The following is a 53,988-nucleotide window of genomic DNA, read 5'->3' as shown; positions in this document are numbered from 1 at the left end:
CAGCATCCAGAGCGAGGAATTCTTCGCCGTTTCCATCACCTCTTCCAGCGAGCTCGAGCAGCTCCAGCAGGAGAACACGGCCCTGAGGGCCGAGAACGAGAAGCTGAAAGAACAGGTCCAGCAGCTCGAGGGACAGGTTCAGAAGCTCAAGAGCGAGAACACACAGCTGAAAGAGAAGCTCTCAAGCCAGCCCGACGTGCAGAGCCTCCAGACCCAAATTACGAACCTCACCAAAGAGAACCGCGAGCTCAAAGCGCAGATTGCGAACCTGACAAACAAAGTGAACCAGCTCAAAGCTGAGAATGAGTTTCTAAGCCAGCAGAACGAAGAGTACAGGACTATGATTCAGAATCTTCTCAAGGAGACAGCACAGGGGAGCGAGCAGGACTACATTGAGCAGGCAAAGAAAGAGCGCCTCATCGGTTCTGTCATCATCAAAGCGCTGATCTTCAGCCTTGCAGTTGTGGGGCTGATTGGATACGGTCTGTACCGGAAAAAGAGGAGTTGGGAGTATCCGCTATAATGTCCGCTCCGAGGAGGAGTGGGCAGTAAGGGGGTGTTAACTGCACACGGAGGAAAACGCTTCATTGGGAGAATAAAGCCGTCTAAGGCTCCCTAAGAAAATGTGCAGTGGGGGCCTAATTTTTGTTAAGAATAAACGACACGGAGGTTTGGGATAGTGGAAAGTACACTCTCAAACTGGTGGGTTCCCGATGACTTCCTCGCTCGCCTACGGAAAAGGGTCAGTCCGGAAAAGCTGGCCCAATACGGCATGAACGACATACGCCAAGCCTACTATGGCCCTTACCTAGGCTTGAGGCTCGACGACGGCAGCAGAGCGCCGCAGTTCCTCCCCTACAAGGCAGGCTTTGCCAACCACATCCTATTCCTCGGCAGGAGCGGCTACGGAAAGACCAGCATCATGAGGGCCCTTGCCGAGGGGCTCTACGACTACTTCTACCTGAACGGCAGAAAGGCCCTCATCATAGTCATTGAGGCTAAATACGACAAGCCAAAAGTCCAGAAGCTCAAAGAGTTCAGGAACTACATCGTCGACCACTTCGGCTACGACTACCTCCAGGAAAACTATCCCTGGCTTGAGAGTTACCTCCAGGACTACTACAGGCGGAGACCACTCCTCGGCAAGATTGGAGACTTCGCCTTCGGCTGGCCCAACGTTGAGGGCATGATGACCAAGGTCGATGCAAACCACAACCAGTTCCAGAGACACCGGCTCAAGCCGGCGATCTACCCCTCCACCAGGATAGTCTTCCGGCCCACGAGGGACCTAAGCCTCATAGCCAGGGACAACGGTATGAACGTCCAAGTGGTCGAGGGGAAGCTCAGCTACGACCGCCTCGAGGTGAAGGACCTTATCAAGTTCATGTACGTGAACACTCAGACCAACTACATGCGCCTCCTCGACATCTATTGGGGCCAGAAGAGAATCAGAGACCCCGATCGCTTCTTGAGGGAAGTCATCAGGAACGAGTACCCACCGAGGCCGGGTGAGACCGTTGAAGACGTACTGAAGAACTCCCGCGACAGGACAATCGCCAACCTGAGGACCCTCATGACCAAGCTGAAGAGCGACAGGCTCTTCACGAGCGACCCGAAAGAAGAGTTCGTCAGGAAGCTCACACCGGACAGGATCAACGTCATCGACTTCTCCGCGAACTCGCACCTGAGCGAGGAAGAAGAAGCCATCATCTTCCACAACCTCGTGAGCTATGTTACTGATGAGTTCCTCCTCAAGTGGGACATTCCAGTAATCATCATAGCAGACGAGATCCAGAACCTCGCGAGGCACATGCTCGGCCTGATGGCCATTAACAAGATATACCGAGAAGGCCGCTCCCTTGAGATCTCCTTGATTTCTGGCACCCAATACCTCTCGGGCCTGAGCAAGGACCTCGTTAGGGGGGCGACCCACATCGGCATAGTGGGCAGGCTGGCCTCGGAGAAAGACGCCGAGCTCTTGGAAGAGATACTTGACGAGCGCTTTGACAACGGCCGGAAACCTCGCTCCCTCGAGGAGCTGTTTAGAATCAGAAAAGCCCGGCGCGGGAAGGGCAAGTTCTCGATAGATTGCGAATATACGTTTAGCATTGAGTATCGCGTTCCCAAAACCCTGTGAGGTGATGGAAATGGGGCTGTTTGATAGGTTTAGGAGGAAAAAGAAGAAGCAGAGGGTGAAAGTCCAGATCGGGGCCCTCGACCAAGTTGAGGTCATCCCACTCGAGGAGGACGAGAGAGGGAGCGTTTATGATGAAGTCCAGAAGGCCGTCGTCCAGCGGCTCGAAGAGCAGAGGAGGCTCAACGAGCAGCTCGCCCAAATCTACAACCTCGACCAGAAAGTCATCGTATGGTTCGATGGCAAAGAGCCGAGGCCCAAGGGCTACCCCATAGCCATGCGCAAGGACCTCGACGAGTACGTCATACTCTACCAGGTCCGCCCACCCGACTGGCTCGACAGCATCTGGTACTCCCTCGGAAGGATATTCGGCAAGAAGCCACCGCAGAAGCTCATTAGAGTCCACGAAAGCCAAGTCTGGTTCGGCAGGGAGATGATACTCATCCACGCCAGCGCCTTCGAAGTCAACCACATCGGCGAGGAGATCGCCCTGCCGCTTGAGAGGGACGTCCTGAGAGTCGAGCTCTGGAAGGAGATGAAGGCCTCCCGCGACGCCTGGAGGGCTGCATACATGAACCTCGCTAGGCAGGTGGCAAAGGCTACCGACCTAGCGCTGAAGATCAACCCCAACGCAAAGCTCTACAACAAGACCAAGATGGACCTCTACGACAGGAGCGGGAAGAGGAAGATCGCCAGCATAGACGACGCGAGCGGCTTAACGTGGGGCGGCCTGCTCAAGAAGTCCGACTTTGAGACAGAGTTTGAGGAGTGATAAACATGGAGAACGTCGAGGAGGTCTTTGGTCCGGTAGGTGTCCCAATCCCCGACAAGAGGGAAGACAACAGCCCCAAGAAGAGCGCGCAGGCCTCAAAGGACGACCTCAAGAAGGTCATCAACACGGAGATCTACAACAACATGAGGTTCTACATGAAGATGCTCTACGAGAACGCGGCCACGGAAACCGACGTCATTCTCCTCAAAGCCCTTTGGAGGGAGATAAAAAGGATGATGAGGATAAACGGGATTGAGGTTGAGGACAAAGGGGAATAACACAAGTACCCTACTGGTTTTCTAAGACTCGGAGAAGGGCTTCTAGCCTCTTTTTGATCTCTTCTAAAATCTTACGTTTAGATTCCGGTTCTGTCACGTAGTCCAGTGTATTTATCAGGCGGAGAATTGCATATGCTCCGTCCAGGGTCACATAGCCTTCGTCTGGAGAACCGACCTTCGCCGATAGTTTAGACCATAGCATAGGGTACTCCTTTAAGAGCTTGTCATAGTGTTTGGTCAAAATTGAAGGCATTTCCCCATCGTTTTTCTCTCTTAGAGACCTGATGCTGTCTTCAATCTTTTGAATGGTCTCCTTGATCTCGTCTTTTAGAGCATTGACCAGTTGGTTCTGTTTCTCCTTTCTGTTTAGTAGCGTATGTAAGCTAGTTTTTATTTCCTCTGGCAGGAAAACGTCACCTTTATGGCTAGCGATCTCGGAGAGGTCAAATGGTAGGACAACCACTCTATGGCCGTCGAAAAATTCGAGCTCTTGCTTTGTTAACTTCTCGTTAAAGTCTCTCCGCTTGGGGTAAATGAGGACGACGTCAGTGTCAGCCAGTCTAGAATACGCGTAGACCTGGTATACGTCCCTGCTTTCAACTAGCGTTTTCTCTAAAATTTTCTTGTATTTAACTTCGACCAAAAGCCGTATTCTGCCGTCCCTCTTTATCACGACGTCAGGCACTACCTCTTTGCTACTGTTCTTTATCAGCTCACCAATCCCTGCCTCCTCGACCACATACTGTGGGGACAACTCCCGTCGGATAGCCTCTTCTATATATCTCTGGAAGAGGGTGTTCATGTCTACAAAGAACCCGAACGGTGCGCCTGTGCCAGAAATCCCTCCTAGGCCGAACAGGACAATGACTGCGAGGGTAAAGGGAACCTTAAACCGCTCGTTGAGCCGGGTGAAGTGTACTCTCTCAATATGAGAGCGCAGTATCCTTTTTGGAGTAACATCAACAAATAGTGAGGCCAACTGGCCCAATAGTTTCTTGTTAACGTGCAGACGGGTCTTTTTTAGCGCTACTACCGTAGCCGCATAGAATATCTGGTTTAGGAGGTTATCCTCGGTGAAGTCGTAGTACTCCACGCTGAAAGTGTGCCTCTGGTGGGGCAGTTTCGTAATCTGTCGGCTGAGCAAGAGTTTCCCTCTGAGATAAGTCTCTTCACTTTGGACTTCAACGTATTCACGGTAGTATCCCCTCTTAATTTCATCCAGAAGCGTCTTCCCGAATAGGTAGATAAAAGCCTCATGTAGGCCGTTTTGGACGCCAATCTGTGCGACTTTCATTAGCTCCCTTTCTTTAAGCCTATGGACTCGGAGCCCATAGGCTATGTCCAGCATTTTTAAGAATGTTATAGTGGCCTCTGTCCTTTTCTCCTCATCTGGCTCTAGCTCGTTCCTGTAGATTTTGGGCAGCACCTGGATCAGATGACCCCTTAGTAGTGCAAAGCCGACATAGCTTGTTGCCTGTAAGTAGTCCTTGTAGAGGATAAAAACTCCCCTATCCTCGTTTTTAGAGTACCTTTTGTTTAGCTCCCGTATCAAAGGGATTAAGCGTTCATCTGGAAGTACCTTTCCATTGCAGGTATCCTTTTTGTGAGGATAACATATCTTCTCGTGTTCAAAGAATGGTGGGATGTTCATTCGCCCTCCCCTTCCTGACTTGTAGTGTCTTTTCTGCCCGCTAGAGTCTGGAAGGCTCTGATGAACTTCCCCCTATTTTGGTATATGTCACTAACATAAAATGCATTGTCTTGGATTTTGTGTCTCAATTCAGTAAACTCAGGTATAATCTCACTATATAGGGTTTCCTCATCGTCGTAGAAGTACTCTTGGAGCAGTGGTATTATTTCGTGGTACCAGACAAACCATAGATCTTCCAGGTCTCTGACTTTCAGGAAATACGTGTGCCCAATCCTATGGTCCCTGTCTTTGTACTCGACAATGCGGCTGTTCAGCCTTTCTAAAGCGTCCTTAAGGACTTCGTCGTCCCCCAATTCATTGAATAGCCTCTCTATTGAGGCTTGCATCTCTTTAAACTTCCCCTCTGGAACAGAGTTCTTCCAGAACTTTAGGAGGTTCTCTTTGGTCAAGAGGCCGGGATCTGGTTCAAACTCATAGAACGCGAAGCGCCTCCGCAGTGCCACATCGAGCAGGGCGATACTCCTGTCTGCAGTGTTCATTGTCCCGATGATATATAGGTTCGGTGGTATCCCAAATGGTTCTTCCGAATATGGCAATGTTACTATCAACTCATTCTCTTTCCCAATGCGTTTGTCCATTTCTAGAAGACTTATCAGCTCTCCGAAGATCTTGCTGATATTACCACGGTTTATTTCATCGATTAAAAGGTAAAACTTCGGCGCGTTTTTGAAAAGCTCTCTCCTTTTCCTCCTAGCCTCAGGACTATTCTCAAGTTTCCACTTCTTAAGCATCTCTATGACTTTTTTCTTTATTATCGGATATACATTCTCTTCGTCCATATCGACTTCTTGGGAGATTAAAACTTCCAATTCGGGTTTGTGCTCATAGATGTAAAGCATGAATAAGTAGACATCAATAAAATCAAGGTTTTGAGATCCTACCTGTTTCTCTAGAATATTCCTAAAATAGAACATTACCCTTCTAAAGTCCTCGTAGTACTCTCCGTTAATTCTTTCCTTGATCTCTATGTTCCTAACCAAGTCTATTCCAAGTGCTTTTAAGAAATTCAGAGAGTACCTCACTTTCCCGTTATATATCGGATATTCTTGTGGATTGACAAAACACATGATCTCAGTTATCATGAAAGGACCAATACCTCGTATCTCTTTGTTAAATTCATCAAACCTTTCACTAAGTGGGTCTGCCCCATAGAGTAACTGTTTAAGTAAGTCCCTGATCCTCTTAATGTCGTTATCTTTCAGTATCTTTGACATCGAAGCAGGAGGCTCCGTTAGTAAGCCTTTTAGGATTTCCTCGAAATCCTTTTCTCTCAGATTGTCTATGCTGTTCTTATCTCGTATGCTATTGAACAGTTCCATTTTAGATTTTAACTCTTCTTTTTTATCTGTATATTTTCTTGTTTTTAGAATTTCTTTAAACCTCTCTATTATTTTGTTAAGAACTAATTCAGAGTACTCCTTAGGGGCAAATTCAGCTTTTATGCCTTCCCAAATTGCTAAAATGGCCATCCTCTTGAAAATACCATCCTCTACTCCATAGCTCAACTCTCCTTTATCCGAGGATTTTGGCTTAAATCCCTCGATGAATTCCTCATAACTATAAGACTTGTGGAAAGTCACAAAGCCTATTCTATGAGGCAACTTTGCATTTCTTTTAATGTAATTAAGAGCAAACCATGTTTTTCCGGTTCCAGGGGGGCCGTAGAGTATTATTTGGCCCTTATTGAGGAGCAATATGGTTACAGGTGATTGTGAGAGCAAGAAGTCCACGATTTCCCCAATTTCCCTTTGATAATCTTCTTTTATGATACTACCGGAAATTCCTCTATATTCCAGTACTTCCGGACTCTCTAGGACACTAAGTTCGCGTAGGATCGTTTTCATGCGGTTCATATCCCTAGAGACATAGGCTTGCTTTAACATCTTAAGCTTGTCAGGGGGTATCTCCTCCAACCTTTTGAGGATATCCGGAACAATTGATATCGGGGCAATTTTCAGACGGTATTCCCATTCGGATTTATTATTCCTCTTTGACATGTCCCCTGGCCAGTACAAATCATCTTCCTCAAATTTTTCTTTTATAACCCCTAACATAAAAATCCCACTATACTGCCCCACATATCCCTCTTCATTTTTGTTCGTCTTTAGTAAGACAATATCTCCTACCTTTATCCTGTTGTAATCACCCTTTTTAGTAAACCCCCAAATCACTACTTTTTTGTCAGTTTTCCCACTAATGTTATACTTCCAGTCTATCAGGCTCCAGCTCCAGTGAACCTTTGTTCCTTGGATAATATAAATTTCTTTAATTTCTCCCGCTTGAAGTTTTGAAATAACCTCCTGAGTCTCCATCATCTTTCACCAACTCCGTATATTTCTTATACTTCCCCCTAACAAGCTCAACCGGGTATTTTCTCTCGTTCTTTTCTAGCTTCCTTAATATCGCCTCCTCGAGGTCGACGTCCAACTCATTGGCAAGGAGAAACGTGTAGATAGCCACATCAGCAAGTTCGTCAGCAAGTTGCTCTCTCTTTTCTGGAACTTTAGTGTCTTTGAGTATCTCCTCATCAGACTTCCACTGGAAGTGCTCCAAGAGCTCCCCGACCTCGATCACCAGAGAAATAGCCAAGTTTTTCGGTGTGTGATACTTTTTCCATTCACGTTTGTCCCTGAAGTCAATGATTCTCTGTGTAAGGTCTTTTATAGAAAGCATCGCCGTCCCCGAGGGAGTATTTATCTAACAGGGTATTTTTATATTTATCGTAGGATAGTATAAGAACCACATAACTCCATTACCTTAAGTGGGAGACTACCCGCTCACATTCGGCAATGCTCTTGATGTGCACTCAAAAGTAATAAGAAAACTGTGCATCCTGAACGGGCTACTTAGTCATATATAAAGAAAGAAGAAAAAGAATGATGAAGAACAAGAGGATAATGGCCAGCTCAAGAGGAGAGATATCCTCAGCCTCCACCTCGAGACTTGCTACCAGCATCTCTATAGCTATGCGGAGTGACTTCACAGAGGTTCCCAAAAACCTAGATATGTACTTATTTAAAAAACAATAATCCAATAGTCAGGACAAGAACTGAAAAATAGTGAAAGTCGTGACGGGTTGATTTTTTTCTTTTTATCCCTGCCTCATGTAATATACTCTGAGTATCAAAGCCACTACCAATATGGCTAAGTTCATGATTGCCGGAGCAATGGGCAATCCAGAATCTTTGAGGATGCTAATCGCGAATATGTATCCAAAAATTCTCATTACTAGGTACGCGAGGGGAATTTTTAAGCTCTCTTGAGTCAATGATAATATGCCTGCAATATCAGCCATTGCCGAAACTGAGACAATGAGAGCCGTTGACATACCTAACTGAAGCGCAACCTTGTAAAACACTGAAAACATTATTCCCAAGACGGCTCCAATTAGGACGTCCCTAAAAGCATCCACAAACTCTGAAACTGGATCCCTCATTCAAGGACCCCCCATATTTTCTGTTAGCAAACTGGAATTTTTACTTCAAACTATAAGAAGGTTTCGCCTCTCAGAATTGGAAAACGGTCAAAAAGCTCGAATAAAACGCAACGACGCAAAATTCCAGAGACAGATGGTAAATCCTGTTAATGAGATAGCGTTCGGCATAACCTTTATATAGTTCCGTCCGTAAGGAAACAACGGTGAGAGAAATGGCTAAGTTTGATGGTTACGAACTCATACTGGAGACCCCAGAGGAGCTCCAGAATTTCGTGAGCGCATTTGAGAAAGCTAAAGAGCGAGACCCCAAAGAAGTAGAAGATACCGTTAAGAGAGCCCTGGCTATCGCCGGCCTCATATGAGGCCGTTAATTTCACTTTGTAGTTCTGGATCTTTTAATTAGCTCAATCCTAAACTTCTGGACCTCATCTACAAATGGATAGAATAACTCGTATGTTCCGCCTCTCGAGATAACCTGGAATCCTTCTGCTAAAGGACTTTTCTTTAGATAGAACTTCTTAGCAACTTTCTTCTTTGCGTGAAGCGACAGTCCTACCCCTCCAATAGTGGCTGCATAGAAAACAGCATACGGAAGTATAATTTTCGACAGAATTTCTCCCCCGACTCCTTTACCCCGGTACTCCTTTTGAAGACCGAACTGACCAAGAAGGATAGTAGGCACCGAGGTGTACTTAATATCCATGCCGAGAAGCTCCTCTAACTTAGCCCTAAGCTCCTCAACAAGTCTCTTCTTATCATCACTCATATCATCCTTGATTTTAAGGCTAACGATGAAAGGAGACAGTGTAAAGTACGAGATGATATTCTCCTCTTTGTCATGGACAATAAAGACAGTAGAAAGACAACGTCTATGTGTGTCCCACGCCTCTTTTTGAGCAAACTCCGTCTGTTCATCTCCATCTACACCACAGTCGAAGGACTGCATCCGGGACACATGTTCTTTGCTCATGAACTCCACAATCACAGGACGTTCAATAGTATCTAATTGTACCCTCACTGGTCGCAGCATTTGACACCCTCCCCGAAATCTTCCGCTACCCTTAAATAATTTACTTGCGTAATTATTACCCTCGCATCTCGTGTTCTAATTTTACTTTGCTCACGCGACTTATAAGCCAGCAAGGACCTTAGCGACGGCGAACTGCTATATGGCATAATGCAACACGGTAAACCTTATGAGTAGAACCGTACGAAAGATACGTATAGAACACAAAATGTGCTACCGCCCCTCGGCGGGCGGCCGTTTGCTTTCCTCAGCCCCTGGCAGCGCGGGAGCGAGGACGTCTTGGTTTTGCATAGGGAAGACGAAAGCGACTATGTTTTAACACCTCTTGCAGATAGTTTATGTCTTTCTCAGAAAGCCTTAGCTCGAAACCTCCCTCGATGACTTTCCCAAGACTCTTGCCAAGATAATACCCTTGCTTTGTATCGGGATTCCAAACTAATACTGGAAGATTGTATATGAACTTAGGAATGCCCCTTCGCGCATAGACAGACTTTATCAACTCCCAAAATACGTGCCGAGAGTGCCTGACAACATCGTCAGTCGATGTAATTTCGGAGATATCGAGCGGAGGCCACGAGATGGATCCCAACCACTTGTTATTTCCAAACGGTTGAAGAATCACGCCCCAAGTATACGGCACGCCTTTCTTAAGGCTACGCTCCAGATAATACCTATGTGCAATTCCCTTGCCAATTCTCAGAGTTAATGCTAATACCTGCCCATAAAGACGAAGCTCAAAACTATACCCGATTACCGCAACTTGTTGATGAGGCGTGGTTGGTGGGAGGGCAATCTTGAAAGGACCTTGTATAATCTCGTCCTCAGGGTAGAGTTTCACTTGAGGCACGTCTCTCAAGTCCAAGTACAGATGGAACGGCTTCGAATAATTGAGAACCCATGGCATAATTCCGACCAACGAATTGTTTGACCCCTCCCACAACAGGTGTACGGCCACTATCGAGTATTCATCCCCGGAAGGAGGAGACACATCATCAAAGAAAAAGATCCTTCCTTGGTGGATTGCATGAATCAACCTATAGACGCTACCCTTCCGAAACATTCGCTTAGTAATTCTCTGCTTATCCAAGTCGGCTTTAGCTATATCTAATAAGGTGAGGCCATCCTCCCTCCGCTTGTACTTCCAGTAAAAAATCCACCACACATAGATTCCCTGATCCGCGTACCTCCGCGACTTTTCAATGATATCATCCTTGGTCCGAGGAGAATTAACCACGACTTCAATCGCGATCTTCTTCCTACCTACCTCATAGTATATATCTGGAATTAGTTTGTAGTTCTCAAATGTCATTATCTTCTCAATCTCCGCATCAATGCCCCTATATCTTAGCTTCTCTGCCAACCACTGCTTAAACTCGTCATGGATTTCCTCTGCCCACTCTTCCTTTTCTGACCAATAGTAGTACTCACAACCGTTCTTCGTGGCTACATGGGAGAAATACCAACGCCCGGCCCGGCTACGCCGGAGAGAGACCTCCATACCGCAGGCCGGGCACACAAAGCGTTTTTCTTTATATGCCTTATTGCGGGCCTCCGCGGATTCACCAACCAACTCTACGGCCTCACTCGCAGTTACTCTGCGTTGAAGGACTGTGTCAAACGCTCTCCACATTCTATATACTACCTCCACATTATTGAGAGATTACCGAATAATTATCTTCCTCCTTGCATCCTGAATTATAATCTCCCGAGAGCGGCCTTTTCTCCTAATGTCTCCTTCCAGAACCACGACCTCGGCACCGAGTCTCCGAAGTTTCTTTATGTAACTGTCAATGTCCACGTTAGCCCCAACGTCGAGGATTACTGCAATGACCTCGTCAAAGTATTCAACATAATCCAGAACCTGCCCAACCAATCGCTGGAGCTTGCTCCTGCTCTCCGCGATCTTAATCTCGATTCCAACCCCATTTCCTATGACTATGTCAATTTTCTGATCTCCAACGGGAACTTGCCTCTGGACCTGGCTTCCAAGCCTCGCACGGAGGTACTGGTAAAGCTGCTTCTCTAGATCCTCTTCATCTCTGACGGTCTCGGGCTCAAAATCCAGTAGGATGTCCAGAATGTCAAGCTCGTGAGAGGCAGAAAATTCTTCCTCCTCATCCAGAGTCTCTACTCCTCTAAGGGACGCCTCAGTCTCCTCCTCAAGCTCAATAGTCTCAACTTCGTTTGCCTCTGCTCCAAAGAGCGTAGCTTTGTACTCGTCGAGTTCTCTTTGTTTCTGTTTCTTCAAGGCCATTAAAGCCGCATTCGCGTCTTCGAGCCACTTGTTGAACTGCTGAATAACGTGTCTGGACTTCACCTTATATCTCTTGGCCACTTCGGCGACTTCCTCAAGAGTCATTTTAGAGGCCATTACATCAATAAGCTCTTCCTTGTTCCTGATTTTGTACCGCTTTTTCTCGCCATTGACAATTTTTGTGCGATAAGTGGGGATCCCCTTAGCAACACAGACGGCCTCAAGTTGCCTCATCTTAAGCTGAGAAAGAATTTCTCGTTTGGCCTCAAATGCCCGCTTTTTCATTTCACGCTTAAAAGACTGTTCAGCGGCAGAAATTTCTCTTTTTATTTCAAGTGCCTTGGCACGATACTTTGCTTCCTTAGCAGCGCGATCCATGGCCCTTTTAGTAGCGTCACCAACTTTCTTAAGGAAGTCGCCGAGCCCCATGAGCATCACCGTTCGGATTAATTACTTACGTAATTATTACGGGGGATTATAAGAAAGTTTCGGCTAGGACTGGAAATATTCCGGGCCATTGGAGAAAGTCTCGACGCCAAAATGCCGTAATAATGACGGTAAACCTTATTTATTAAACAACCAATAAACAACTGATAATGTGCACGCTCGTGCACGAGTGTTTACACCCTTCAAAATTCGCCACCGGGGGCGAGACAGTGAGCCAAGAAAGCAAAGAAATCATCGAGCCACTGGCTAAGTTCCATGCACGACTCGACAAAGAAGGCAGGATAGCCATTCCTAAACCCATACGGGATGCTCTTAATCTTACAAAGAACGATTACATAGAAGTTGTTGTCAGAAAAATCGAGATTGATCATGATAGGCGGGAAATTCGGATACTCCGGCAAGCTTACCTCATTACGAGACTTGGCACCAAGGGATTAATATTCCTGCCATCAGATCTGAAAAAACAATTTGGCCTAAAAGAGAAAGACATCGTTGAAGTTGTTCTTTATGGATTTCACAAATTCGATGAACTTGTAAGTGAAAAAGGTAAGCAGTTGATGACCAAGATGCAAAGCGTGGGGAAATGGTCCGAGCTAAAGCCAGAGGACAAGCTTCCAGAAGACCAAAGCATGGAACATTTCACCTATGTTTTTGTTTGAGTTTAATATTAAGTACTTATAATTAATTAGGATTATAGGAACAACCTAAAAGCTTCTATGGTTCTTTGCGCCATGCTCGTGGCTGATTTTCGGAGAACTGAATTAATATGCCGATAAAATATTTCGATTTACTGTTTTAGCTCGTAATTTGCCAGAATTTTTCTATCCAAAAAACCAACGCTGTGCATTTTGCCACAATTATGCCCACAAAAATCTTTTATATTTGAAGTGCTTACTATCTTACGAGAAATATTCTCGTACGGGAAAAAATCTCGTAAGGTGATAAAGGTGGGAAGGCTCGGAAGGCCTCGCAAGTATGAAGGTCCTGTGAAGAGGTTCGAGGCATGGATCCCTTATGATGTCTACAAGGAGATGGAGGAAGAGAAGCAGCGCCGCGGCATCTCCTGGCCAGAGCTCGTTCTCGACATGTGGGGTGCTTACAAAAGCCAGAGGTGATTTCTATGAGAATTCCCGCGAGGGGCCCTGGACGTCCAAGGAAATGGAACAGCCCGCTTGTGCAGTGGAGGGCTGACATACCTCAGGAGGATTATGAGCTTGCCGAGGAAGAGCGCCTCAAGTTGGGCCTCTCGCGGGCCGAGTGGTTCCATTGGATGCTTCGTCATGTCAAGTTGGACGTTATGGAGCTTATTGCGAAAGTCAAGCACCAAGAAGAGTATATCAAGCAGCTCGAAAAGGAAAACCAGGCCCTTCTTGAGGAGCGCGAGAAACTCCTCGCCAGGATAGAGAGGCTCGAACTTGAGATTGAGGCCCTCAAGCAGGGCCGCTCCGTGAGGTCATACCAGGACGCGCTCAAGCTGAAGGAACTCGCCAAGCACGCGAGGGAAGGCGTCAGCTGGAAGGCCCTCTGTGCCGAGGTCCTCGGCCTCCGCGATGAGGGCAAGATCAAGGACCTCATGAAGCTGGCCTTTGTCGTCAGGAAGAACGAGCGCAACACCTGGCCGGCCAGGTTCTACCCGAAGGACATCGCCACGGAGTTCCATGGTTGGGTCCTCGTCCGCCCGAAGGACCGCCAGGTAGCGGACATCATTGACTACGAGCTCTACCGCGGGGACACGCTGAAGGCTGCAAAGGGCTTGGCCGTGGGTGAGGCCGTGAAGGAGAAGATCCCCGAAGTCAAGCCGCTCAAGTCTGGCCCCGCTGCCGAGCGCTACTTGGAGATGGCTTTCGAGGTCATCTATCACGAGTACATGAATTATATCGCCACCAAGCAGGGCAAGAAGGCGAAGGAGTTCATTGAGGAGAAGGTCCCACCGCGTTTGGAGAGGACTTTCCAGGATATTGATCCGGCCGACGCGCGCCGCGCGGCTTTCGCAGTTCTGGAGAAGCACGAGTCGGATTGGAATGAGGCTTTCGTTTCTAACCTTCGCCAGGTTCTCACGCGCATCCTGAACGCCGGGCAGTATGCCCGCCCCTTGGAGGTGAAGGCCGATGTCTGAGTCGGAAGCCAATTTCTGGAGTTGGGTTGCGGAGGAAGTGAAGCAGGCCCGCCCGCAGGAGAGCCTTGAGGACGTGGTAGCGTGGCTTGAGGCCGAGAAGAAGAGGGCGGAGGAGAGGCGGTTCGACTACATTCTCCGCGGTGACGGGGAGAAGGTGGCGTACTGGAACGGCCGCCTGGAGACCATCAACGAGGTCCTACAGCGGCTCAGGAGGGTGGGAGCATGCGAGATTGGGGCCACCTCCGCGTGAAGGCTCTCGAACTTCTCCGCGAGGGCTGGAAGCGTCCGGATGAGCTCGCCCGCGAGCTGAACATCCGCGTTGAGGACGCCCGCGCTCTCCTGGACGACCTCGAGCGCAGGAGGGAAGTCTGGAGGGACGGCCCGCTCGCAATAGCGAGGGAGGGGATGGTGGCATGAGTGACTTGTGCCGCCTGTTGTGGGAGGCAAGACATGCGCTCGATGCAAACAGGATCTACGTTGGGATCGACTCATTCATATACGAGAAGCTGCTCGTGGCAGAGTACGAGCACTCAATTTCTGACGAGGACGTTCAGAGAATCGTGGAATTCGCGAGGAAGCACGAGTTGTCGTTCAGAATTCACCCGAACGCGGAAGGAGTAGTCGTCATCTTTCACAGATACCTGAAGGAGGAAGAACGTGACAAACTCACAGAGGAGGCGGGAGCATGAAGTTCTACGCGTACTTCTCGGGAATTGGCGAGGAGTACCTGGTCATCGCGAAGGATCTCAAGACTGCAGCCCGCGCGGCCCTGGCCCACTTTTTCGTCAAGCACTACGGCGAGGAGCTGCCCGAGGGCAGCCGCTTCGAGATAATGCCCCTCGCTGACGCCTACCGCAGGGGCTTCCTCGTGAACGCGGAAGTGGCCTTCCTCGAGGAGGTCACGTACGAGCAGGCTTTCGGGGAGTTCAAGGAGCTGCTTGACCGAGAGGCTCAGCGCCGCGCCGCCGGGAAGGCTGCTCAGGCCGGCCAGGCCACCCTTGCCGCGTGGGGGGTGAGAGCTTGACCGTCCGCTCTCTTTCTCTCCCTGAGGAGCTTGAGGTCAAGCTCGAGGAGGCCCTCGCGGCCTGGCACGCGAGGAAGGTGCAGGTCCTCATCGATGACGACGACCTGCCCGAGAACGCCATGAACGTGCTCCCGCTTGAGCGGCTCGAGGAGGCCCTTCAGGAGCTGCCCGTGCCCACGAAGGTCTACGTCTCCGGCCGCGTCTACAAGGTCAAGCTCCGCAAGAAGGTGAGCTACGAGGAATACCAGCGCATCAAGGAGAAGCTTGGCGAGCTCAGCGATGTGTGGTGGGACAGGAAAGAGCAGGTTCTCAAAGTGCTGAGGTACCAGGAGGCGCCCGAAGAGTCTGAGGAAGAAGAGCTCGAAGTGGAGGAGATCGTCATCCAGCCCGAGGAGGTGGGGACCTGATGGCCTCCCGCACGGCTTTCGTTTATCAGGACGCTCTCAGCATTGACGACGCTTTCACCTATTTCAAGCGCCTCATGCGGGACGCTGAGAACCGCGTCCACTTCAGCCGGGCGCTCCAGAAGGCCAGGAAGGGCCTGGACGTGCATATGTACGTGACTGATGTCGACAGCCTCATCATCCAGTACCTCAACCGCCGCGGCGTCAAGGGCTTCCGTTTCACTGGCTTCGAGCTGAAGAACATGAACCCACGCTCGGCTCTGGTCAATGGGAAGGTCAAGGTGAACGGCAAGCAGTACGAGGGGCACAGGATGTTCGCGCTGCAGGCGGGTATTGACTTCTACTACCTCGTTAACCTTGGGCAGGAGTTCCTCGTTTGGAACGCGGCGAACACGCCGGTGAGCTTCGACTGGTACGGGCACGGCTCGGCTCATGATTACTACGCGTTCGTCCATCTCGATGATGTGATCCGCGTTCCCGCTCAGGAGCTGCCCGAGACGCTCAGGTTCCTGCTGTGGGGGAGGTGACGGGGCGTGGAATTGTTCTTCTTCGGAGTCGCTGACGGTTCGGCAAGAAAGGCGATAGAGAGCTTCGCTCCACGCAAGTTCAATGTCATGGTCAACTACGCGACTGCGGTCAGGCCAATCCCGCGCAACCGCGGCAAGCTCTTCGTCGACAGCGGCGGCTTTAGCTTCTTTTTCAAGCTCAGAGAGTACCCTGACAGCCATCTCAATTACCTCCGCTATGTCTACCGCGTCAAGGCCGACTTCTTCGCCAATAGAGACTACCCAAACGAGCCTCAGGTTCGCGAGAAGTGGGGTGTGACTGTGCGGGAGAACCAGATGAAGACGATCGAGAACCAACTCAAAATCATGGATCTCCTCGACGACTACTATCCCAAGCTCAAGCCTCGCTTTGTCGCGGTGCTTCAGGGCTGGACGCTTGACGATTACCTCTGGATGCTGGACTACATGAGGGAGCACGGCCTCCTGACTGAACTCATCGGCCTCGGCACAATGTGCCGGCGCGGGCGGGAGCAGCAGATCCGGAAGTACATCCTCGCAATCCGCAAGGAACTCCCTCGGAAATATCGACTGCACGGCTTTGGCATCAAGTTCGGCGTTCTGAAGTACAAGGACGTTTGGGACGCGCTCTACTCGGCAGACAGCCTCGCGTACAGGTACCACATCAGGAAGAACTGGCAGGAGGGCATCTCGATTCAGGAGCAGATTGAGCGGGTTCTCTCGAAGTGGGTGGCGAACCTCGACAACCTGTTTGAGATCCATTCAAAGCAACTCGCGCTTGAGGTGGTTTGAATGGAGGGGGTGGGGATTACTGAGGAGTATTACACGTGGTGGTTCCGCTACGTGCACTCTGAAGAAGAAAAGGAGGAGCGTGATGGCCGTGAGTGAGGAGTTGGGACGCTGGTCATACCTCCCCACATACGTCAGGGACTATCTTGGTATCCCGCTAGCATACCTCTTTGGCTTCGTGAACTACCGTCAGCTTGTCAGAATAAAGAAGGTCAAGACAAAAGAGCCGCACGTCTGTAAAGCCTGCAAGAGGGAGATTCCGGCAGGCTCGGAGGCTTATGTGCTTACTTTCAGAAGAGGACAATTCGGCCCGTGGTTCTCAAAATACTATCATGCTGACTGCTACAAGCGAGAAGTCGAGCGGGTGAAGAGGGACTTGCTTAAGGCCCTCGACGAGTTCTTCTACAAGTACAGCGAGGAGGGAAGGGACATATGGAGCTAAACGTTAACTTTCGTATGAGTGTTGACGTATTCACGAAATCCGTGAGCGGGATTTCGGTTTCACCGGGTGCGGCCTCTTTCCTAGCTCACACTTTCCGTGAATACGGGCCCTCATTTACGAGTGATAAAGCCCACACACCAAACACTCCCGAAAGCCTCACCATGCTCACAAAAACCGTGAGTGGGGTGAGCCCATGAAGCCCAAAATAGCCCTGCCCGAGAACGAGTTCAAGCTCAAGGGCCTCTACAACTTCCTTGAGCTAATCTTCGATGACGACGAGCACCGCATAGGCATAGCTGAAGCCCTCCTCGAGCGGCTGAGGCAGAAGAGGGAGACCTACACTGAAGACTGGCTTGAGGTCATCCTCGAATACCTCGGCGAGCAGGACCTGCTTGAGCAGTACCACGAGCTCCTGAACAAGTTCGACGAGGGGGAGATCACGAAGACCAGGATAAACAAGCTCATCGAGAAGGAGCTCCGCGAGAGGGGCTACCCTGCCGCAAAGCTGAGGAAGGACTGGAGCATAGTCAAGAAGACGCTCATTCAGCTCGGGATAGTGTCCAGGACTTCAAACAGGCTCAACCTCTCGTGGGAATTCGTTGAGAAGCTGAACACGCTGACAAAATTCTACAACCTGTGGAGGGCCGGCGAGATCTGAGGTGACGACCATGACCGCAATGGCTATATCCTGCGGACACTCAGTATTTCAGTGTGGCTACATGTGGCCACGTGTGGCCACACAAAAAGGAGCCTTTGGGGGCCTTGAAATGGCCAAAAAGAAGCCTAAGAGAACTCGTATACCAATTCACATCACGCTTAGTCCGCAGGTCATCGAACTTCTCGATCAGGCAACGTATAACAGGAGCCGTTTCATTGAGGATGCCGTTTTGATGAGGCTTTCAATTGAGAAATGGTCTGAGAAGTGGGAAGGATGGTTGTGGAGCCGGGAGCGGGATTTGAACCCGCGACCTGCGGATTACGAGTCCGCCGCCCTGCCGAGCTAGGCTACCCCGGCACCCGATGTTAAGGGCTTCGGAGACCTTTATAAGTTTTTCTCAGGGAGTCCCAAAGAGATTGTCGACGAGCTGGCTCCAGTGCTGAGGGTCGGCAGCGAGGAAGAGGGCGATGACGCCGATGAAGAAACTGACCAGTGTCAGCCGTTTCAGATAAGAGAGCTCCAGCCTGCACAGGATGGCAGGGAGCTTTGGAGAATAGCCCACGGTGAGCCTTGAAACGATTCCCGCAAGGAGCATTCCCGTGACTATATCATAAATCCAGTGGTGGCCGAGGAGGAGCGTGGCAAAGGGTATTAACGAGTTGATGGCTATGATCGCTGCGCCTGTCTTCTCCTTTCTGTACTTCCAGAGGGTGATTATGTTCACCATGGCGAAGGTGTTGTGGAGAGAAGGCAGAACGAACTCCTGCCTCGTCAGATAGTTGTTCTCGGATATGTAGCCTGGAAGGTTGTAGACCAGATGTGGTGCGTGGACATGGAAGAGGATGTATATCACCCCAGCCACGGAATAGGAGAGCAGATATCGAATAAAGAGCTCGTCCGATGCCTCCAGATCCCTTTTGTAAAGGAGTAGATATGCAACGACGAGAGCGATTGACCCTGAGAAGCCCAGGTAATAAACTGCCTCAAGGAGCCAGTATATGAGAGGAACACTTTTTGTAAACCCCACAAGGCCAACCACGAAATCCCTGGAGGTGAACGGAAGCTTCAAGAGATAATCGGTCAAATCAACGCTATACCTGCCAAGAAAGCCGTAGGCAAGTCCAAATAAGAGCCATCCGAAGTAGCTCAGAAAGAACGAGTTTAGCCTAACGAGAACCTCCCAGTCATTGACAAGCTCTCGCACTTTCAACATGGTATTCCCTCCAGTGGTGAGATATTTAACTCTTTCGCTATTAATACGGAACACCCCCTCGAATTGGTCGCCCCCACCCCGCTATGGGCCACTTGGGGTTCAAACCTTAAAAATCCTCCTGGCAAAGTTACAGTGGTGATATCAATGGAAATTCCGGGCTACGGCGAAATAAAAGCTGAAACTGTGGTGTTCGACCTCAACGGGACCCTTGGGTCGGATGGAAAAGTGGACGATGAGGTAAAGCACCTCCTGGAGAGGCTTGCCGACAGGTACACCGTTGTAATACTAAGTGCGGACACCTTCGGGACGCTGGAGGAAGAGTTCAAAGGCCTCCCCGTCAGGGTTGAGAGAGTTAAAGACGGGAGCGAGAAGCTCCAAAAAGCTATGAGCTACGGCTCCTACATAGCCATCGGTAATGGAAACAACGACGTGGCGATGCTGGAGAGCGCCGAGCTGGCCTTCTGCGTCATAGGTCCAGAGGGGGCCACAATAGACGCCCTCCTCGCGAGTGATATCGTGGTTACCGATGTCAAAGATGCGATAGCTATGCTCCTCAACGAGAAGAAGCTCATCGCGACGCTGAGAGGGTGAGGCATGTACAGAACGCTAAAAGGCATAGGCACGGCCGAGTTAGTCGTTAAGAAGTCCGTCTTCATAGGCTACGCTTCACCTGCCAGCTCGGAGGAGGAAGCAAAATCCTTCATAGGGAAGATAAAGGCCCACCACAGCGACGCCACCCACAACGTCTCGGCGTATCTGATAAACGACGGGAAGAACTTTGCTGTCCGCTATGACGACGACGGCGAGCCTAAGGGCTCTGCTGGAAAGCCCGTCCTCAAGGTCATCCAGAACAAAGGCCTGAGCAACGTGGTTGTTGTAGTTACGCGCTACTTCGGGGGAATAAAGCTCGGCTACGGTGGTTTGGTCAAGGCCTACAGCGAAGCAGCTAGTCTGGCCATAGAAAATGCAGGAATAGTCGAAGTCTATGAGACGGAGCGCTTTGAGGTTGTCTTTTCCTACAATCTCTACCAGGCCGTCAGGGAGACTGTCGAGGGAAACGGCGGGAAGGTAGTTGGCGAGGATTACGGTGAGCTGGTGAAGTTCATCGTGGAGACGCGGAAGGGTGAGGCCGAACCGCTGATGGAGCTTCTGACCGAAAAGACGCGCGGGAGGGTTAGACTAAGGCCCCTCTTCATGAGGAGCGTTTAGACTCAGGAGCCGCCTCACTCTGTCCAACAGGTACCTGGCAAGTGCCACCGTAAGGGGTCTTCTAACGGCGTAGAACGTAACCCCTTCTTCAGTTTTTACTGCCTTCAGCTTGTACAGGTAAGGATTCACTCCCCGCGATCTCAGGATTTCCTTCTCATACTTCAAGTGGGCCTCTATGACAAGGTCGAGGGCGTTTTCCTCCGCCGATTCATAGCGCCTCTTCAGGGTCTCGGCGAATTCCCGACAGGTGGTTACCCCTTTCTCCAGCTCCTCGGGAAAGAGCCTATCTATGACCTCTCTTCGCCCCTTTCCGCTCATGGCCCGGCAGGCCTCTGCAACGATATCCCACATCTCAAGGTCACACGCAGTGTTTATAACCATCTCCAGCCGCCAGTCCCTGTTTGAACGTCCCTTTATGTGCCTCGCCCACTGGAGGGCCAGCATCAGCGCGTCACGGGCAAGCTTTGAGTTCTCTTTTCCGGCACACCTCGCAATGTCCAGGAGAACCTCCACCTTACTCTCCGGCTTTATAAGAACGTGGTGTCTCTCAAAGGACGTCTCCGCTCTCTCCGGACTGCACGAATCCAGATACTCCTTGAAAACGCGCCATCTCGCCCAATCGACGGAGTCCCCCACCAGGATGTCCACCACGACTAGTGCTTTCCTAAGATCGCCCCGCCGGGCGAAGTCCGCTGCAATCTCGACCACAAGGGTGGCCAGTTCTTCGCTCACATAGTCCGGAGGGAGTTCCCGTATCTTGGCGAGGGCCTCTTCGAACCTTCCACGGTCCACAAGGCTGTAGATTACATGGTACGTCTCGGGTCTAGGGGTGCTCTGCACGGTCATGGGCTGGGAGTGACCATCTGGAGTTAAAAATCTTGCCCTTTGTTGGGTTGTTTAAGCAATCTCTCCCACACCCTTATCGCCATCCACTTATCGAGGAACTCATTGAAGGTGCCGCACTTGGGCGAGAGAACGCAGACGGGGCAGCCGTCTTTGCATTCGCAGCCCTTCAGGTGCTCTAAACTCTTCTCCATCAGTTTTTCGGCGTTCTCGTAGAGTATTGGCGCCAGCCCAGCGCCGAACTCATTGCCGTCGTAGATAAACACCACTGGCTTCCCTACGTGGGGTGGATTAGGAAAGCTCGCGTAGCTGTAGCCGCCAAGCTCCCTCGAATCCACGTAGGTGAAGATTGGGGCTATCTTTATCATATTGTGCTCTATGGCGTGTAACGCAGAGCCTACCCCGTCCTTGCTGTCCACCATCTTCTTTATCGCGAAGGCGAGCTCCTCGTCTTGAATGTTGAAGCGCTGGAGGGCATCATCAATCGCCTTCCTGATGTAGTGGCTCGTCGCTCCTAACAGCTCGGGGAAGAGCTTCCTCCTGTCGAGGTTCTCGTAGAGGGCGAAGGCGATGTTTTCTTTCCCCTTCTCCACCGCCACCCTGAAGAACTCGCTGAACTCCTCGTGGGGAATTTCCCGAATCCAGTCCGGGAAGACGAGCCATATTCCCTCGGTCTCAAACTCCCACTCCAAGGGTTTTTCAAACTCGACTCTGGCAAAGCGTTCCCAGTTGAGTATGGAGAAGTCCTCCTCAGTTTCAACCCTCTGGCCGCTTACAGGAGAGTGTATCTTCCCGCGGAGGATTCCCTCCTCCCTGAGCTTCACCAGCTCGGCGGCGTAGTTTCCAACGTCCCTGCCCTTAACCGCAAAGCCCGTGTAAACGTGCCTGACCCTAAGCCTGCCCAGGTGAACCTCGGCCCCCTTGTAAGACTTGCTCTCGTAAACTTCGAGCACCTCGATATCCTCCCTCTTGCTCGCGAAGGTCTCAACGTCCCAGAGGCGGTTGAGTCTCTTGGCAAAGACGAAGTGGAACTTGCCGAGGCTCAATCGGTCCTTCGCCATGTAGAGCTCTCCCCTCGAGAAGTAGGCCATACCCGGAAGGAGGGAGCGGTGGTACTCGGCCGTATCAACCTCCTCAATTACGTAGCCCTTGAGCTTGAGCCAGTTAATGAAGCGGAGAAGCTCGCCAATGTCCCGTTTTTCCACGAGCTTGGCTCTTATCCAGGGCTCGTCTATGAGCAGGAAGAAGCTCTCGTCGCTCGCCGTTCTAAGTGAGGAATAACTAAGAGCTGGCCTCAGGGGCCTGACCTCGAGCTTTCCAGTCAGGGGGTTCTTTCTGAGTGAGGCGAGCCTCTCGATGACGAGCTTTTCCGCAACCTTCCTCTCGAACTCGTCCAGCTCATCCCACTCAACCACTCCGACCTCGGTGAGGAGGTAGTGGATGTGCTTCTTCGCTATGTGCTCGTTCCTCAGGTTGACGGGCATATACTCGATTATGCCCTTCTCAAGCTTCTCGACGAGCTCATCCACGTGCTCCTTGTAGTAATAGTCGAGTCCGTTCTTCCTCAGGACGATACCGTTGATAGCCTCTCTGTCCGCTTTTCTCCCAGCCCTGCCGAAGCGCTGGATGAGCGAGAAGAGGCCGTCCGGTGGGATGCCATAGTTTATCACTGCGTCCAAATCTCCGATGTCTATTCCCAGCTCGAGGGCGTTCGTGGTGAGTAGAACTAAAAGCCTTCCCTCCTTGAAGTCCCGCTCTATTTCCCAGCGGACGTTTTTTGGCAGTGTTCCCTTGTAGGTGCTCGTTTTCGTGAAAACTGGGGAGCCAAGCATGAAGCGCAGGAGCTTCTCGGTGCCCTTCCGCGAGTCGAAGAAGACAAGGGTTTTGATTCCTCTCCCCGCCAGCCTCTCGACGACCGCCCTGAGGAGCTGTCTCTCGTCGAGGTTCCTCGGCTCGAAGAGGATTAGGTACCTCCTCGGAAAGGGGTTTGTGGCCTCTCCCACGACCTCGAACTTGGTTTTGAATATGTTCTCGGCAAACTCCCTCGGATTCCTGAGCGTCGCGGAGAGGGCTATTATCTGGGGCTTAACTCCGAGGCGTTTCAGCCTGAAGGCCAGCCTGCGGAAGAGGTAGGCAGTATTGCTGCCGAAGACGCCGCGGTAGGTGTGGAGTTCATCAACGACGAGGTAGCGGAGGTTCCGCAGGAGCCATTCGTAGTCCCGCCACCGCCTCAGGACGTTGTAGTGGAGCATGTCGGGGGTCGTGAATATCACGTTCGGCTTCTCGCGGAGTATCTTTCTCCTCTCCTCCCACGGGACGTCGCCAGTCAAGATACTCGCCGTCGGCATCTTTTCTGTGAGCCTGAAGAAGTGGAAGGCTTCGAGCGAGAACTTCTCATACTGGTTGTTGATAAGCGCGCGGGTGGGATAAATGAGAAGATACGTTGCGCGAGGATTCGAGAGGTAGGAGTCAAAGATGGCAAGCCTGAAGATTTCGCTCTTTCCGCTCGCGGTTGGAGTGGTTACCACGATGTTTTTGCCGGAGTAGAGCTTCTCCAGCGCCTCGACCTGGTGACGGTAGAGGGTGAAGCCCAGCTCGTTGAGGAGGGCATTTACCTCACGGTGGTTGAACCGGAAATCCGAGAAATCACCTTCCCTCGGTGGAAAAACTCTTACGTGGGCTATCTCGCCTTTGAGGTCTTTGAGGGCCTCGAATATGCTCATGGGTTGAACTACGTCGCAACTTTTTAAAGGCCTTCCCAGTAGGGTAGGGCGGTGGTGAGAATGAGAATCGCGGTCATCGATTATGAGAAGTGCAACCCAGATAAGTGCGGTCACTTCCTGTGCGAGAGGGTCTGTCCAGTGAATAGAATGGGCGGTGAGGCCATAATAATAGACGAAGATAACTACAAGCCGATAATACAGGAAGCGAGCTGTACGGGCTGTGGAATCTGTGTCCACAAGTGCCCATTCAACGCGATAACGATAGTGAACCTCCCCAAGGAGCTTGAGGAAGGCTGCGTCCACCGCTACGGCGTCAATGCATTCGTCCTCTACCGACTGCCAGTCGTCAAGGACGGTATGGTCGTCGGAATCCTCGGGCCGAACGGAACGGGTAAGACCACCGCGGTCAAGATACTCGCTGGCCAGCTCCTCCCGAACCTCTGCGGCGACAACGACAGCTGGGACAACGTTATTAGGGCCTTCCGCGGCAACGAGCTCCAGACATACTTTGAGAGGCTGAAAAACAAAGAGATTAGACCCGTTGTCAAGCCCCAGTACGTCGATTTAATCCCCAAGGCAGTGAAGGGCAAGGTGAGGGACTTACTCAAGAGGGCAGACGAGATTGGAGCATTCGATGAAGTTGTTGATGAGCTCGAGCTCAGGAACGTCCTCGACAGGAACATAGACCAGCTAAGCGGTGGTGAGCTGCAGAGGGTTGCAATAGCCGCGGCTCTGCTCAGGAATGCACACTTCTACTTCTTTGACGAGCCCTCCAGCTACCTCGATATACGACAGCGTCTCAAGGTCGCGAGGATAATAAGGAAGCTTGCCGACTCAGGAAAGGCCGTCTTAACTGTCGAGCACGACCTGGCGGTTCTCGACTACCTGAGCGACATAATCCACGTCGTCTACGGTAAGCCTGGCGCTTATGGTATCTTCTCCCAGCCGAAGGGAACGAGAAACGGCATCAACGAGTTCCTCAGGGGTTACCTGAGAGACGAGAACGTTAGATTCAGACCCTACGAGATACGCTTCACCAAGTCCAGCGAGAGGCAGAGCCAGGCGGGCGAGATACTCGTTGAGTATCCGCGCCTCGTCAAGGACTACGGTGGGTTCAGACTGGAGGCCGAGCCGGGGACGCTCTACATGGGTGAAGTTGTCAGCATCGTCGGCCCGAACGGTATCGGTAAGACCACCTTCGTGAAGATGCTGGCCGGAGTGGAGAAGCCCACAGAGGGCGAGGTCGACTGGGAGCTCAAGGTCAGCTACAAGCCCCAGTACATCAAGGCAGACTATGAGGGAACGGTTTACGACCTCCTGAGCAAGATCGACGCCTCAAAGCTCCTCAGCAACTTCTACAAGACCGAGCTGTTAAACCCGCTGGGCATTCCAGACCTCTACGATAAGCAGGTGAACGAGCTGAGCGGTGGAGAACTGCAGAGGGTCGCCATAACCGCGGCGCTCATACGCGATGCCGACCTCTACCTGCTCGACGAGCCCTCGGCTTACCTCGACGTCGAGCAGCGCTTGGCTGTATCAAGGGCGATAAGGCACCTCATGGAGAAGGAAGGAAAGACTGCCCTGGTAGTCGAGCACGACGTCCTCATGATAGACTACATAAGCGACAGGATAATGGTCTTCGAGGGAGAGCCTGGCAAGTACGGTAAGGCTCTGCCGCCGACGGGAATGCGCGAGGGAATGAACCGCTTCCTGGCTAGTGTAGGAGTAACCTTCAGACGCGATCCGGATACTGGAAGGCCGAGGGCCAACAAGGAAGGAAGCGTCAAGGACAGGGAGCAGAAGGAAATGGGAGAGTACTACTACGTCTCTCCCTGATTCTGTGCTCTCTCCATTTATTCTGCGGGGATTACTCTTTTAAGGTTTGGATATTAAAGTATTCAATTGGTTAATCGGCCTACCGAAACTTTTTTAAATGGGGCTGTCATATGTAATTTTGAAGTTACATATGTGGTGATTCGTATGAGATTAATATTGAAGGCAAAAGGAATGCTCCCTGACAGAGGTTTCCGCATTGAAACTCCAGCAATTCCCACTCTCGGAACCATAAAATGCAAGGGGAGGTGCCGTTGATGAAGTGGAAAGCGGCCCCGGCCTGGCTTAGGGGAATAATAGACCTCGCACTAACGGTTGTTTTTATAGTGATCACCATTTCTGGAATAGCCCTGTATTTAGCACCCTCTGGAAGGATAGCGGATACATTGGGCTGGACTTTCCTAGGGCTTGACAAGGACACGTGGACCAACATCCACACATATTTCGGCTTTGCCATGGTAGGTCTCGTGGCGGCTCACCTGATAATAGGGTTCAAGAGCATGATAACCATGCTCAGGATGGGCTTTAGGAAGACTAAGTGGAAGCCCATCGCTGCGCTGCTGCTCGTGTTCGCCCTCCTGGCAGCGGGGTTCTACGCTTACGGCACCTTGATCGTAGAGGAAGAGAACACGGAAGACACTGAGGTCACCTACGACTACTTGGACTACCTCCCGAACGAGACCATCAACACCACATACACCTACGTTGAAATCACCGGAACGATGCTCAAGAGCTATACGCTACAACAGCTCGCGGACCTCTACGGCGTCCCTGCGGACGAGCTGGCCAGAGTCCTGAAGGAAGACTATGGTATCGAAGCAGAGCCCGACGAACTCCTTGAGACCATCGAGCTCAAGAACGGCCTAGACAGGGAGGTCTTCAAGGAAGAGCTCGCCGCGGCGATTGAGAAGCTCCTGGGTTTAAACAGCCCAGTTGAGGGAAACGAAACAGCTGAAGGAGGTGAAGGCTGATGGGCCCTTACATTCCCCAATATTTTTACTCCGAGACTCCCGGCTACGTTGAGTACGTGAACATAGCCCTGTGGCTCGTTCTCTTGGCAGTGGTTCTGTTCTCAATGTACTCCCTGCACAAGAACCTCGCGGCCATAACGGAAGAGCTCAGGGGAATAAACCAGGCCGCGGCGGATCTTCGGGGACAGACCGCCGAGGTGGAGAAGATACTCGAAGAGGTGTGAGCTCGACAGCGCCTACGGGCTTGTATCATTAATCCGGGAGATGTTCTGGCACTTTTTTCTTTTCTCTTCGCTGATGAGGGCCGTTGAACATAGATAAACGTTGGCTAACGTTTTTTAACGATAAAGGGCAAAATAGTTACGAAGACTGCCCCAAGCTAAACAAGCATGAATTTACACTGACGATTTCGTGAAAAAAGCTTAAATAGGGCCTTTTTCATAGTAACAGTCGAGGTGATGTACCGTGATGTGGAAAAAAGTCATCGCGTTGCTCTTCGGTCTGATGCTAATAACGACCACGTTGGCGTTCGGAAGGGTCTCAGCAGGGGAAACTTCAGTAACTGTTATCCTCGTCAGCGACAACGAGGCAGACTGTGCACTGGCCGAGTACTTGGCCAATCTGACAGGTGCGGTTGTTATAACCACTACGTGGGGCGTTTATGACCCGAACGTTACTGCCGAGATAATGAGCTACGCTCCAGATGAGGTCATAATAATTGGCGGCCCCGATGCCGTTGTTGACCAGTACGTCGAGGACCTCAGGGGCCTGAACATCACAGTTGAGCGCTGGTGGGGCACGAACAGGTACGAGACCAACCTGGCCGTTATCAACAACGCCACCGTGAAGCTCAAGATAAAGTTCGAAAACAGCGTCATCGTGGTTCCGGGCAACGACACTGCCGGAATCGAGGTCGCCCTCAGGAAGGCCTTGAAGGTTCACGGGATAATAATCTTCGCCAACAACAGCACCGACATAACTAAGGTTATGATGAAGATACAGCTCAGGCCCAAGAACATGACCATCATCAGGAGTCACGTTATGAAGGGCGTTGCGGAGAGGGTCAGGGAAAGGCTCAGGGAGGGGGCCTTTGATAACGAGACCCCATTCAACGTCACCGAGGTTGAGGTCAACGTAACCCAGGAGATGGCACTCAAGGCCATCAACATGAGCGAGGAGAGGATAACCACTGCGGAGGAGCTCCTTGCCAACGTGACGCTCCCGGAGCAGAAGGAGTGGCTTGCCGAGAAGATGCTCAACCTTGCAAAGAAGGAGCTTGAGAGGGCAAAGGAGGCCTATGACGAAGGTAAGTACGGAAGGGCCTACGGACAGGCAACGGCGGCGAAGGCCCACGCTGAGTTTGTCATCAGGATAGCCTCAAAGGAGTGGAACATGAAGGTGAAGTTCGACCCGATGAGGAGGGCAGAGATAGCAATCCACCGCCTAGAAGCCCAGATAAAAGTCCTAGAAAAGGCCGGGATCGATGTCTCGGAATTAGAGAATCTGGTTGAGCAGCTCAAGGCCGCCATTGAGAACAACGACGTGGAGACTGCCAGTGCCCTCTTGATGAAGCTGGAAAGCACCCTCAGGGAGCTCTACATGAGCGGCAAGCCACATATAAAAGGCCATAGAAAGCTCCCCGTCCATGGGGGAGCCCCATGACGTTTAATTTTGTTTTTGATCCTTTTTTACTTGCTGTCATCAGGTAGCCAGATTCTGCTATTCAATAACTAGATACAGGATGATCCCCAGCAGGAACAATGAAAAGCTGTAGAGATGGAACCGTATCAGATATTTCCTTTCTTTATTTCTGTGGGATGAGTATATGCGGTAGGAGATTAGGTTTGCAAGTGAAGCGATAAGCGTTCCGAATCCACCGACATTCACTCCCCAGAGGAGGGCTTTCCAATCGGACGTGAAGTCAGCAATGAGCAGTGCTGAGGGGACGTTGCTCATTATCTGACTGAGGAATGCGGCAGTGAAGAATGTTTGGTGAGAGGACTCCAGCTCAAATCTCAGAAGGTGGGAGACGTTGTCCGTGAAGCCGAAGAACGCCAGAAAAGTGCCGAGAAGGAAGTAATCTACCCTGAGGCTCCTCCTATCGAAAAGGAGGGCGTAGCCCAAAACTATAACGCCGACCCACAGGGGGACGATCTTCAAGACTGCAGCTATGAACAGGAAAAACATCCCCACGTATATCCATCCCTCCCGAGACGGCTTCCCAGGGAACTCAACCTCAGGAGTGGCCCTCACCCTAAGACTCAGGAGGAGTATAACAAGAGACGTCACCAAGACGAAGGGGAGTATAGTGTGGACGAAATCGGCGGGTGAAACGTTGTAGTGGTAGTAGATAAAGAGGTTCTGGGGATTGCCAAAGGGCGTCAAAGCTGAGACGGCGTTAGCCATTAGCGTCTCCAAAATAACAACTAGGGCGGCGTCTTCGAAGTCTATGGCAAGAGTAAGTGGAACCATCGTTATTAGGGCGACATCGTTGGTGACAAAAATCGAGAGAATCCCGGTTATTGCAACGAGCTTAACCGCCCCCCAGTTCCCCTGAAAGTTGGCCGCCAAGAACCTGAGGACGTTCTCGCGCTGTAGGCCGTTGACAATGACCAGGAACACGAAGAGTGTGAAGACAACCTGAAAGTCGTCGGTGGAGTAGTGGGGGATTCTCTGTGCCACAAAGGAAGTCAGGACTAGGCCAGAGACCGAGAGAGAAAACAACCACTCCTCGATGAGTATTTTCTTCAGCTTGAGCCGCATGATGTATGGGCCCAAGGCTACGTTTTTAACTGTATCTATACCGAAAACTTTATAAAGTCCCCAACATATGTAATATTAGACTTACACATGGAGGGGGCTGAGAACATGAGAAATATGAAGTTGTTTGGAGTTGGGCTCCTCGCCCTGCTGGTTGGAATGACCTTTGGAGCGGTCGCGGCAATGCCGAGCTGGGCCGGTCCAAGGATGCCGGTCCAAGAGACCGCGCCCCTCGTGGACAGCACACTCACCACTTACTACGCTGACCTGAGCCAGGAGGAAATAGACGGCCTACTTTGGATGAGAGAAGAGGAGAAGCTCGCCAGGGACGTCTACCTGACGTTCTATGAGATGTATGGACTGCCAATATTCTACAACATAGCCCAGAGCGAGCAGACGCACACTGACACCGTGCTTGCCCTGATAGAGAAGTACAACCTTACCGACCCGGCCACCGACGAAATAGGCGTCTTCACGAACCCGGAGCTTCAGGCCCTCTACGACCAGCTCGTCGAGATGGGCAGCCAGAGCCTCATCGACGCCCTCAAGGTGGGGGCATTGATAGAGGAGACCGACATAGCTGACCTGGAGGAGTGGACTGCGAAGACCGACAACGCAGACATAATCCAGGTCTACGAGAGCCTCAAGGCAGGTAGCGAGAACCACCTCAGGGGCTTCGTGAGCGTGCTCGCGAACTACGGGGTAACATACGAGCCGCAGGTGGTCAGCGAGGACTACTACAAGGAGGTCATCAGCTCGGCAAACAGCCACGGCTTTGGCAACCCGATGGGCGACGTTGTCAGGGGCCACGGAATGTGGGAAAGCGCCGCGCAGGAGCCGGTTCAGGATACTGGAATAATTGACGGCATCATCAACACCTTCAGGAACACTTGGAACTGGATGGGGGGCTTTGCCCACAGGATGGGCTTCGCCATCTGAAGCTTTCCTTCTTTTTTTATAATCGAATCGGAGGTTTAGATATGGAGGCCAAAGTTTGGCACTTCGTTGAGTTCGGGGAGTTCCCGGTTGAGGAGATAGATGTGGAGGAAGTTAAGGACGACGCTCTAAAGCTGCTCAGGCGCGTGAGGGTCGAGATGTACGAGACCTCAAGGGGAACCGTGATGAAACTGCTCGATGAGTACGGAAACTACATCGGAAAGGTCGTAGGTGGGTGCTCCATTGAAAAGCTCACCATTGGAAGCGCCTACCAGACTCCGTTTGGGGTCAAAGTAACGCTCGACTGCGGCGAAACAATCGTTGGATGGCTCTATCTGGAGGGATGAAAATGCCGAGGGGATTTGGAGGACCGATAATGAGGGGCCCCATGTTTGGAAGGCGGGGATGGGGCTTTGGCTGGATGTGGTGGGGCTTTGGAATATTTGCAATATTTTTCATATTTGCGCGCTTAGCGTTCCTGTTCCTGCCCCTCCTCCTGCTGGGGGCGTTGCTTTACGCCCTCCTGAAGCGCTGATTTCGAAAGCTTTTTATTTTTCTTTCCCAACTTATGTAAGGACTTCCTGTCCTATGGAAGGCCAGGCGTGATGAAAAATGGTCGAGAGCATCCAAGAGCTGGCAGTGATCGCGGAAGCCCTGAGTTCTCCAATCAGGGTGAAGATACTCAAGATGCTCTGCGAGAAGGAGTGGTACGTTTACGAGCTCGCCAAGACCTTAGGGATTTCTCGTCAGCTGCTTTATCTCCATCTTAAGAAGCTGGAGAAGGCCAACCTCGTTGAGAGCGAGCTCCGCCTGGAGCCGAACGACCCAAGGGCAAAGAAGTATTACAAAGCAAAACCCTTCAAGCTCATAATCGATAACGAGATTGTGAAAAACCTGAAGGAGGTGTGATGATGCCGTACAGCTCGACTCCGAGCGGATGGATATCTATAACCCTCGGGCTGATCCTGATAGCGATAATGGTCTTCGCCTTTTACCAGATGAACAAGACGCTGGGTGAGCTGAAGCTCGAGCTGGCAAACCTGCGGAACACTCTGGAGGAGACCAAGAGACACACCGAGGAAGTCAAGAAGAAGCTCGAGGAAGTCTGAAATGCTGCCGCCAGGCAAAATTCCCCCAGAAAAACTCAGGGAGATAGTGTTCAACCGCCTGGGAGCCCCAGGCGAGAGGGTTATAATTAAATCAGACCTCGGGGTAGATGCCACTGCAATCGATTTCGGTTCTTCCGTTTTGGTTGCCTCCACTGACCCGATAACCGGGGCCGAGGAGAGAATAGGCTTCTATGCGGTTCACATCAACGCGAACGACGTTGCGACCTTCGGCGCCAAGCCCAAGTGGTTTTTAGTTTCTATCCTCCTCCCCGAAAATGCCGACGAGGCCTTGCTCGCCAAGATTATGAACGAGCTCCACGAGAGCGCCGAAAAGCTTGGCGTGGCGATAGTCGGCGGCCACACGGAGGTCACTCCGGGCCTCCACAGGCCGATAGTGGTCGGCACCATGCTTGGGGAGGTTTCGAAGGAGAAGCTCGTAACCTCAAACGGTGCCAAACCAGACGATGCCATAATCCTCACCAAGTGGGCTGGTTTGGAGGGCACCTCCATCATAGCGAGCGAGCGTGAGGAGGAACTGGTAAAGGTCTTCGGGAGAGAGTTCGTCGAGAGGGCCAAGTCCTTCATCTCGATGATAAGCGTCGTTGAGGACGCCCTCACGGCCAACGAGGTCGGCGTTGATGCAATGCACGACCCCACCGAGGGCGGAATAACCAACGGCCTCCACGAGATGGCAGACGCTGCCGAACTTGGCTTCCGCGTTTACGCAGAGAAGATCCCGATAAGGGAAGAAACGCTGAAAATCTGTGAGTTTTACGACCTCAATCCGCTCGCCCTCATCAGCTCAGGTGCGCTTATGATAGCCGCTCCCAAAGAAAAGGCCGAGGGTATAATCTCCGCCCTCAAGGGGAAGGGCATAAACGCCTCGGTAATCGGGGAGTTCCTGGAAGACAAAGACTCAAGGGTAATAGTTGAGAACGGAAGGGAAAGGCCCCTTGAGAGGCCGGAGAGCGACGAGCTCTGGAAGATCGTCTAAAGCTCTACGGAAATCCTTAGCTTTTCTTCCTCCTCGAGCTTCTTCAGAATTTCAAGGGCGGTTCTGGGGCTTATTGTCATCGCCCTTATGTGTTCGTAGGCTTTCCTGATTTCTTCCCTCTGGGGGCCATGGGAGTTCTTTTCCATGTAGAGCAGGACCGCGAGCAGGACGCCTTTAATGCTCCTCTCGGGCAGTGGGAGGAGCTTCCAGCCGTTGTCATAAACGTAAGCTGCCTTGGGCGCCTCCGTCCCGGTAAGATCCTCGACGGGAACGAGGTTCGTACCTCCCTTGGAAGTTAAATACTCGATGAGCATCTCTTCCGAATAGCCCTCTTTCCTCAATCCTGCAAAGCTCAGCTCGAGGGCTTTAAGGAGCGATGCCAGCCTTTCAATGTCCCTGATACGGGACTTCGACAGAAGAGAGAGCTTGAGAACAACCTTGTTCAGGGGCTCCTCCTCGATGTTGGTGATAAGAAGAACCCTATCGCTCAGCCTCGAGCCTTCCTCAAAGGCCTTTAGGGCTATCCAAACGGCCCCGTTCGTCAGTATGCCATACCTCACGCCCGAGTTGAAGCAGTAGCGACCGAGCTGTCTGAGCGGCTTATCATTCTTGAGGATGTTCACACCGAGGTTCTTGGCCTCAACGTAGGCGAAGACGTTACCATCGAGGATGAGGGCATAATCGGCCCTTCCGTCCTCGGTCCTCTCCTCCGGTCTAACTTCCTCGGGGTTGTTCCAGTCCCAGCCAAGGGCCTGAAATATCTCCCCGATTAGATGCTGCTTTACAGCCTCTTCGTTCTTCTCGTAGAGAGATCTGTGAGCGCGCACCTTCTTAGCAACGCTGATAATGGCTTTTCTAAGCTCTTCCATATCACCCACCGACCCGAATGATGTACTTCCTGCTACCCGCCTCAAAACCCCTGAAGGAACCAAGCTTGAGCTTCATCAAGGCCATATCGATGTCCATAACTTTCATGGCGGCTAGATGAGTAACTCCACTTCCCCTGAGGAACTCTGGCAGGAGCTGGGCAGTCGGTCCCGTGAGGACGAAAAGCCTAGCCCGCTTTGCCCTGTCGAGCATCATCTCAAGGGTCCCGTTCAGGATGGCTGAACCGCTCGCTATCACCGCGTCGACCTCTGGCAGAAGCCAGTACTCGAGGGCATCGCTGAGAGTGTTCCTGTCCCAGAGCTTCGGATTCCGCTCGAAGACATAAACATCAAAGCCCCTCTCGCGGATAGTCCTCACCACGGGAGGCATGTTGCCGATGACGGCGACCTTTTCAAAGCTCTCATCCAGAAGCTCGACCACGTCCAAGTTCGGCGCATTTGAGACGTCGATGTAGTATTGAGAAACCGCGTTTATCGCCGCCAGGGCAAGCGTTCGCTCGATGACGTTGAGGCTGTCCGCCTTTTCGATGAAAACCTCTAGAGAAGGCTCCTCAATCGAAGTCCTGTAGGTGCCCACTTCCTCGGGGAGGGTCATTGCCACACCGAGGGCCCTTCCGCGCTCTCCCTCTATGAGGACGTAGGTGTATGGCAGGGCGAAGGAGAAGTCGATGATTCTGAAGTCTTCCTCCACCAGCTTAAGAGCTTTCCTCTTTATTTCCCTCAGCAGCATGGAAACCTCTACACTTTGAGACCTAAAAGCTTTTGGGGTTCTGGGGGAACTCAGTGTGGTGAGCAGAATGTGCCGCATACTGTTTGCAGCTGGAGACGGGAAGAAGATCAAACCCCTCGTCGATGCGATAGTCAAAGCCTCGGAGAATGACCCGTATAAGGAGCGTAGGGGAAATGGAAGACAGCACAGGGACGGTTGGGGCTACGTCCTGGTGAGAGACGGAAGCGTGAGGCACTACAGGAGCATGAAGCCAATATTTGAGGACTCTTCTGCCGTCGCGTCCCTAAAGGATGCCCTCGAGGGCTTCTCCGTTCTGATGGTTCACACGAGGGCAGCCAGCCAGGGGGCTAAGAACCTCTTCAACGTCCAGCCCTTCGCCTTCTCAACGAGACGGGGCTTCAGCTTCTGGCTACTTCACAACGGAGACCTCGAAAAGGAGAAGATAATCGAGCTCGCCGAGCTGGACGAGAAAGACCTGAGGAACGCCTCCGACAGCTACACCTTTGCCGTGTACCTCTGCAGGAGGCTCCCGAGTCCCAAACTGGAGGATGTTCTCGTCCACTACCGCGTAATCGAGGAGACCACTAAGAGTGTCTTCAACACGATGACACTGTTCCAGAACTCCGAGGGAGAGTTTACGGCATTTATAACGGCTAAGATGGCCGAGAAACTCCTCCAAAAGCCCGAGCGGTTCGACTACTCCAAGCTCCTCCTTCTGAGGGAGGAGAACCTATTTGCCGTGGCTTCCTCAACGCTGGAGCTCTATCACGAAGCCGAATACGAGGTCATCCCCAACGAGACAGCCTTCTACCTGCGGATTTCTCATGAGGATGTCAGCGTTGAGACCGTTCATCTGTGATAAGGTTATATAGAAAGTCCTCCCACTTTTCTTTTGGGTGGTGATATGGAGGGGAAGGCTCCGATTAAGGTCTACATGACGAGAAAGCTCATCGGCGTCGCGCCCGACGATACGGTGAAGCGGGCCTGCGAAGTGATGGTCGAGTTCGACATCGGCTCCCTTGTGGTAGTGGAGGAGGGACGGGTCATCGGCTTCTTCACCAAGAGCGATATAATAAGGCGCGTTGTGATTCCCGGCCTTCCGAACACGACACCGGTGAAAGATATAATGAGCCCCGAGCTCATAGCGGTGGACGCAAACACCCCGCTCAGGGAAGTTCTCGATCTTATGGCCAAGAAGGGAATAAAGCACATGCTCATCGAGGAGGAAGGCAAGATAGTGGGCATCTTCAGCCTGAGCGACCTTCTCACCGCAAGCAGAAGAAAGCTCGAAACTGCCATAGCCGCGGAGTGATGGGCGATGATTCGAATAGCCCACATAAGCGACACGCACATAACCAGCGACTCTGCATACAAGGGCTACGCCTACGACCTCATAGTGAGCGAAATCAACAGGGGAAACTTCGACTTCGTGATCCACACGGGCGACGTCACCAATCAGGGACTGCGCGAGGAGTATGAACGGGCATCATACGAACTGAAGAAGATTCAGAAACCTCTGGTCGTCATCCCTGGAAACCACGACGTCAGAAACGTCGGTTATGAGCTCTTCCAGAAGTTCATTGGGCCTCTGAACGGCGTTTTTGAGTTCGATAATGGTGTCGTTATCTGGGTCGACTCGACGATTCCAGATTTGAGCGACGGCAGGGTCGGCGGCTATAAGTTCAAGTGGCTGAAAGCAAAGCTGGAGGAGTACTCCAAAAGGAAGTTCAAAATCATTGCTGCCCACCACCACATCGTCCCTCTGCCCGACACAGGGCGTGAGAGGAACGTGCTCTTCAACGCCGGCGACGTCCTCGATTTAATGCTCAGGCACGAGGTCAGCCTCTACACGTGCGGCCACAAGCATGTACCCAACGTTTACAGGGTTGAGGACATGGTAGTGGACAACGCGGGCTGCACCTCCTGCAGGAAGACGCGCAAGGGTGACGTGAACAGCTACAACATCATAACCCTTCACGATGACGGAAGGATCGAGGTTACTATAAAGCGCGTTACCGGAGAGGAGGCAAAGAAAGAGCACGAACCTGTAAGGCCAAAGATTTTCGTCCCCAAGGAGAAAAGGCTTTTCAGGATAGTCCAGCTCAGTGAGAGCAACGTCTCGGACAGGGTTTACTTCAGGAGAAAAGTGCTCGAAAACGCCATAAGAACGATAAACGAGCGCATAAAGCCAGACCTGGTGATCCACTGCGGCGATATCGTGGATATGGGGATAGAGAGGTACTACGAAAAGGCCTACGAGTTCTACGAGAAAATAAAAGCCCAGAAGCTCGTCGTTCCCGGCCACAATGACATAACATATCTCGGCTACGACCTCTTCAGAGAGTATTTCGGCGACCCGAAGATCCTCGAAATCGGGAGATTCACCTTTATTCCGGTGATAAGTGCCCAGTACGAGACACCGATCGGGGTTGTGGGAAGGATAGGACAGAGGATTATAGCCAAACACCTTGAGGAGTACCGCGAGACGTTCACGGTGGTGGTTATGCACCACAACATCGTGCCCATTCCGCGGAGCAGAGAGATGGGCTTCCTAGAGGATGCCGGAGACGTGCTAAGGATGCTGACAAGAGAAAAGGCCAACCTCGTTCTGACTGGCCACGGCGGCAACTCCTTCGGTATAAAGGTGGAGAATACACCCATAGTCAACGCCGGCTCGGTAAGCTGGGAGCTCCACAGGAACCCCTACGGGAACACCTTCAACCTCATAGACATATACCGCGACATGGTGGTGGTCTTCGAGGTACAGGCAACGTGGGGTTCAGGCAGACTGCTGGGGATGTGGAAAATAAAAGAGCCCTTCAACCCTTAATAACTCCGTCAAGTCTTACCCACCAGTGCGGGACGGGAATCCTCCGGACAGGCCCTTTAAAAGCAAAAACCTTTCGAGACTGTCTCCTCGGGGCTGGTTCCCAAAATTGGTGGCGGGGGCAAGTAGATCCCCCGCAAACCGATGAAGCACCCTGAAGGGGAATTATGACGCCCGAGGGGAACCCCTTCAGGGTGAAGGAGAGGTCAGCTTCTCCCCAATTCTTTCCATAAGCCTCTCCATTATGTCCTCCATGATGGTGTTAATCGTGTTCTCAAGCTCGACGTTGTTGAGGACCGGCACACCATGCTCCCTGGCACGTTCAATGAGGAAATCTTGAATCTCAAGGATCGCCTCAATGTGCTTGAGGTAGTAGTCCACTGGTCTTTTGCTGTAGCGGGCCCTCTCGTAGAACCTGGCCTCAAGGTCTTTTCGGCCACCCACGGTTATCACGTACATGAAACTGTTCTCCCTTAGCTTTATGTATCCAGGAACGAGGTGTATGCCCTCGATTATCGCGTTGAAGCCCTCCTTGTAAGCCCTCTCAAGGACGGCGTTGACGCCAACAGAGACGTGCTGAACCTGGTTCTCAAAGCCCCGTATGAGAGGCGAATTCTCTTTCCTGCCCTCACCTATTACCTTCCACGCGAGGAAGGATGAGGTGTGAAGGTCAGGGAGGAGCTCGGGGGCTATTATCTTCCTCATGACTTCCCGTATCGTATCCGTGCCTATGACGCTCCTGATCCCGAGGCGAAAGGCTAACTCCGTCGCTATGGTTGATTTCCCCACGCCTGTGGCGCCGCCGAGCAGTATGGTTATCGGCACCTTGAGGCGTCTGAGCTGACGCCAGAAGAGGTAGCGCTTTGCTGCCTCCTTCAGACCATGGTCAAGGAGCTTCTGATAGGTCAGCTCGTGGATATCGTCAGTGGTTATGAGCTTGCGCTTCCGCTCCTTCAGTTCTTTCTGAACCTCCGTGGCTATGATGTACGCTATTCCCACGTCAACCCCGGCGAGGGTTATTGAGCGCGTGAGGATTCCCCGTGAGAACGGAAGGCGTATCTTCCTTTCCGGGTCGGTAACGATTATCATGCTCTCCCCTCCAGCAAGGAACGGCCGAGGGTTAATATGGCACTCCCCAGGTCTTTGCCGTCGATATTGACGGGCTCGTTGTCGAGATAGATGACCTCTATCCCCCTCTCCAGTGCCCACCTCGTAACCACGTCAACCGCAGCAGCTTTGAGCTCGACGGCAACGGCATCTATTCCCTCAAAGCCCTCCAAATCCCTCCAGAGGAGTGGCCTCTTCGAGAGGTTGCCCGAGGTGTATAGCACTTCAGCGCCAAGCATTTCAAGGTGCTCCTTCGCCTTTGGAAGGGCCCCACCGGAGGTCATCACGAGGCCGAGCCTCTTCCCTGAGACCTCACCGAGGGGTCTCGGACGGAAGGCCGTCAAGTGAAAATCCGCGTCAGGGTTGGCATCGTGGATGATGTTTTCCAAGGCCTTCAGCTTTTCTTCATCCACGGAGTCTGCTCTCGTAACCACGACGATATCCGCCATTGCCAGTCTGAAGGGCCCAAAGTAGCCCCGTATAAAGTCCAGCTTCTGATCGGCACCGACCACAACAACGTACCTGTCGGCTTTATAAGCTGGAAACGTCGCCCCGCTGCCCTCTAGGATTATCAAGTCGTTGGGCAGGCTCTCGGCAAGCTTCACTCCCGCGTCCACAACATCGAAGAAGGGAAAGCCTGCCATGCCGCCGCCGCAGCGCCTGCAGCCTATTGTTGTAACGCGCGACGTCAGTGCATCCTCAAAGTGATCTGATGCCGCGTGCTTGCCGTTCTCGGCCAGCTTAAGCAGGAACTCTGGGGTTATCTCGAACCTGTCTCCCTCTATCAGCTCAGGCTCCTCTGGACCGCCGCGCCCCATGGTGACGATAACGGGTCTGGCTATCGTCTTAAGGGTTCTCGCCACGAAGCCGCTCACGGCCGTCTTCCCCACTCTCTTCCCGGTGCCGATAATAGCTATACTCGGCTTTCCAAGCCTTTTCATGGGGCTTGGCTTGAAGTAGAAGTCCGCACCGCGGTATGCCACGCCGTAGAGCATGCAGATGGATGCTATCTTAAAGCGGTCCTCATAGTTGAGGACGGGCTCATCGCTCAGATCAACGACCTCTTCAACTTCGTTTTCCTCCAGCGCCCGCCTGATGGCATCAAGATAGTTGGGTGAATGATAAACCTTAATCCCCAACTTCCTCTCGACCTCTTCGATACTACCAATCTTTTCGCTGCCCCCGAGGAAGACGGCACAGCAGACGTTACCGAGCTTTTTAATCGCCCATGCAGTGACATCTGGATAGTGCTCACCATCGATTAGAGCGAGCCTCATATCACCACCCGCCCTTATTTATCCCCAAGGCATTATAACCTTTCGATGGATTTTTAATCGTGAGCTTTTAACAAGGGTGGTGGTACCATGGCATTGAGACGGTTGGGTGATTCTGCCTACCTGTATCCCGGGAGCCCTGCAACGCTCATCAGGGTTTTTGATGAAGGCTGTGTTCTTGTCGACCCCGGCCAGGGGAGCGGCAGGCATAAAGACCTGAAGAGGGAAGTTAGAAAGCTCGGACTGGATATCAAAGCCCAGCTCGCCACCCACGGCCATGCCGACCACGTTTCAGTTGCCCCGAGGATAAACGCTCCGCTCTTCATCCACCGTTTCGAGTTCTCCATCGCCGAGAGTCCCCTCAACAGGGAATTGCTCACCTTCGGCTCGAAAGCTCCCAAGGGCTTCCTGGCCTACCAGTTTCCAGAGGAAGTCAAAGTTCACGCCGTTTTTGAGTGGGGTGACGAGCCATTCGGCCTCAAGGCGATAAGGCTCAACGGACATTCGCCCGGAATGACGGGTTTTCTTGACGAGGAGAACGGGATAATCTACGCTGGCGATTCATTCTTTGGCGAGAGGCTGATAACGGCCGTAGGCGTTCCCTACTTCGTTGAGCCAGAATTATTTAAAGCTTCAATTATTGAATTGCAGAATTATGTAGAAAAGGGTTACACCCTCGTCCCCTCCCACGGGAAGGTCGTGAGCGGCGAGGAAGCTCTTAAGCTCCTTGACTTCAACCTGAAACGTGTCGAAGAGCTGGAGGCGTTAATTCCCGGGCTTCTCAGAACGCCGATGAGTCTCGACGAGCTGGCTTTTAAGATAATGGGGCACTACGGTGTCAAAGTTACTCCACAAAAACTCGCCCTTAACCTCGTCCCCCTGAGGGCAATTATAGCAGAGCTCTACAACGAGGGAAAAATAGAGGCCGTCGCGGATAATGGACTGAAGTGGAGAACCGCTCCATAATCATTCTTCATCCGGATGGCACAGATACCTGTAGGGACAGAACCTGCAGGCGTAGTCGTTCCAGCCCTTGGGGGGCTTTCCTTTCTCATAGTGCCTCTTGACGTTGTAGAAGTGCCTGAGCGTCTCTCTGAAGAGCTTGCCGTCGTAGGGCACCTCGAAGGCCTTAAAGTTGGGCCCCTTGACGATCGGGAAGCGGGAGAAGTCTATCCTGCTGATGACCTTCATCGGCTCGTCGTGAAGCTTTATGTAGTAGAGGTAGCCGTACTCAGCTTCGGCCCAGCGGAGATAGATGTTGAGCTGGGCCAAGTGGTAGTCGTAGGGAACCCTCGGGAGGCTCGTCTTGCCCTTTATCTCGATGGGAAAGTCCCTTATGGCATCAACTCTGCCGTGGATCTCAAAGCCCAGTCTAGTGGAGCGCAGAATCATGTGCTTCTCAAGCTCAAAGCCAAAGCGCTTTGCCAGAATCTCGCCGAGGACGTTGTGGGTGTTTACCCCCTGGTTCAACCTCACCCTGACGAACTCGGGCCACCTCTCGGGGTAGCCCTTGAGCCTGAAGTATATTCTCCTCGGGCAGGTCAGGGCCTCGCTCGCGTAAAACTCAAGCAGTCCGTCGTTTTCCTCAGTGCCCATCTCCTTCCCTCCAGATGAGGGGGTGGGTCATCGGTCCGCGAGCCTCACCACCCCAGCGTCAGCTAATACCGACGTCATCACCAATCAGACTGGGCAAGGGTCGTCATCCGCTTAGAGAATTAAGACTAACTGTGCCTTTAAATGTTTGGGGGGCATAAGTGAGGATAAAAGCAAGAGTCAGAGAAGGGTGCCCCTCTTCCTCCTGAGCGAGTAGCTTAGACCGTAGGCCGGCCAGAGGCTCGGGGGCTGCTCGTAGTGGTGCAGGTTGCGGAGTATCTTCTCCGCGGCCTTCCGGTTCTTTGCCTTAACGCGGAGAACGCCGCGGTCGAGCTCGACGGTTCCGCTGGAGAGCCTCAGTGTGAGCTTTGATCCGTTGACCTCGGGCCTGGCCTTCATCAAAAGCCGCCTGTAGTCCTCGTAGGCCTCTTCACTCAATTTCTGCTCAAGAAGGGCAGGTTTATTCCGTGGTTTAAATAGCTTCAATAACCAACTACTCGGGGGTTCTTCATCCATAGGGGCCATCGACCTCCAAGGGACTTCTCGCTTTTTTCTTCGCCCTTCAGGTTTTTAAGGCTTTCTCATCGCTTTTTGCCGAAATGCTGAGAGGGAATCCTTTTTAAGGTTTACACCCTGAGTAAGTCCGATGCCGGAGAAAACCCAGTTAATCAAGCCGAGGATCAGGGCGATACTTTCAAAAGAGCTCCCCACGGAGTTAGTGGATAAGCTCCCAAAGCACTGGACGCAGATAGGCGACGTGCTAATCCTTCCGCTCAGGGAGGAGCTTGAGCCGTACAAACACAGGATAGCCGAGGTCTATGCGGAGGTTCTCGGCGTCAAGGCCGTGCTCAGAAAGGGGCGCATAGGTGGCGAATTTAGGGAGACAAACTATGAGCTCCTCTACGGGAACGACACTGTCACAATACACCGCGAGAACGGGATACTCTACAAGCTCGACGTGGCAAAGGTGATGTTCTCGCCGGCGAACGTCAAAGAGCGCGTTAGGATGGCCAAAATAGCAAAACCAGATGAGCTCGTCGTTGATATGTTTGCGGGAGTCGGCCATCTCAGCCTGCCGATGGCAGTTCACGGAGGGGCGAGGGTTATAGCCATAGAAAAGAGCCCTTACACCTTCCGCTTTCTGGTGGAGAACATCGAGCTTAACAAAGTGCAGGACAGGATGACGGCTTACAACATCGACAACCGCGACTTTCCAGGGGAGAACATCGCAGACAGGATTCTCATGGGGTACGTGGTGAAGACCCACGAGTTCATCCCTAAAGCGCTGAGCATAGCGAAGGACGAGGCGATAATCCACTACCACAACACCGTTCCCGAGAGGCTGATGCCGAGGGAACCCTTCGAGACGTTCCAGAAAACGGCCAGGGAATACGGCTACGAGGTGGAGAAGCTCAACGAGCTCGTTATAAAGCGCTACGCTCCAGGGGTGTGGCATGTGGTTCTGGATTTAAGGGTCTTCAAGCGGTAGTATAACCCGGATTAGTATAACCGCGGTTATAATAATCGCCATTATACAACGTCAGCGGTTGTCTTCATCAGGCCCTTTCAAACCCCTTCCACAACGGCTCCCAGTCATCGCAGACGAAATTCATGTGGACGGTTTTCATGCGCTTCCTGCATACCCCCTGCGTCGGGAAATAAGAGTCTATCGCACCGAACCAGCGGCAGTTCTTGCAGGCTTTAATACCTTCATCCATCGGGTTCACCCATGAAAATTCATGCGCCCCCAAATAAACCTTTGGCTATTTGTGTTCTTTTTGGGTCATTGTAGTTAACAAATGGACTTAACGTAAAGGGTTTGGTGAAATGTTTCCTTTTGCGAAGCCCTTATATCCTTCAAACCGAAAATCTTTCGAGGTGATTCTGATATGTCAATGAAGGGATGGTGGGGAAGGATCCTCCGGGTCGACCTGACCGACAACAAGATCTGGGTGCAGGAGTATTCTCCCGATGTGGCTCAGCAGTTTATCGGTGGTAGGGGTCTCGCAATCAAGATCCTCTGGGATGAAGTCAAAGGTGCCGACCCGCTTGGGCCGGAGAACAAGCTCGTTTTTGCTGCAGGTCCGTTCAACGGTTTACCAACTCCGAGCGGCGGTAAGCTCGTCGTCGCCGCCAAGAGCCCGCTCACCGGCGGTTACGGTGATGGTAACCTCGGCACCATGGCGACCGTCCACCTGAGAAAGGCCGGCTATGACGCTATAGTAGTTGAGGGTAAGGCCAAGAAGCCGGTTTACCTCTACATAGAGAACGACAACGTTAGCATACTCAGCGCCGAGGGCCTCTGGGGCCTCGACACCTTCAAGACTGAGGAGGAACTCAAGAAGATACACGGCAAGAACGTCGGAATCCTCAGCATCGGTCCGGGTGGAGAGAACCTTGTCCGCTACGCCGTCGTCATGTCCCAGGAGGGCAGGGCCGCTGGAAGGCCCGGTATGGGTGCCGTAATGGGAAGCAAGAAGCTCAAGGCCGTCGTCATAAAGGGAACGAAGGAGATACCAGTCGCTGACAAGAAGAAGCTCCAGGAGCTCTCAAGGGAGGCCTACGAGGCAATCCAGAACTCGCCGGCTTACCCGTTCTGGAAGAGGCAGGGAACCATGGCCGCCGTCGAGTGGACCAACGAGAACAGCGCCCTGCCGACGAGGAACTTCAGCGACGGTTCCTTCGAGTTTGCACGGTCGATCGATGGATACACAATGGAGGGCATGAAGGTCAAGCAGCGCGGTTGTCCGTACTGTAACATGCCCTGTGGAAACGTCGTCCTCGACGCCGAAGCCCAGGAGAGCGAGCTTGACTACGAGAACGTTGCCCTGCTCGGCTCAAACCTCGGCCTTGGCAAGCTCAACGAGGTTTCGGTCCTCAACAGGCTCGCCGACATGTACGGCCTCGACACCATCTCACTCGGTGTGTCAATATCGTTCGTGATGGAGGCCGTTGAGAAGGGACTCCTCAAGGAAGGCCCGACCTTCGGGGACTTCAAGGGCGCCAAGCAGCTCGTTGAGGACATCGCATTTAGGAGGGGAGAGCTCGGCAACTTCGCCGCCGAGGGTGTCATGAGAATGAGCCAGAAGCTCGGCGATGACAGCTTCGCCATGCACGTCAAGGGCCTTGAGACGAGCGGTTACAACTGCTTCATCTACCCGGCCATGGCGCTCGCCTTCGGTACCAGCTCAATCGGTGCCCACCACAAGGAGGCATGGGTCATTGCCTGGGAGATTGGCACCGCTCCAATCGAGGGCGAGCAGGCCAAGAAGGTCGAGTACAAGATCACCTACGACCCGGAGAAGGCCGCTAAAGTTATCGAGCTCCAGCGCCTCAGGGGAGGCCTCTTCGAGATGCTCACAGCCTGCAGGCTTCCATGGGTCGAGGTCGGCCTGAGCCTCGACTACTATCCGAAGCTCCTCGAGGCCATCACCGGCGTAAAATACACATGGGACGACCTCTACAAGGCCGCCGACAGGGTCTACGCACTCATCAGGGCCTTTTGGGTCAGAGAGTTCAACGGCAAGTGGGACAGGAAGATGGACTACCCGCCGAAGAGGTGGTTCACCGAGGGCCTCAAGAGCGGCCCGTACAAGGGCATGCACCTCGACGAGAAGCAGTACGACAAGCTTCTCAGCGAGTACTACAGGCTCAGGGGATGGGACGAGCGCGGAATCCCGAAGAAGGAGACCCTCAAGGAGCTTGGTCTCGAGGAAGTCATTCCGGAGCTCGAGAAGGTTACGAAGCTCGAGTGATTTTCCCTTTTTCTTCTCCAACAAACCTTAGCCCTCGGAGTCAAGTTTGTACGGTGGTAAGAATGGTCAGGATCAGGCTAATGGGAGCTTTCGCCCACCTCGCGAAGGCGAGGGAGCTCAACGTGAGGATAAAGGACAAGAAAACTGTGGACGAGATTCTGAGGGAGGTAATTCCGAGGTACGACGAGTTCCAGGAGAAGATCATCTTCATCAACGGCCAGCCCGCGAGGGGCGACGCCGAGGTCACCGACGGCGATGAGATTAAGGTGATGCCGGTTTTGAGCGGGGGCTGAGATTTCTTGTTTCTTTGACAATGCCCTTCATTGAGTTCAAACTTTTCTGTGAGAATGAAACTCTGCAAGACCACTAATTGAACGACAAAACCTCTTCGGAAATCTTGCAAGTATAGAAGGACATGCCAGCCTTGATCAAACTTCGCCTGCGCGAAGTTTGTTAGAAGGGTTGATTGGCGCCGGGGCAGGGATTTGAACCCTGGCGGGCTCGACGCCCACGGACTCTCCAGGCCCGCGCCTTCCCAGGCTAGGCTACCCCGGCGCGTAAAAAGGGGGAGAATCATGAGATGAGCTCGATCTCGATGGTGACGTCCTCAGGGACGCGAATCCTCATGATCTGCCTCATGGCCCTTTCGTCGGCCTCAATGTCAACGAGCCTCTTGTGAACGCGGAGCTCGAATCTGTCAAAGGTTGCCGTGCCCTCTCCGTCCGGGCTCTTCCTGGTGGTGATCCTGATCCTCTTGGTCGGGAGCGGGATCGGACCGCTCATCCTAACGCCGGTCCTCTCGGCTATCTGCTTTATCTGGTCGGTGACCTCGTTGAGGGCCTTAATGTTGGTGCTTGCGAGCTTAATCCTTGCCTTCTGCATTTCCGTCCCTCCTATGAGTCCAGGGAAGTAAAGGAAAGATTAGGGAAGGGCTTCACTCGCCCTTCTGGACGGAGATAACCATACCCGCAGCGACGGTCTGGCCCATATCACGGATGGCGAACCTGCCCATCTGCGGGATCTCCTTGACCGGCTCGATGACCATTGGCTTGGTCGGCCTGAGGATGACGATGGCGGAGTCACCGGTCTTGATGAACTGTGGGTTCTCCTCGACGATGTTACCGGTCCTCGGGTCGAGCTTGGCGAGGATCTGCTCGAACCTGACGGCGACCTGGAGGGTGTGGGCGTGGAGGACTGGGGTGTAACCGACGGTGATGGCGGTCGGGTGGTTGAGGACGATGATCTGGGCCTTGAAGGTGTCCTTCGGCCTGACGACGGTCGGCGGGTTGTTGGTGTGGCCAGCGACGTCACCGCGCTTTATGTCGTTCTTACCGACACCCCTAACGTTGAATCCGATGTTGTCACCCGGAAGGGCCTCCTGGAGTGGCTCGTGGTGCATCTCGATGCTCTTGACCTCACCCTGGATCGGCTTGTGGAAGATGGTGCTGGCCGGCTCGAAGATGACGACGTCACCGACGCGGAGGACACCGGTCTCGACACGGCCGACCGGGACGGTACCGACACCCTTAATGGAGTAGACGTCCTGGATCGGGATGCGGAGCGGCTTGTCAGTCGGCTTCGGCGGCTCTGGGATCTGGTCGAGGGCCTCGATGAGGGTTGGGCCCTTGTACCAGGGCATCTTGTCGCTCTTCTTGACGACGTTGTCGCCCTCCCAAGCGCTGATCGGGATGATCGGGAAGTCCTTGTAACCGAGCATCATGAGGAGCTTCTTGACCTGCTCGGCGACCTGCTGGAACTTCTTCTCGTCGTAGTTGACCATGTCCATCTTGTTGATGGCGACGATGAGGTGGCCGATACCAAGGGTCCTAGCAAGGAAGGCGTGCTCCTTGGTCTGCGGCATAACACCGTCGGTGGCGGCAACGACGAGAACGGCAGCGTCGGCCTGGCTGGCACCGGTGATCATGTTCTTAACGAAGTCCCTGTGACCCGGAGCGTCAATGATGGTGATGTACCTGTGCGGGGTCTCGAACTTGGTGTGGGCAACGTCGATGGTGATACCCCTCTCCCTCTCCTCCTTGAGCCTGTCCATGACCCAAGCGAACTTGAAGGACTTACCCTTCTCACCCATCTCCTCGAACTTCTTGATGATGTTCTCCGGGATGTTGGCGGTGTCGAAGAGCAGCCTTCCGATGGTGGTGCTCTTTCCGTGGTCGACGTGGCCGATAAAGACTATGTTAACGTGTGGCTTCTCCTTTGCCATTTTCAAACACCTCCGAATTTTGGTCTAGTCTCGTTTGACTAGGATGGCTTTTTAAATCTTTCGAACTTCGGCTCCCTCGGGCGGGAAACCCGCCTTTTTCTCGAGGGAACCTCATGAGTTCCGAGGTGAACTTGAGGGATGAGTTTAAAAACTTAACTAATCGCCGTTGGGCAGGGATTTGTCAAAATTGAGGACGGATGGATTCTGAGAACTATTCTCGCAGTAATTATTACCGTGATAATATATCGGCCGAGGTATGGATATGGCATGGGAGCTTATTAGGGCCCCTTACTATTCGAGACATTTCATGAAAGAGAATAGAAAAGTTCAGAGGGCAGAAAGCCCTCACTGCTGCGGGCAGACGTCCTGCTCCTTCGGCGGGTTCGGGTCGAGACCCTTCCTCTGCCTGATCTGCCTGATGATGTTGAGTGCCAGCTCGTTCGGGACGCGCTTGAAGCCGGCGTGCTCGGTGCTCCAGAGGGCCCTTCCGCTGGTGGCGCCACGGATGGCTCCGGCGAATCCGAACATCTCGGCGACCGGAGCCTCGGAGATGATGATCATGACCTCGCCCTCCTGCCTCATGTCGATGAGCTGGCCGCGCCTCTGGTTGATTTCCCTGCTGACGGCACCCATGTACTCGTACGGGACGTTGATGATGACCTTCTGGTACGGCTCGTAGAGGACCGGCTGGGCCTTCATCATGGCGCAGTGGATTGCAGTCCTGATGGCCGGGTAGATCTGGGCTGGACCGCGGTGGACGTTGTCCTCGTGGATCTTGGCGTCGTGGAGCCTGACGATGACCTTCATGACCGGCTCCTTAGCGAGCGGTCCCTCGTCCATGGCCTGGTGGAATCCGTCGACGAGGAGGTCCATGACCTCGTTGAGGTACTGGATACCCTTGGTGTTGTCGAAGAACATGTTGCCGTTGTAGATGTCGACGATACCCTTGGCGATCTCGTAGTCCATACCGAGCTCTGCGAGCTTCTTGGCGACCTCCTTCGGGTTCTTGGGCCTGCCCTCTGGGATGATGCCCTCACGGATGGCCTGGTAGATCTCGTCCGGCATCGGCTCGACGGTGATGTAGAACCTGTTGTGCTTGTTCGGGGACTTTCCTTCGACTATCGGGCTGACCTTGGTGACGCTCTCGCGGTAGACGACGATCGGCGGGCTGACCTCAACGTCGAGCTTCCAGTCCTCCTTGAGCTTGACGAGCTTGACCTCGAGGTGGAGCTCACCCATACCGCTGAGGAGGTGCTGGCCGGTCTCCTCGTCGATCTTGACGTGCAGAGTTGGGTCCTCCTTGGCGAGCTGCCTGAGCGCCTCGATGAGCTTCGGAAGGTCCTTGACGTTCTTGGCCTCTATAGCCACGGTAACGACCGGCTCGCTGGTGTAGTGGAGCGCCTCGAACGGCTCGATCTGCTCCTGGGCGACGGTCTCACCGGCCATGGCGTCGCGCAGTCCGGTGACGGCGACGATGTTACCGGCCGGAACGGCCTCCATGTTGACCCTCTCAGGACCCATGTAGATACCGACCTGCTGGATCCTGGCCTTCCTCTTGGCGCTGATGAGGTAGACCTCCTGGCCGGTCTTCACGGTACCGCTCCAGACACGGCCGGTGGCGACCTCACCCGCGTGCTTGTCGAGGATGATCTTGGTAACGACCATGACCATCTTGCCCTTCGGGTCACACTTGAGCATGGCCTGGCCGACATCGCTGTTGACGTCGCCCCTCCAGAGGTGCGGGATCCTGTACTTCTGGGCCTCGAGCGGGTTCGGGAGGTGGCGGACGACCATATCGAGAACCACGACGTGGAGCGGGGCCTTCTGCCTGAGGGTCTTAAGGTCGCCGGCGTTGGTGAGCTCGACGATGTCCTTGAAGGAAACGCCAGTCTTCTTCATGTAGGGAACGCTGAGGGCCCAGTTGTAGTAGGCGCTACCGAAGGCGACACTACCGTCCTCGACCTTGACCATCCACTGGCTCTTGAACTCGTCCGGAGCGTACTTCTTGATGAGCCTGTTGACGTCGGTGATGATCTTGGCGAACCTCTGGAGGATCTCGTTCGGACCGAGCTTGAGCTCCTTGATGAGCCTGTCGACCTTGTTGATGAAGAGGACTGGCTTGACGTACTCCCTGAGGGCCTGCCTGAGGACGGTCTCGGTCTGGGGCATGACACCCTCGACGGCGTCGACAACTATGATCGCACCGTCGATGGCACGCATGGCCCTGGTAACGTCACCACCGAAGTCAACGTGACCTGGGGTGTCGATGAGGTTGATGAGGTACTCCTGGCCCTCATAGGTGTGGACCATCGAGACGTTGGCCGCGTTGATGGTAATTCCTCTCGCCTGCTCCTGCTCGTCGAAGTCAAGGACGAGCTGCTTTCCGGCAAGCTCCTCGCTAATCATACCTGCTCCAGCGAGCAGGTTGTCGCTCAGCGTGGTCTTACCGTGGTCAATGTGAGCGGCAATACCCATGTTCCTAATCCTCTCGGGCTGGGTCATGAGCTCCTTAATCTTCGCAATCATCTCTTCCCTTCTTCCCATTTACACCACCTTCTAACCTGATGAGCTTGTTCACCACTCACTTAAAAGGTGCGGTTATAAATCTTTCCCAACGCCTCTCGGAAGCCCGAGCGGAATCTCTCAAAATACTTAAGTGTTTCGGAAGGAAAAAAGAAAAGCTTCAGCTCCACGTTTCGGCAATCACGTCGTGCTTGTGGATGCTCTCGTTGCTTATGACCCTCACGTGAATCCTGCCCTTAAAGCGCTCCTTGGCCTTGGCGAAGATTTCTCTCGCAACATCCTCCACGAACTTCGGGTTCCTGTACATGCCCTGAACGACGGCGTTCTCATCCACCGTCTTGAGCAGTGTGTAGGTCGGATGGCTGAAGGAACTCTCAACCACGTCAATCATGTCCTCGAGGGCAATCTCATCGTCGAAGGCAGTCCTGACTTCCAGCTCGCCGACCGCGCGCTGGATGTGGGTCCTGCCGTTGTTGTTGGCCATCGCGTGCGGACAGGCGGTGTTTCCGATGACCTTTACACGGAGGATCTTCTCAAAGCTCCCGTCCTCGTTCTTGATGACGCCGACCTCAACGTCGTAGGGCTCGTAGGTGGTCTTTTTGCTTGCCGGCGTCTCGCGTGGGATTATCAGATGGGTCTTTATCCAGACTTCCGCCCTCTTATGCGGATGCTTGCCCTCCAGCCTGTGGATGACGGCCCTTCCGAGCTCCTCCAGCGAGCTGTGGGCCTCCTGGATCTCCTCCTCGACGGCCTCGCTCATGGCCTCCGTTATGCTCTCCACGAGCCTGCTCATGTGTATGCCCTTCTTCTCTTCAGGAACGTCTATGGTGATCTCGAAGAGCGGGAGAAAGGTGTAGACCTTCCCCTTCCAGTTTATCTTTGCCACGGTGCGCAGGTTCGTTATACCAACGCGGTGGAGCCTTTCCCTAATCTCAGGGACTTCCTCCTGGGTCTCGAATATCTGCATGAGCATCACCTTGGGGGCCTCTAATCCGCGGGCCTTTTAAACCTACCTAAGAAAGTCCATCAGCCTCTCGTAGCTCTCCCGCGCCGCTTCAACGTCCTCATCGCTAAGCCGCCCGGCGTATTTTGCCTTCTCAAAAATCCGCGTTAGGACGTCGAGGTCATCCAAATCTGGGAAAATCTCCCTGAGCATCTCCTCGTGCTCCCAGTGGGTCCAGCTTTTGCGGTAGGGATAGCCTTTCATGACAAGGCCAGCGACGACGTTCTTGTACATCTTGATGACCCTCTCGGCCGGTGTCCCTTCGAGGGCCTCGTAGCGCATCTCAGGGTTAAAACGCACCTCGAACTCCACTTTCCTCTTCCTTCTCCGCAGAGCTGTGCCGGCTATGAGAAGGAAGACAATGAAGGGAAGGAGATAGAAGACCGTGGGAAGCTCCCTCAGGACAACCTGAACGCCTCCAGAAGTTATGTAGTCCCAGGCGCCTTCAATGGTCTTCACCGCGCCGGGGCCCTCAAAGAGCTTCTCCGTCCTCTTATCCAGGAGGAGCTTTATCGCCACGAAAAAGGCAAGTATCGTTATTATCGTCGCCAGGACGTTTCCCTTCTTCCTCTTCCGCTCCCCCCTGTCGAGGCCTTCTGAGAGCATTATTTTGACTACGTAGCCAGCCATCGCGAGGAGCGTCAGGTTCACAAAGAAAAAGAACCACTCGATGTTGAAGACTGTAACGCCGCCGTGCACAGCAGTGCTCCCGAGAAGGGTGAAGAGCAGCAGGAGGAAGGAAAACAGGGCCCCGTAGAGGGCCTTCATTCTCTCCATTGCCGAGCACCCATCTGCTCGATCATGTAGTAAACCGTCCTGAGCGGAATTCCCATGCGGGAGCTTATCTCCTTGGGGGTTATGCCCTTCCGTATAAGGTTGTAAACCTCACGGATAGTCCGCTCATCGTACTTCCGCGGCCTTCCACGGGGATAGCCCTCGGGAACGAGCTCTATGCCCATCTGCGCGAGGGCGTTTATCGCTTTCTTCGAGACCTTAGGATAGAGGCTCGGCGGGCAGGAAATCTTCCTCACGTTGGGGGCCCTTTCAAGGATCCTCACGAGTATCTCCTTTGTCGGGCGGAGGTTGATGTAGACTTCCGTAACTTCCTCGTTCAGGCTCTCGTTGAGCTTCCTTATGAGTTCGGCGTTGTTCCTGGCCTTTATCTCCACCCTCACACCATCACCCCTGGAGGAGGGCTAAGAACTGCTTCGCCCTGTCGCTCTTTGGCATAAACTTTTCGAACTTCTTGGTGTCTGCAAAGAGCGTCTTGTGCAGGCCGGATATCACGAACTTCTTTATGGCCTCGACGAGCTCGTCCTTTGGGATGTCCAGCAACTCGGCAACTTTCTCTTCGCTGTAGCCGCTCATTCCGTAGAGCAGGACTCCTCCAAGAAGGTAGTTGGGGATGTTGGTTATGTCCTTCCTCCTACCAACTAGGGCCCTCTCCATCTCACACTTCCTTATGATGAGTATACTACCGTGGCCCGTCTTAAAGCCGGGCTCATCCCTGAAGGGAAGATCGAAGATCGAGTAGTGGCAGTCGATGCAGAGCTTTATGTCCGGATAGAGGCCCAGCCCTTCCCTCTCGTTCTCAGAGGTGAGGAAGTAGTAGCGGAACAAGTCCAGACCGAGCAGCTCGGCGCCCTTCTTTGGATCGAGGATAGAGTAGGCCAGCGCGAGGTTATCCACTGTGTAGTGGTTGTTTATAAGGACGCCCTTTGTCTTGACGAAGCTCAGCACGCGCCAGCGGAAGCGCTTCCCGTAGCGCTGGCGGAGCTCGCTCTCGATGTCCGCATCGGCCGGAAGGTCTATACGGGCCTTCTTGAGCCTGTTGTTCTCCCAGTATTCCACCTCTATGCGCAGTCCGCGCGTTCTCACTGTCCCCTTCTCGCGGAGCTTGGCCTTTATGAATTTGAAGGTCTCCCTGACCTCGATGCTCTCCCTTGCCAGAAGGCGGAGTACGTCACCGGAATACGCCAAATAAGGAAGCACCTCAACGCGCCCGAGCTGGACGGGCTTTTGGATGGCCTTAACCTTTGGAATATCCTCCCTCTTGAGCTCCCTGATTGAGAGCTCCCTCTTTCCAAGGGTAAAAGTATAGTTGGCCGCTATCAAAGCGAGGGCCATCTTGTGGGCGGTAATGGCCGAGCGGATCCTTTCAAGGGCTAAAACACGGTTGCGCTTCTTCTTGTATATCCACTGGATGTGAGGATCCTTGCTCTTCTTGTCGAAGCCCCCTACCGATGGGGCAACCTCGCCGACGCGCCTCGATAAATCCTCCTCAAGCTCCTGGAGGAGAGACAGGTTCTCCTTCAAACGGTAAGAAATGGACGGGACGTCGAAAGTCTCGAATAACCCGTCCATGTCTATCCCGATGTCGTCCAGTATCTTGTTCACCTGTGCGACGAGCTCTTCTGTCGTCGTCATGGCAGGAGCTCACCGTTGTTTATCTTTTCAGGAAGGTACTTCTTCGCCACGAACTCGAGGGACTTATTGGCCAGAGCCTGCTGCTCTATCCTGACCCCCATCTTGAGAGCGAGCTGGAGCTGCCTCTGCCACTCCTTGTTCTGGAACCACGGATAGTTCATCTCCTCGATGATTCTCTTGTAGTCCCCCGTTGGGCCGCCCTTCTTGTTGGGTGGTATCCCCTTGAGCTTCTCGGTGACGTTCTTGAGGCCGTACCTCTCGATGTCGTCCATGGTCATGCCCACGAACTTAGCTTCCGGTGTTGCCAGCTTCTCGCTGAGGTATGCGAGGTTTATGGAGCCCTGCTTTATGGTGGAATAGATGTACCAACCGTAGGGGTCGCCGTCGGTGAAGACGATTATCGGCAGGCCCTCCTCGTAGTGGAGCCTGTGGATGAGCCTCCTGACTCCACGGGAGGCCTGTCCCTGGGTGGCTATTATGAGGGCGTTCTCCTTCTTCGGGAACTTTTCCTCGATGAGACGGTCGGCCATAGCTGCCGTCTCGACGACTAGGGCGTAGTCAACATTGACTTCCACGAACTGGAGGTGCTCCACCGTTCCTGGAACGGCCCAGCCACCCATACCGAGCTTGCTCGTGTTGAACTCGTCCTCGCCGTCGCGTATGACGATGTCACCGTATATGTAGCCGCGCCTGTCGGCTGTGAGGTGCATCTCCTCACGGAGAACGCCGAGCATTCTCTCAAGGTCCTCGATGATCGGGTCGCTCTCGCGCTGGTCCTCGAAGGTGTTCTCCTTGGTTCCTGGGATGGTATGCTTGTTGGCGTAGTAGGCTTCACGAAGGCTCGCGTGCTTGCCTTCGGCCACGAGCCTCTTGACGTAGGACATTATGAGGAGCGTCTGCATGAACTTTCTCGCGTGAGCGACGTTGAGGAAGTACCTCCTCGAGAGCTTGTCGCCCATCTTGATGACTTTCCTCTTCTCGTCGAAGTAGACGTTGCCGAGGCCACGCATAGGTATGTCGAAGTAGGGGTTTTT

At 52.9% G+C, this 53,988-nt stretch carries 62 protein-coding genes and 2 tRNA genes (2 of these 64 cut by a window edge); 36 read left to right on the top strand and 28 right to left on the bottom strand.

Features of this window, described 5'->3' with window-relative positions:
• The 4 genes from E3E23_RS00635 to E3E23_RS00620 form a co-directional block, all read left to right on the top strand.
• On the top strand, window positions 1-523 hold the 3' portion of the coding sequence (locus tag E3E23_RS00635; RefSeq protein ID WP_167905641.1) for a hypothetical protein. The gene continues 275 nt to the left of window position 1, outside the view; 523 of the gene's 798 nt are visible here — the last part of the coding sequence; its start codon lies off the left edge, out of view; its stop codon occupies window positions 521-523.
• A gap of 156 nt (window positions 524-679) precedes the next feature.
• Entirely contained in the window at window positions 680-2,137 is a 1,458-nt protein-coding gene (locus tag E3E23_RS00630; RefSeq protein ID WP_167905639.1) for an ATP-binding protein, read from the top strand.
• A gap of 4 nt (window positions 2,138-2,141) precedes the next feature.
• The gene (locus E3E23_RS00625; protein ID WP_167905637.1) at window positions 2,142-2,906 is read left to right on the top strand and encodes a hypothetical protein; all 765 of its coding nucleotides are present in this window, start codon (window positions 2,142-2,144) and stop codon (window positions 2,904-2,906) included.
• A gap of 5 nt (window positions 2,907-2,911) precedes the next feature.
• A complete protein-coding gene (locus E3E23_RS00620; protein WP_167905635.1) occupies window positions 2,912-3,184 on the top strand; it encodes a hypothetical protein in 273 nt (90 codons plus the stop codon).
• 10 nt (window positions 3,185-3,194) lie between these two features.
• Here the strand turns inward: E3E23_RS00620 and E3E23_RS00615 are convergent, their stop codons facing one another.
• The 4 genes from E3E23_RS00615 to E3E23_RS00595 form a co-directional block, all read right to left on the bottom strand.
• Window positions 3,195-4,835, bottom strand: a complete 1,641-nt coding sequence (locus E3E23_RS00615) for an McrC family protein (RefSeq protein ID WP_167905633.1) — start codon at window positions 4,833-4,835, stop codon at window positions 3,195-3,197.
• On the bottom strand, window positions 4,832-7,207 hold the full coding sequence (locus tag E3E23_RS09970; protein ID WP_206205585.1) for an AAA family ATPase: 2,376 nt from the start codon (window positions 7,205-7,207) through the stop codon (window positions 4,832-4,834). Before E3E23_RS09970 ends, E3E23_RS00615 begins: the two co-directional genes overlap by 4 nt.
• Window positions 7,161-7,568, bottom strand: a complete 408-nt coding sequence (locus E3E23_RS00600; protein WP_206205584.1) for a nucleotide pyrophosphohydrolase — start codon at window positions 7,566-7,568, stop codon at window positions 7,161-7,163. Before E3E23_RS00600 ends, E3E23_RS09970 begins: the two co-directional genes overlap by 47 nt.
• A gap of 418 nt (window positions 7,569-7,986) precedes the next feature.
• Window positions 7,987-8,331 carry a hypothetical protein gene (locus E3E23_RS00595; protein ID WP_167905631.1) on the bottom strand — a complete coding sequence of 115 codons (345 nt, stop codon included), beginning with the start codon at window positions 8,329-8,331 and terminating at the stop codon, window positions 7,987-7,989.
• A 203-nt stretch (window positions 8,332-8,534) separates the two neighbouring features.
• On the opposite strand from E3E23_RS00595, the gene E3E23_RS00590 reads away from it, so the two are divergent.
• Window positions 8,535-8,693 (top strand): hypothetical protein, encoded by a 159-nt coding sequence (locus E3E23_RS00590; protein ID WP_167905629.1) that lies wholly within the window; start codon window positions 8,535-8,537, stop codon window positions 8,691-8,693.
• 11 nt (window positions 8,694-8,704) lie between these two features.
• Here the strand turns inward: E3E23_RS00590 and E3E23_RS00585 are convergent, their stop codons facing one another.
• The 3 genes from E3E23_RS00585 to E3E23_RS00575 all read right to left on the bottom strand — a co-directional run bounded on the left by E3E23_RS00585 (window position 8,705) and on the right by E3E23_RS00575 (window position 12,047).
• Window positions 8,705-9,361 carry a hypothetical protein gene (locus E3E23_RS00585; RefSeq protein ID WP_240920704.1) on the bottom strand — a complete coding sequence of 219 codons (657 nt, stop codon included), beginning with the start codon at window positions 9,359-9,361 and terminating at the stop codon, window positions 8,705-8,707.
• 244 nt (window positions 9,362-9,605) lie between these two features.
• Complete coding sequence (locus E3E23_RS00580; RefSeq protein ID WP_167905627.1) at window positions 9,606-11,006, bottom strand: competence protein CoiA family protein; 1,401 nt, start codon at window positions 11,004-11,006, stop codon at window positions 9,606-9,608.
• A 12-nt stretch (window positions 11,007-11,018) separates the two neighbouring features.
• Window positions 11,019-12,047 carry a hypothetical protein gene (locus E3E23_RS00575; RefSeq protein WP_167905625.1) on the bottom strand — a complete coding sequence of 343 codons (1,029 nt, stop codon included), beginning with the start codon at window positions 12,045-12,047 and terminating at the stop codon, window positions 11,019-11,021.
• A 161-nt stretch (window positions 12,048-12,208) separates the two neighbouring features.
• Here E3E23_RS00575 and E3E23_RS00570 point away from each other — a divergent pair, with 161 nt between their 5' ends.
• The 12 genes from E3E23_RS00570 to E3E23_RS00515 all read left to right on the top strand — a co-directional run bounded on the left by E3E23_RS00570 (window position 12,209) and on the right by E3E23_RS00515 (window position 18,016).
• Window positions 12,209-12,718, top strand: a complete 510-nt coding sequence (locus tag E3E23_RS00570) for an AbrB/MazE/SpoVT family DNA-binding domain-containing protein (protein ID WP_167905623.1) — start codon at window positions 12,209-12,211, stop codon at window positions 12,716-12,718.
• A gap of 288 nt (window positions 12,719-13,006) precedes the next feature.
• Entirely contained in the window at window positions 13,007-13,174 is a 168-nt protein-coding gene (locus E3E23_RS00565) for a hypothetical protein (protein WP_167900535.1), read from the top strand.
• 5 nt (window positions 13,175-13,179) lie between these two features.
• Window positions 13,180-14,175: a hypothetical protein gene (locus E3E23_RS00560; RefSeq protein ID WP_167905621.1), complete on the top strand. Its 996-nt coding sequence runs from the start codon at window positions 13,180-13,182 to the stop codon at window positions 14,173-14,175.
• Window positions 14,168-14,425, top strand: a complete 258-nt coding sequence (locus tag E3E23_RS00555) for a hypothetical protein (protein ID WP_167905619.1) — start codon at window positions 14,168-14,170, stop codon at window positions 14,423-14,425. The genes E3E23_RS00560 and E3E23_RS00555 overlap by 8 nt, the downstream gene beginning before the upstream one ends.
• Entirely contained in the window at window positions 14,398-14,592 is a 195-nt protein-coding gene (locus E3E23_RS00550) for a hypothetical protein (protein ID WP_167900532.1), read from the top strand. The genes E3E23_RS00555 and E3E23_RS00550 overlap by 28 nt, the downstream gene beginning before the upstream one ends.
• Entirely contained in the window at window positions 14,589-14,864 is a 276-nt protein-coding gene (locus E3E23_RS00545) for a hypothetical protein (protein WP_167905617.1), read from the top strand. Before E3E23_RS00550 ends, E3E23_RS00545 begins: the two co-directional genes overlap by 4 nt.
• The gene (locus tag E3E23_RS00540; protein WP_167905615.1) at window positions 14,861-15,199 is read left to right on the top strand and encodes a hypothetical protein; all 339 of its coding nucleotides are present in this window, start codon (window positions 14,861-14,863) and stop codon (window positions 15,197-15,199) included. The genes E3E23_RS00545 and E3E23_RS00540 overlap by 4 nt, the downstream gene beginning before the upstream one ends.
• Window positions 15,196-15,606 (top strand): hypothetical protein, encoded by a 411-nt coding sequence (locus tag E3E23_RS00535; RefSeq protein ID WP_167905613.1) that lies wholly within the window; start codon window positions 15,196-15,198, stop codon window positions 15,604-15,606. The genes E3E23_RS00540 and E3E23_RS00535 overlap by 4 nt, the downstream gene beginning before the upstream one ends.
• Window positions 15,606-16,130 carry a hypothetical protein gene (locus tag E3E23_RS00530; protein ID WP_167905612.1) on the top strand — a complete coding sequence of 175 codons (525 nt, stop codon included), beginning with the start codon at window positions 15,606-15,608 and terminating at the stop codon, window positions 16,128-16,130. Before E3E23_RS00535 ends, E3E23_RS00530 begins: the two co-directional genes overlap by 1 nt.
• A 6-nt stretch (window positions 16,131-16,136) precedes the next feature.
• Window positions 16,137-16,919 carry a hypothetical protein gene (locus tag E3E23_RS00525; RefSeq protein WP_167905611.1) on the top strand — a complete coding sequence of 261 codons (783 nt, stop codon included), beginning with the start codon at window positions 16,137-16,139 and terminating at the stop codon, window positions 16,917-16,919.
• 82 nt (window positions 16,920-17,001) lie between these two features.
• Window positions 17,002-17,358, top strand: coding sequence for a hypothetical protein (locus tag E3E23_RS00520; protein WP_167905610.1), 357 nt, complete (start codon window positions 17,002-17,004; stop codon window positions 17,356-17,358).
• Between the two features lie 193 nt (window positions 17,359-17,551).
• On the top strand, window positions 17,552-18,016 hold the full coding sequence (locus tag E3E23_RS00515; protein WP_167905609.1) for a hypothetical protein: 465 nt from the start codon (window positions 17,552-17,554) through the stop codon (window positions 18,014-18,016).
• 280 nt (window positions 18,017-18,296) lie between these two features.
• Here the strand turns inward: E3E23_RS00515 and E3E23_RS00510 are convergent.
• Window positions 18,297-18,373: transfer RNA gene (locus tag E3E23_RS00510), tRNA-Thr, on the bottom strand.
• 40 nt (window positions 18,374-18,413) lie between these two features.
• Entirely contained in the window at window positions 18,414-19,229 is an 816-nt protein-coding gene (locus E3E23_RS00505) for a phosphatase PAP2 family protein (RefSeq protein WP_167905608.1), read from the bottom strand.
• Between the two features lie 144 nt (window positions 19,230-19,373).
• Between E3E23_RS00505 and E3E23_RS00500 the strand changes: the two genes are divergently transcribed.
• Together E3E23_RS00500 and E3E23_RS00495 are read left to right on the top strand one after the other, a co-directional pair.
• Entirely contained in the window at window positions 19,374-19,820 is a 447-nt protein-coding gene (locus tag E3E23_RS00500) for an HAD family hydrolase (protein ID WP_167906485.1), read from the top strand.
• Window positions 19,821-19,823: 3 nt separating this feature from the next.
• Window positions 19,824-20,438, top strand: a complete 615-nt coding sequence (locus tag E3E23_RS00495; protein ID WP_167905607.1) for a YigZ family protein — start codon at window positions 19,824-19,826, stop codon at window positions 20,436-20,438.
• Here the strand turns inward: E3E23_RS00495 and E3E23_RS00490 are convergent.
• Together E3E23_RS00490 and E3E23_RS00485 are read right to left on the bottom strand one after the other, a co-directional pair.
• Window positions 20,409-21,284, bottom strand: a complete 876-nt coding sequence (locus E3E23_RS00490) for a hypothetical protein (RefSeq protein ID WP_167905606.1) — start codon at window positions 21,282-21,284, stop codon at window positions 20,409-20,411. The genes E3E23_RS00495 and E3E23_RS00490 overlap by 30 nt on opposite strands.
• Before the next feature lie 23 nt (window positions 21,285-21,307).
• Entirely contained in the window at window positions 21,308-24,004 is a 2,697-nt protein-coding gene (locus E3E23_RS00485; RefSeq protein WP_167905605.1) for a DEAD/DEAH box helicase, read from the bottom strand.
• A gap of 60 nt (window positions 24,005-24,064) precedes the next feature.
• On the opposite strand from E3E23_RS00485, the gene E3E23_RS00480 reads away from it, so the two are divergent.
• The 4 genes from E3E23_RS00480 to E3E23_RS00465 all read left to right on the top strand — a co-directional run bounded on the left by E3E23_RS00480 (window position 24,065) and on the right by E3E23_RS00465 (window position 28,470).
• Entirely contained in the window at window positions 24,065-25,840 is a 1,776-nt protein-coding gene (locus E3E23_RS00480) for a ribosome biogenesis/translation initiation ATPase RLI (protein ID WP_167906483.1), read from the top strand.
• A 254-nt stretch (window positions 25,841-26,094) separates the two neighbouring features.
• Window positions 26,095-26,808 carry a DUF4405 domain-containing protein gene (locus tag E3E23_RS00475; RefSeq protein ID WP_167905604.1) on the top strand — a complete coding sequence of 238 codons (714 nt, stop codon included), beginning with the start codon at window positions 26,095-26,097 and terminating at the stop codon, window positions 26,806-26,808.
• Window positions 26,808-27,032: a hypothetical protein gene (locus E3E23_RS00470; protein WP_167905603.1), complete on the top strand. Its 225-nt coding sequence runs from the start codon at window positions 26,808-26,810 to the stop codon at window positions 27,030-27,032. The genes E3E23_RS00475 and E3E23_RS00470 overlap by 1 nt, the downstream gene beginning before the upstream one ends.
• A 244-nt stretch (window positions 27,033-27,276) precedes the next feature.
• Window positions 27,277-28,470, top strand: a complete 1,194-nt coding sequence (locus tag E3E23_RS00465) for a cell wall-binding repeat-containing protein (RefSeq protein ID WP_206205614.1) — start codon at window positions 27,277-27,279, stop codon at window positions 28,468-28,470.
• A 57-nt stretch (window positions 28,471-28,527) separates the two neighbouring features.
• On the opposite strand, the gene E3E23_RS00460 is transcribed toward E3E23_RS00465, so the two are convergent.
• Window positions 28,528-29,571: an SLC13 family permease gene (locus tag E3E23_RS00460; protein WP_167905601.1), complete on the bottom strand. Its 1,044-nt coding sequence runs from the start codon at window positions 29,569-29,571 to the stop codon at window positions 28,528-28,530.
• A 105-nt stretch (window positions 29,572-29,676) separates the two neighbouring features.
• Between E3E23_RS00460 and E3E23_RS00455 the strand changes: the two genes are divergently transcribed.
• The 6 genes from E3E23_RS00455 (at window position 29,677) to E3E23_RS00430 (ending at window position 32,607) form a co-directional block, all read left to right on the top strand.
• Window positions 29,677-30,507: a DUF2202 domain-containing protein gene (locus E3E23_RS00455; protein ID WP_167905600.1), complete on the top strand. Its 831-nt coding sequence runs from the start codon at window positions 29,677-29,679 to the stop codon at window positions 30,505-30,507.
• A gap of 41 nt (window positions 30,508-30,548) precedes the next feature.
• Complete coding sequence (locus E3E23_RS00450; RefSeq protein WP_167905599.1) at window positions 30,549-30,851, top strand: hypothetical protein; 303 nt, start codon at window positions 30,549-30,551, stop codon at window positions 30,849-30,851.
• Window positions 30,848-31,039 (top strand): hypothetical protein, encoded by a 192-nt coding sequence (locus E3E23_RS00445; RefSeq protein WP_240920703.1) that lies wholly within the window; start codon window positions 30,848-30,850, stop codon window positions 31,037-31,039. The genes E3E23_RS00450 and E3E23_RS00445 overlap by 4 nt, the downstream gene beginning before the upstream one ends.
• Window positions 31,040-31,116: 77 nt before the next feature.
• A complete protein-coding gene (locus E3E23_RS00440; RefSeq protein ID WP_068667069.1) occupies window positions 31,117-31,413 on the top strand; it encodes a winged helix-turn-helix domain-containing protein in 297 nt (98 codons plus the stop codon).
• Between the two features lie 2 nt (window positions 31,414-31,415).
• Complete coding sequence (locus tag E3E23_RS00435) at window positions 31,416-31,613, top strand: hypothetical protein (RefSeq protein WP_068667465.1); 198 nt, start codon at window positions 31,416-31,418, stop codon at window positions 31,611-31,613.
• A 1-nt stretch (window position 31,614) separates the two neighbouring features.
• Complete coding sequence (locus tag E3E23_RS00430) at window positions 31,615-32,607, top strand: AIR synthase family protein (RefSeq protein WP_167905598.1); 993 nt, start codon at window positions 31,615-31,617, stop codon at window positions 32,605-32,607.
• Here the strand turns inward: E3E23_RS00430 and E3E23_RS00425 are convergent.
• A complete protein-coding gene (locus tag E3E23_RS00425; RefSeq protein WP_167905597.1) occupies window positions 32,604-33,476 on the bottom strand; it encodes a type I restriction enzyme HsdR N-terminal domain-containing protein in 873 nt (290 codons plus the stop codon). The two genes, E3E23_RS00430 and E3E23_RS00425, sit on opposite strands and share 4 nt — an antisense overlap.
• 1 nt (window position 33,477) lies before the next feature.
• A complete protein-coding gene (locus E3E23_RS00420) occupies window positions 33,478-34,224 on the bottom strand; it encodes a Rossmann-like domain-containing protein (RefSeq protein ID WP_167905596.1) in 747 nt (248 codons plus the stop codon).
• 67 nt (window positions 34,225-34,291) lie between these two features.
• Here E3E23_RS00420 and E3E23_RS00415 point away from each other — a divergent pair, with 67 nt between their 5' ends.
• From E3E23_RS00415 to E3E23_RS00405, 3 genes are read left to right on the top strand one after another with little or no spacing between them, the layout of a single operon-like run.
• Entirely contained in the window at window positions 34,292-35,083 is a 792-nt protein-coding gene (locus E3E23_RS00415; RefSeq protein ID WP_167905595.1) for a class II glutamine amidotransferase, read from the top strand.
• A 45-nt stretch (window positions 35,084-35,128) separates the two neighbouring features.
• On the top strand, window positions 35,129-35,536 hold the full coding sequence (locus E3E23_RS00410; RefSeq protein WP_167905594.1) for a cyclic nucleotide-binding/CBS domain-containing protein: 408 nt from the start codon (window positions 35,129-35,131) through the stop codon (window positions 35,534-35,536).
• A gap of 6 nt (window positions 35,537-35,542) precedes the next feature.
• Entirely contained in the window at window positions 35,543-37,054 is a 1,512-nt protein-coding gene (locus E3E23_RS00405) for a metallophosphoesterase (RefSeq protein ID WP_167905592.1), read from the top strand.
• Window positions 37,055-37,240: 186 nt separating this feature from the next.
• Here E3E23_RS00405 and E3E23_RS00400 read toward each other — a convergent pair whose 3' ends face one another.
• Window positions 37,241-38,140, bottom strand: coding sequence for a 2-phosphoglycerate kinase (locus E3E23_RS00400; protein WP_167905590.1), 900 nt, complete (start codon window positions 38,138-38,140; stop codon window positions 37,241-37,243).
• Complete coding sequence (locus E3E23_RS00395; protein ID WP_167905589.1) at window positions 38,137-39,435, bottom strand: 2,3-diphosphoglycerate synthetase; 1,299 nt, start codon at window positions 39,433-39,435, stop codon at window positions 38,137-38,139. Before E3E23_RS00395 ends, E3E23_RS00400 begins: the two co-directional genes overlap by 4 nt.
• Window positions 39,436-39,522: 87 nt before the next feature.
• On the opposite strand from E3E23_RS00395, the gene E3E23_RS00390 reads away from it, so the two are divergent.
• The gene (locus E3E23_RS00390) at window positions 39,523-40,398 is read left to right on the top strand and encodes an MBL fold metallo-hydrolase (RefSeq protein WP_167905587.1); all 876 of its coding nucleotides are present in this window, start codon (window positions 39,523-39,525) and stop codon (window positions 40,396-40,398) included.
• On the opposite strand, the gene cas4 is transcribed toward E3E23_RS00390, so the two are convergent.
• Window positions 40,399-41,028 (bottom strand): CRISPR-associated protein Cas4, encoded by a 630-nt coding sequence (gene cas4 / locus E3E23_RS00385; protein WP_167905585.1) that lies wholly within the window; start codon window positions 41,026-41,028, stop codon window positions 40,399-40,401.
• A 177-nt stretch (window positions 41,029-41,205) separates the two neighbouring features.
• A complete protein-coding gene (locus E3E23_RS00380; protein ID WP_167905583.1) occupies window positions 41,206-41,541 on the bottom strand; it encodes a hypothetical protein in 336 nt (111 codons plus the stop codon).
• 130 nt (window positions 41,542-41,671) lie between these two features.
• On the opposite strand from E3E23_RS00380, the gene E3E23_RS00375 reads away from it, so the two are divergent.
• Window positions 41,672-42,514, top strand: coding sequence for a class I SAM-dependent methyltransferase family protein (locus E3E23_RS00375; protein WP_167905581.1), 843 nt, complete (start codon window positions 41,672-41,674; stop codon window positions 42,512-42,514).
• 67 nt (window positions 42,515-42,581) lie between these two features.
• Here the strand turns inward: E3E23_RS00375 and E3E23_RS00370 are convergent, their stop codons facing one another.
• Entirely contained in the window at window positions 42,582-42,743 is a 162-nt protein-coding gene (locus E3E23_RS00370; RefSeq protein WP_167905579.1) for a hypothetical protein, read from the bottom strand.
• A 177-nt stretch (window positions 42,744-42,920) separates the two neighbouring features.
• On the opposite strand from E3E23_RS00370, the gene for reads away from it, so the two are divergent.
• Both for and E3E23_RS00360 read left to right on the top strand, forming a co-directional pair.
• Entirely contained in the window at window positions 42,921-44,780 is a 1,860-nt protein-coding gene (for, locus tag E3E23_RS00365) for a tungsten-containing formaldehyde ferredoxin oxidoreductase (RefSeq protein ID WP_167906479.1), read from the top strand.
• 62 nt (window positions 44,781-44,842) lie between these two features.
• Complete coding sequence (locus E3E23_RS00360) at window positions 44,843-45,073, top strand: MoaD/ThiS family protein (protein ID WP_167905577.1); 231 nt, start codon at window positions 44,843-44,845, stop codon at window positions 45,071-45,073.
• Between the two features lie 174 nt (window positions 45,074-45,247).
• Here the strand turns inward: E3E23_RS00360 and E3E23_RS00355 are convergent.
• The 9 genes from E3E23_RS00355 to E3E23_RS00315 form a co-directional block, all read right to left on the bottom strand.
• A tRNA-Ser gene (locus E3E23_RS00355) sits at window positions 45,248-45,335 on the bottom strand.
• Between the two features lie 18 nt (window positions 45,336-45,353).
• Window positions 45,354-45,662 carry a 30S ribosomal protein S10 gene (rpsJ, locus tag E3E23_RS00350; protein WP_012571711.1) on the bottom strand — a complete coding sequence of 103 codons (309 nt, stop codon included), beginning with the start codon at window positions 45,660-45,662 and terminating at the stop codon, window positions 45,354-45,356.
• A gap of 52 nt (window positions 45,663-45,714) precedes the next feature.
• Entirely contained in the window at window positions 45,715-47,001 is a 1,287-nt protein-coding gene (gene tuf / locus E3E23_RS00345; RefSeq protein ID WP_167905576.1) for a translation elongation factor EF-1 subunit alpha, read from the bottom strand.
• Between the two features lie 345 nt (window positions 47,002-47,346).
• Window positions 47,347-49,545, bottom strand: a complete 2,199-nt coding sequence (locus tag E3E23_RS00340; protein WP_167905575.1) for an elongation factor EF-2 — start codon at window positions 49,543-49,545, stop codon at window positions 47,347-47,349.
• A 139-nt stretch (window positions 49,546-49,684) separates the two neighbouring features.
• Entirely contained in the window at window positions 49,685-50,491 is an 807-nt protein-coding gene (locus tag E3E23_RS00335) for a GTP cyclohydrolase IV (protein WP_167906477.1), read from the bottom strand.
• 42 nt (window positions 50,492-50,533) lie between these two features.
• The gene (locus E3E23_RS00330; protein ID WP_240920702.1) at window positions 50,534-51,304 is read right to left on the bottom strand and encodes a DUF4129 domain-containing protein; all 771 of its coding nucleotides are present in this window, start codon (window positions 51,302-51,304) and stop codon (window positions 50,534-50,536) included.
• Window positions 51,292-51,702, bottom strand: coding sequence for a DUF1699 family protein (locus E3E23_RS00325; protein ID WP_167905573.1), 411 nt, complete (start codon window positions 51,700-51,702; stop codon window positions 51,292-51,294). The genes E3E23_RS00330 and E3E23_RS00325 overlap by 13 nt, the downstream gene beginning before the upstream one ends.
• Window positions 51,703-51,706: 4 nt before the next feature.
• Window positions 51,707-52,954, bottom strand: a complete 1,248-nt coding sequence (locus E3E23_RS00320; RefSeq protein ID WP_167905572.1) for a DUF530 family protein — start codon at window positions 52,952-52,954, stop codon at window positions 51,707-51,709.
• On the bottom strand, window positions 52,951-53,988 hold the 3' portion of the coding sequence (locus tag E3E23_RS00315; protein ID WP_167905571.1) for a DNA topoisomerase IV subunit A. 123 nt of this gene lie beyond the right edge of the window; the window shows 1,038 of its 1,161 coding nt (coding positions 124-1,161); its start codon lies beyond the right edge, outside the window; its stop codon occupies window positions 52,951-52,953. The genes E3E23_RS00320 and E3E23_RS00315 overlap by 4 nt, the downstream gene beginning before the upstream one ends.

It is taken from the genome of Thermococcus sp. CX2, from assembly GCF_012027555.1.
In the GTDB taxonomy this organism is placed as follows: domain Archaea; phylum Methanobacteriota_B; class Thermococci; order Thermococcales; family Thermococcaceae; genus Thermococcus.
Note: the sequence above shows the minus strand (reverse complement) of the source record. Positions and strands in the feature narration are given on the sequence as shown.

What these genes read in the sequence shown, in the direction of transcription:
- E3E23_RS00625 (WP_167905637.1), top strand. Translation starts at nt 2,142, where the DNA reads ATGGAAATGGGGCTGTTTGATAGGTTTAGGAGGAAAAAGAAGAAGCAG.
- E3E23_RS00620 (WP_167905635.1), top strand. Translation starts at nt 2,912, where the DNA reads ATGGAGAACGTCGAGGAGGTCTTTGGTCCGGTAGGTGTCCCAATCCCC.
- E3E23_RS00615 (WP_167905633.1), bottom strand. Translation starts at nt 4,835, where the DNA reads ATGAACATCCCACCATTCTTTGAACACGAGAAGATATGTTATCCTCAC.
- E3E23_RS09970 (WP_206205585.1), bottom strand. Translation starts at nt 7,207, where the DNA reads ATGGAGACTCAGGAGGTTATTTCAAAACTTCAAGCGGGAGAAATTAAA.
- E3E23_RS00600 (WP_206205584.1), bottom strand. Translation starts at nt 7,568, where the DNA reads ATGCTTTCTATAAAAGACCTTACACAGAGAATCATTGACTTCAGGGAC.
- E3E23_RS00595 (WP_167905631.1), bottom strand. Translation starts at nt 8,331, where the DNA reads ATGAGGGATCCAGTTTCAGAGTTTGTGGATGCTTTTAGGGACGTCCTA.
- E3E23_RS00585 (WP_240920704.1), bottom strand. Translation starts at nt 9,361, where the DNA reads ATGCTGCGACCAGTGAGGGTACAATTAGATACTATTGAACGTCCTGTG.
- E3E23_RS00575 (WP_167905625.1), bottom strand. Translation starts at nt 12,047, where the DNA reads ATGCTCATGGGGCTCGGCGACTTCCTTAAGAAAGTTGGTGACGCTACT.
- E3E23_RS00570 (WP_167905623.1), top strand. Translation starts at nt 12,209, where the DNA reads ATGTGCACGCTCGTGCACGAGTGTTTACACCCTTCAAAATTCGCCACC.
- E3E23_RS00560 (WP_167905621.1), top strand. Translation starts at nt 13,180, where the DNA reads ATGAGAATTCCCGCGAGGGGCCCTGGACGTCCAAGGAAATGGAACAGC.
- E3E23_RS00555 (WP_167905619.1), top strand. Translation starts at nt 14,168, where the DNA reads ATGTCTGAGTCGGAAGCCAATTTCTGGAGTTGGGTTGCGGAGGAAGTG.
- E3E23_RS00550 (WP_167900532.1), top strand. Translation starts at nt 14,398, where the DNA reads ATGCGAGATTGGGGCCACCTCCGCGTGAAGGCTCTCGAACTTCTCCGC.
- E3E23_RS00545 (WP_167905617.1), top strand. Translation starts at nt 14,589, where the DNA reads ATGAGTGACTTGTGCCGCCTGTTGTGGGAGGCAAGACATGCGCTCGAT.
- E3E23_RS00540 (WP_167905615.1), top strand. Translation starts at nt 14,861, where the DNA reads ATGAAGTTCTACGCGTACTTCTCGGGAATTGGCGAGGAGTACCTGGTC.
- E3E23_RS00530 (WP_167905612.1), top strand. Translation starts at nt 15,606, where the DNA reads ATGGCCTCCCGCACGGCTTTCGTTTATCAGGACGCTCTCAGCATTGAC.
- E3E23_RS00520 (WP_167905610.1), top strand. Translation starts at nt 17,002, where the DNA reads ATGGCCGTGAGTGAGGAGTTGGGACGCTGGTCATACCTCCCCACATAC.
- E3E23_RS00515 (WP_167905609.1), top strand. Translation starts at nt 17,552, where the DNA reads ATGAAGCCCAAAATAGCCCTGCCCGAGAACGAGTTCAAGCTCAAGGGC.
- E3E23_RS00505 (WP_167905608.1), bottom strand. Translation starts at nt 19,229, where the DNA reads ATGTTGAAAGTGCGAGAGCTTGTCAATGACTGGGAGGTTCTCGTTAGG.
- E3E23_RS00500 (WP_167906485.1), top strand. Translation starts at nt 19,374, where the DNA reads ATGGAAATTCCGGGCTACGGCGAAATAAAAGCTGAAACTGTGGTGTTC.
- E3E23_RS00495 (WP_167905607.1), top strand. Translation starts at nt 19,824, where the DNA reads ATGTACAGAACGCTAAAAGGCATAGGCACGGCCGAGTTAGTCGTTAAG.
- E3E23_RS00490 (WP_167905606.1), bottom strand. Translation starts at nt 21,284, where the DNA reads ATGACCGTGCAGAGCACCCCTAGACCCGAGACGTACCATGTAATCTAC.
- E3E23_RS00485 (WP_167905605.1), bottom strand. Translation starts at nt 24,004, where the DNA reads ATGAGCATATTCGAGGCCCTCAAAGACCTCAAAGGCGAGATAGCCCAC.
- E3E23_RS00480 (WP_167906483.1), top strand. Translation starts at nt 24,065, where the DNA reads ATGAGAATCGCGGTCATCGATTATGAGAAGTGCAACCCAGATAAGTGC.
- E3E23_RS00475 (WP_167905604.1), top strand. Translation starts at nt 26,095, where the DNA reads ATGAAGTGGAAAGCGGCCCCGGCCTGGCTTAGGGGAATAATAGACCTC.
- E3E23_RS00470 (WP_167905603.1), top strand. Translation starts at nt 26,808, where the DNA reads ATGGGCCCTTACATTCCCCAATATTTTTACTCCGAGACTCCCGGCTAC.
- E3E23_RS00465 (WP_206205614.1), top strand. Translation starts at nt 27,277, where the DNA reads ATGTGGAAAAAAGTCATCGCGTTGCTCTTCGGTCTGATGCTAATAACG.
- E3E23_RS00460 (WP_167905601.1), bottom strand. Translation starts at nt 29,571, where the DNA reads ATGCGGCTCAAGCTGAAGAAAATACTCATCGAGGAGTGGTTGTTTTCT.
- E3E23_RS00455 (WP_167905600.1), top strand. Translation starts at nt 29,677, where the DNA reads ATGAGAAATATGAAGTTGTTTGGAGTTGGGCTCCTCGCCCTGCTGGTT.
- E3E23_RS00450 (WP_167905599.1), top strand. Translation starts at nt 30,549, where the DNA reads ATGGAGGCCAAAGTTTGGCACTTCGTTGAGTTCGGGGAGTTCCCGGTT.
- E3E23_RS00445 (WP_240920703.1), top strand. Translation starts at nt 30,848, where the DNA reads ATGAAAATGCCGAGGGGATTTGGAGGACCGATAATGAGGGGCCCCATG.
- E3E23_RS00440 (WP_068667069.1), top strand. Translation starts at nt 31,117, where the DNA reads ATGGTCGAGAGCATCCAAGAGCTGGCAGTGATCGCGGAAGCCCTGAGT.
- E3E23_RS00435 (WP_068667465.1), top strand. Translation starts at nt 31,416, where the DNA reads ATGCCGTACAGCTCGACTCCGAGCGGATGGATATCTATAACCCTCGGG.
- E3E23_RS00430 (WP_167905598.1), top strand. Translation starts at nt 31,615, where the DNA reads ATGCTGCCGCCAGGCAAAATTCCCCCAGAAAAACTCAGGGAGATAGTG.
- E3E23_RS00425 (WP_167905597.1), bottom strand. Translation starts at nt 33,476, where the DNA reads ATGGAAGAGCTTAGAAAAGCCATTATCAGCGTTGCTAAGAAGGTGCGC.
- E3E23_RS00420 (WP_167905596.1), bottom strand. Translation starts at nt 34,224, where the DNA reads ATGCTGCTGAGGGAAATAAAGAGGAAAGCTCTTAAGCTGGTGGAGGAA.
- E3E23_RS00415 (WP_167905595.1), top strand. Translation starts at nt 34,292, where the DNA reads ATGTGCCGCATACTGTTTGCAGCTGGAGACGGGAAGAAGATCAAACCC.
- E3E23_RS00410 (WP_167905594.1), top strand. Translation starts at nt 35,129, where the DNA reads ATGGAGGGGAAGGCTCCGATTAAGGTCTACATGACGAGAAAGCTCATC.
- E3E23_RS00405 (WP_167905592.1), top strand. Translation starts at nt 35,543, where the DNA reads ATGATTCGAATAGCCCACATAAGCGACACGCACATAACCAGCGACTCT.
- E3E23_RS00400 (WP_167905590.1), bottom strand. Translation starts at nt 38,140, where the DNA reads ATGATAATCGTTACCGACCCGGAAAGGAAGATACGCCTTCCGTTCTCA.
- E3E23_RS00395 (WP_167905589.1), bottom strand. Translation starts at nt 39,435, where the DNA reads ATGAGGCTCGCTCTAATCGATGGTGAGCACTATCCAGATGTCACTGCA.
- E3E23_RS00390 (WP_167905587.1), top strand. Translation starts at nt 39,523, where the DNA reads ATGGCATTGAGACGGTTGGGTGATTCTGCCTACCTGTATCCCGGGAGC.
- cas4 (WP_167905585.1), bottom strand. Translation starts at nt 41,028, where the DNA reads ATGGGCACTGAGGAAAACGACGGACTGCTTGAGTTTTACGCGAGCGAG.
- E3E23_RS00380 (WP_167905583.1), bottom strand. Translation starts at nt 41,541, where the DNA reads ATGGATGAAGAACCCCCGAGTAGTTGGTTATTGAAGCTATTTAAACCA.
- E3E23_RS00375 (WP_167905581.1), top strand. Translation starts at nt 41,672, where the DNA reads ATGCCGGAGAAAACCCAGTTAATCAAGCCGAGGATCAGGGCGATACTT.
- E3E23_RS00370 (WP_167905579.1), bottom strand. Translation starts at nt 42,743, where the DNA reads ATGGATGAAGGTATTAAAGCCTGCAAGAACTGCCGCTGGTTCGGTGCG.
- for (WP_167906479.1), top strand. Translation starts at nt 42,921, where the DNA reads ATGAAGGGATGGTGGGGAAGGATCCTCCGGGTCGACCTGACCGACAAC.
- E3E23_RS00360 (WP_167905577.1), top strand. Translation starts at nt 44,843, where the DNA reads ATGGTCAGGATCAGGCTAATGGGAGCTTTCGCCCACCTCGCGAAGGCG.
- rpsJ (WP_012571711.1), bottom strand. Translation starts at nt 45,662, where the DNA reads ATGCAGAAGGCAAGGATTAAGCTCGCAAGCACCAACATTAAGGCCCTC.
- tuf (WP_167905576.1), bottom strand. Translation starts at nt 47,001, where the DNA reads ATGGCAAAGGAGAAGCCACACGTTAACATAGTCTTTATCGGCCACGTC.
- E3E23_RS00340 (WP_167905575.1), bottom strand. Translation starts at nt 49,545, where the DNA reads ATGGGAAGAAGGGAAGAGATGATTGCGAAGATTAAGGAGCTCATGACC.
- E3E23_RS00335 (WP_167906477.1), bottom strand. Translation starts at nt 50,491, where the DNA reads ATGCAGATATTCGAGACCCAGGAGGAAGTCCCTGAGATTAGGGAAAGG.
- E3E23_RS00330 (WP_240920702.1), bottom strand. Translation starts at nt 51,304, where the DNA reads ATGGAGAGAATGAAGGCCCTCTACGGGGCCCTGTTTTCCTTCCTCCTG.
- E3E23_RS00320 (WP_167905572.1), bottom strand. Translation starts at nt 52,954, where the DNA reads ATGACGACGACAGAAGAGCTCGTCGCACAGGTGAACAAGATACTGGAC.